The sequence below is a fragment of the Dehalococcoidia bacterium genome (assembly GCA_003597995.1).
Lineage (GTDB): Bacteria > Chloroflexota > Dehalococcoidia > Dehalococcoidales > UBA1222 > SURF-27.
The window spans coordinates 1-53,890 of sequence record QZJY01000060.1; the positions used below are offsets into that span (position 1 = coordinate 1).

The 53,890-nt window shown below is 53.0% G+C and carries 58 protein-coding genes and 2 tRNA genes; 53 read left to right on the top strand and 7 right to left on the bottom strand.

Annotated features, from left to right (window positions below):
- The coding region (locus C4542_07960; protein RJO60774.1) for a hypothetical protein at positions 1-1,189 on the bottom strand (1,189 nt) is incomplete at its 3' end.
- A 58-nt stretch (positions 1,190-1,247) separates the two neighbouring features.
- Between C4542_07960 and C4542_07965 the strand changes: the two genes are divergently transcribed.
- Positions 1,248-2,072, top strand: coding sequence for a terminase small subunit (locus C4542_07965; protein ID RJO60775.1), 825 nt, complete (start codon positions 1,248-1,250; stop codon positions 2,070-2,072).
- Between the two features lie 108 nt (positions 2,073-2,180).
- Here the strand turns inward: C4542_07965 and C4542_07970 are convergent, their stop codons facing one another.
- Complete coding sequence (locus C4542_07970; GenBank protein ID RJO60776.1) at positions 2,181-2,636, bottom strand: hypothetical protein; 456 nt, start codon at positions 2,634-2,636, stop codon at positions 2,181-2,183.
- A 377-nt stretch (positions 2,637-3,013) separates the two neighbouring features.
- On the opposite strand from C4542_07970, the gene C4542_07975 reads away from it, so the two are divergent.
- The 52 genes from C4542_07975 (at position 3,014) to C4542_08230 (ending at position 50,335) form a co-directional block, all read left to right on the top strand.
- Positions 3,014-3,526: a peptide chain release factor-like protein gene (locus tag C4542_07975; GenBank protein RJO60777.1), complete on the top strand. Its 513-nt coding sequence runs from the start codon at positions 3,014-3,016 to the stop codon at positions 3,524-3,526.
- A gap of 20 nt (positions 3,527-3,546) precedes the next feature.
- Positions 3,547-4,143, top strand: coding sequence for a DNA cytosine methyltransferase (locus tag C4542_07980; protein RJO60778.1), 597 nt, complete (start codon positions 3,547-3,549; stop codon positions 4,141-4,143).
- 61 nt (positions 4,144-4,204) lie between these two features.
- Complete coding sequence (locus tag C4542_07985) at positions 4,205-4,441, top strand: hypothetical protein (protein RJO60779.1); 237 nt, start codon at positions 4,205-4,207, stop codon at positions 4,439-4,441.
- A 350-nt stretch (positions 4,442-4,791) separates the two neighbouring features.
- Positions 4,792-5,052: a hypothetical protein gene (locus tag C4542_07990; protein ID RJO60780.1), complete on the top strand. Its 261-nt coding sequence runs from the start codon at positions 4,792-4,794 to the stop codon at positions 5,050-5,052.
- A 144-nt stretch (positions 5,053-5,196) separates the two neighbouring features.
- On the top strand, positions 5,197-5,376 hold the full coding sequence (locus tag C4542_07995; protein RJO60781.1) for a hypothetical protein: 180 nt from the start codon (positions 5,197-5,199) through the stop codon (positions 5,374-5,376).
- A gap of 583 nt (positions 5,377-5,959) precedes the next feature.
- Positions 5,960-6,241 (top strand): hypothetical protein, encoded by a 282-nt coding sequence (locus C4542_08000; GenBank protein RJO60782.1) that lies wholly within the window; start codon positions 5,960-5,962, stop codon positions 6,239-6,241.
- Between the two features lie 88 nt (positions 6,242-6,329).
- The gene (locus C4542_08005) at positions 6,330-6,614 is read left to right on the top strand and encodes a hypothetical protein (protein RJO60783.1); all 285 of its coding nucleotides are present in this window, start codon (positions 6,330-6,332) and stop codon (positions 6,612-6,614) included.
- 9 nt (positions 6,615-6,623) lie between these two features.
- Entirely contained in the window at positions 6,624-6,866 is a 243-nt protein-coding gene (locus C4542_08010; GenBank protein RJO60784.1) for a hypothetical protein, read from the top strand.
- The gene (locus C4542_08015; GenBank protein ID RJO60785.1) at positions 6,863-7,177 is read left to right on the top strand and encodes a hypothetical protein; all 315 of its coding nucleotides are present in this window, start codon (positions 6,863-6,865) and stop codon (positions 7,175-7,177) included. Before C4542_08010 ends, C4542_08015 begins: the two co-directional genes overlap by 4 nt.
- Positions 7,177-7,566, top strand: a complete 390-nt coding sequence (locus C4542_08020; protein ID RJO60786.1) for a hypothetical protein — start codon at positions 7,177-7,179, stop codon at positions 7,564-7,566. The genes C4542_08015 and C4542_08020 overlap by 1 nt, the downstream gene beginning before the upstream one ends.
- Entirely contained in the window at positions 7,566-7,949 is a 384-nt protein-coding gene (locus C4542_08025; protein RJO60787.1) for a hypothetical protein, read from the top strand. The genes C4542_08020 and C4542_08025 overlap by 1 nt, the downstream gene beginning before the upstream one ends.
- 2 nt (positions 7,950-7,951) lie before the next feature.
- Positions 7,952-8,167: a hypothetical protein gene (locus C4542_08030; GenBank protein ID RJO60788.1), complete on the top strand. Its 216-nt coding sequence runs from the start codon at positions 7,952-7,954 to the stop codon at positions 8,165-8,167.
- Positions 8,168-8,388: 221 nt separating this feature from the next.
- Positions 8,389-8,748 carry a hypothetical protein gene (locus C4542_08035; GenBank protein RJO60789.1) on the top strand — a complete coding sequence of 120 codons (360 nt, stop codon included), beginning with the start codon at positions 8,389-8,391 and terminating at the stop codon, positions 8,746-8,748.
- Positions 8,749-9,015 (top strand): hypothetical protein, encoded by a 267-nt coding sequence (locus tag C4542_08040; protein RJO60790.1) that lies wholly within the window; start codon positions 8,749-8,751, stop codon positions 9,013-9,015.
- 1,238 nt (positions 9,016-10,253) lie between these two features.
- Positions 10,254-10,574 carry a hypothetical protein gene (locus C4542_08045; protein ID RJO60791.1) on the top strand — a complete coding sequence of 107 codons (321 nt, stop codon included), beginning with the start codon at positions 10,254-10,256 and terminating at the stop codon, positions 10,572-10,574.
- Positions 10,574-11,035 (top strand): hypothetical protein, encoded by a 462-nt coding sequence (locus tag C4542_08050; GenBank protein RJO60792.1) that lies wholly within the window; start codon positions 10,574-10,576, stop codon positions 11,033-11,035. The genes C4542_08045 and C4542_08050 overlap by 1 nt, the downstream gene beginning before the upstream one ends.
- A 137-nt stretch (positions 11,036-11,172) precedes the next feature.
- Complete coding sequence (locus C4542_08055) at positions 11,173-11,445, top strand: hypothetical protein (GenBank protein ID RJO60793.1); 273 nt, start codon at positions 11,173-11,175, stop codon at positions 11,443-11,445.
- A 17-nt stretch (positions 11,446-11,462) separates the two neighbouring features.
- A complete protein-coding gene (locus C4542_08060) occupies positions 11,463-12,470 on the top strand; it encodes a hypothetical protein (protein ID RJO60794.1) in 1,008 nt (335 codons plus the stop codon).
- On the top strand, positions 12,470-12,703 hold the full coding sequence (locus C4542_08065) for a hypothetical protein (GenBank protein ID RJO60795.1): 234 nt from the start codon (positions 12,470-12,472) through the stop codon (positions 12,701-12,703). The genes C4542_08060 and C4542_08065 overlap by 1 nt, the downstream gene beginning before the upstream one ends.
- Positions 12,703-13,986, top strand: coding sequence for a hypothetical protein (locus tag C4542_08070; protein RJO60796.1), 1,284 nt, complete (start codon positions 12,703-12,705; stop codon positions 13,984-13,986). Before C4542_08065 ends, C4542_08070 begins: the two co-directional genes overlap by 1 nt.
- The gene (locus C4542_08075) at positions 13,986-14,363 is read left to right on the top strand and encodes a hypothetical protein (protein ID RJO60797.1); all 378 of its coding nucleotides are present in this window, start codon (positions 13,986-13,988) and stop codon (positions 14,361-14,363) included. The genes C4542_08070 and C4542_08075 overlap by 1 nt, the downstream gene beginning before the upstream one ends.
- A gap of 86 nt (positions 14,364-14,449) precedes the next feature.
- The gene (locus C4542_08080; GenBank protein ID RJO60798.1) at positions 14,450-17,020 is read left to right on the top strand and encodes a hypothetical protein; all 2,571 of its coding nucleotides are present in this window, start codon (positions 14,450-14,452) and stop codon (positions 17,018-17,020) included.
- Positions 17,020-18,522 (top strand): terminase, encoded by a 1,503-nt coding sequence (locus tag C4542_08085; protein RJO60799.1) that lies wholly within the window; start codon positions 17,020-17,022, stop codon positions 18,520-18,522. Before C4542_08080 ends, C4542_08085 begins: the two co-directional genes overlap by 1 nt.
- A 32-nt stretch (positions 18,523-18,554) precedes the next feature.
- A complete protein-coding gene (locus C4542_08090; GenBank protein ID RJO60800.1) occupies positions 18,555-20,561 on the top strand; it encodes a hypothetical protein in 2,007 nt (668 codons plus the stop codon).
- Complete coding sequence (locus tag C4542_08095; protein ID RJO60801.1) at positions 20,558-20,917, top strand: hypothetical protein; 360 nt, start codon at positions 20,558-20,560, stop codon at positions 20,915-20,917. Before C4542_08090 ends, C4542_08095 begins: the two co-directional genes overlap by 4 nt.
- On the top strand, positions 20,914-21,147 hold the full coding sequence (locus C4542_08100) for a hypothetical protein (GenBank protein RJO60802.1): 234 nt from the start codon (positions 20,914-20,916) through the stop codon (positions 21,145-21,147). The genes C4542_08095 and C4542_08100 overlap by 4 nt, the downstream gene beginning before the upstream one ends.
- 401 nt (positions 21,148-21,548) lie before the next feature.
- Positions 21,549-21,634, top strand: a tRNA-Ser gene (locus C4542_08105).
- Positions 21,635-21,644: 10 nt separating this feature from the next.
- Positions 21,645-21,727 (top strand) — tRNA-Tyr (locus C4542_08110).
- A 286-nt stretch (positions 21,728-22,013) separates the two neighbouring features.
- Complete coding sequence (locus C4542_08115) at positions 22,014-22,388, top strand: hypothetical protein (protein RJO60803.1); 375 nt, start codon at positions 22,014-22,016, stop codon at positions 22,386-22,388.
- The gene (locus C4542_08120) at positions 22,381-23,307 is read left to right on the top strand and encodes a hypothetical protein (protein ID RJO60804.1); all 927 of its coding nucleotides are present in this window, start codon (positions 22,381-22,383) and stop codon (positions 23,305-23,307) included. Before C4542_08115 ends, C4542_08120 begins: the two co-directional genes overlap by 8 nt.
- A 4-nt stretch (positions 23,308-23,311) precedes the next feature.
- Positions 23,312-24,124: a hypothetical protein gene (locus C4542_08125; protein RJO60805.1), complete on the top strand. Its 813-nt coding sequence runs from the start codon at positions 23,312-23,314 to the stop codon at positions 24,122-24,124.
- Positions 24,125-24,146: 22 nt separating this feature from the next.
- Complete coding sequence (locus tag C4542_08130) at positions 24,147-24,773, top strand: hypothetical protein (protein RJO60806.1); 627 nt, start codon at positions 24,147-24,149, stop codon at positions 24,771-24,773.
- A gap of 59 nt (positions 24,774-24,832) precedes the next feature.
- Positions 24,833-25,756, top strand: a complete 924-nt coding sequence (locus tag C4542_08135; GenBank protein RJO60807.1) for a hypothetical protein — start codon at positions 24,833-24,835, stop codon at positions 25,754-25,756.
- A 118-nt stretch (positions 25,757-25,874) separates the two neighbouring features.
- Positions 25,875-26,789: a hypothetical protein gene (locus tag C4542_08140; GenBank protein RJO60808.1), complete on the top strand. Its 915-nt coding sequence runs from the start codon at positions 25,875-25,877 to the stop codon at positions 26,787-26,789.
- Between the two features lie 26 nt (positions 26,790-26,815).
- Entirely contained in the window at positions 26,816-27,733 is a 918-nt protein-coding gene (locus C4542_08145; GenBank protein ID RJO60809.1) for a hypothetical protein, read from the top strand.
- A gap of 68 nt (positions 27,734-27,801) precedes the next feature.
- On the top strand, positions 27,802-29,052 hold the full coding sequence (locus C4542_08150) for a hypothetical protein (GenBank protein RJO60810.1): 1,251 nt from the start codon (positions 27,802-27,804) through the stop codon (positions 29,050-29,052).
- A 467-nt stretch (positions 29,053-29,519) separates the two neighbouring features.
- Positions 29,520-30,482, top strand: a complete 963-nt coding sequence (locus C4542_08155; protein RJO60811.1) for a hypothetical protein — start codon at positions 29,520-29,522, stop codon at positions 30,480-30,482.
- A gap of 25 nt (positions 30,483-30,507) precedes the next feature.
- Positions 30,508-31,545, top strand: a complete 1,038-nt coding sequence (locus C4542_08160) for a hypothetical protein (GenBank protein RJO60812.1) — start codon at positions 30,508-30,510, stop codon at positions 31,543-31,545.
- Between the two features lie 6 nt (positions 31,546-31,551).
- A complete protein-coding gene (locus tag C4542_08165; protein ID RJO60813.1) occupies positions 31,552-33,426 on the top strand; it encodes a hypothetical protein in 1,875 nt (624 codons plus the stop codon).
- Positions 33,427-33,547: 121 nt separating this feature from the next.
- Complete coding sequence (locus C4542_08170; GenBank protein ID RJO60814.1) at positions 33,548-35,266, top strand: hypothetical protein; 1,719 nt, start codon at positions 33,548-33,550, stop codon at positions 35,264-35,266.
- Positions 35,266-35,580 (top strand): hypothetical protein, encoded by a 315-nt coding sequence (locus tag C4542_08175; protein ID RJO60815.1) that lies wholly within the window; start codon positions 35,266-35,268, stop codon positions 35,578-35,580. The genes C4542_08170 and C4542_08175 overlap by 1 nt, the downstream gene beginning before the upstream one ends.
- 45 nt (positions 35,581-35,625) lie before the next feature.
- Positions 35,626-36,336: a hypothetical protein gene (locus C4542_08180; GenBank protein ID RJO60816.1), complete on the top strand. Its 711-nt coding sequence runs from the start codon at positions 35,626-35,628 to the stop codon at positions 36,334-36,336.
- Positions 36,337-36,338: 2 nt separating this feature from the next.
- A complete protein-coding gene (locus C4542_08185; GenBank protein ID RJO60817.1) occupies positions 36,339-37,163 on the top strand; it encodes a hypothetical protein in 825 nt (274 codons plus the stop codon).
- Positions 37,163-44,635: a hypothetical protein gene (locus tag C4542_08190; protein RJO60818.1), complete on the top strand. Its 7,473-nt coding sequence runs from the start codon at positions 37,163-37,165 to the stop codon at positions 44,633-44,635. Before C4542_08185 ends, C4542_08190 begins: the two co-directional genes overlap by 1 nt.
- A gap of 8 nt (positions 44,636-44,643) precedes the next feature.
- Positions 44,644-45,855, top strand: coding sequence for a hypothetical protein (locus C4542_08195; GenBank protein ID RJO60819.1), 1,212 nt, complete (start codon positions 44,644-44,646; stop codon positions 45,853-45,855).
- Positions 45,856-45,864: 9 nt separating this feature from the next.
- A complete protein-coding gene (locus tag C4542_08200) occupies positions 45,865-46,284 on the top strand; it encodes a hypothetical protein (protein ID RJO60820.1) in 420 nt (139 codons plus the stop codon).
- Positions 46,285-46,292: 8 nt separating this feature from the next.
- The gene (locus tag C4542_08205) at positions 46,293-47,459 is read left to right on the top strand and encodes a hypothetical protein (protein RJO60821.1); all 1,167 of its coding nucleotides are present in this window, start codon (positions 46,293-46,295) and stop codon (positions 47,457-47,459) included.
- Between the two features lie 10 nt (positions 47,460-47,469).
- Positions 47,470-48,975 (top strand): hypothetical protein, encoded by a 1,506-nt coding sequence (locus C4542_08210; GenBank protein RJO60822.1) that lies wholly within the window; start codon positions 47,470-47,472, stop codon positions 48,973-48,975.
- 61 nt (positions 48,976-49,036) lie between these two features.
- Positions 49,037-49,345 carry a hypothetical protein gene (locus tag C4542_08215; GenBank protein RJO60823.1) on the top strand — a complete coding sequence of 103 codons (309 nt, stop codon included), beginning with the start codon at positions 49,037-49,039 and terminating at the stop codon, positions 49,343-49,345.
- Positions 49,323-49,625 carry a hypothetical protein gene (locus tag C4542_08220; protein RJO60824.1) on the top strand — a complete coding sequence of 101 codons (303 nt, stop codon included), beginning with the start codon at positions 49,323-49,325 and terminating at the stop codon, positions 49,623-49,625. Before C4542_08215 ends, C4542_08220 begins: the two co-directional genes overlap by 23 nt.
- The gene (locus C4542_08225; protein RJO60825.1) at positions 49,612-50,094 is read left to right on the top strand and encodes a hypothetical protein; all 483 of its coding nucleotides are present in this window, start codon (positions 49,612-49,614) and stop codon (positions 50,092-50,094) included. Before C4542_08220 ends, C4542_08225 begins: the two co-directional genes overlap by 14 nt.
- A 1-nt stretch (position 50,095) precedes the next feature.
- The gene (locus tag C4542_08230; GenBank protein RJO60826.1) at positions 50,096-50,335 is read left to right on the top strand and encodes a hypothetical protein; all 240 of its coding nucleotides are present in this window, start codon (positions 50,096-50,098) and stop codon (positions 50,333-50,335) included.
- 188 nt (positions 50,336-50,523) lie between these two features.
- On the opposite strand, the gene C4542_08235 is transcribed toward C4542_08230, so the two are convergent.
- The 5 genes from C4542_08235 to C4542_08255 form a co-directional block, all read right to left on the bottom strand.
- Positions 50,524-50,745: a hypothetical protein gene (locus tag C4542_08235; protein RJO60827.1), complete on the bottom strand. Its 222-nt coding sequence runs from the start codon at positions 50,743-50,745 to the stop codon at positions 50,524-50,526.
- A 9-nt stretch (positions 50,746-50,754) separates the two neighbouring features.
- Positions 50,755-50,991, bottom strand: coding sequence for a hypothetical protein (locus C4542_08240; protein ID RJO60828.1), 237 nt, complete (start codon positions 50,989-50,991; stop codon positions 50,755-50,757).
- A 1-nt stretch (position 50,992) separates the two neighbouring features.
- Positions 50,993-52,180 carry a hypothetical protein gene (locus C4542_08245; protein RJO60829.1) on the bottom strand — a complete coding sequence of 396 codons (1,188 nt, stop codon included), beginning with the start codon at positions 52,178-52,180 and terminating at the stop codon, positions 50,993-50,995.
- A gap of 30 nt (positions 52,181-52,210) precedes the next feature.
- Complete coding sequence (locus C4542_08250; protein ID RJO60830.1) at positions 52,211-53,176, bottom strand: hypothetical protein; 966 nt, start codon at positions 53,174-53,176, stop codon at positions 52,211-52,213.
- Positions 53,177-53,487: 311 nt separating this feature from the next.
- Positions 53,488-53,890 (bottom strand): hypothetical protein (locus C4542_08255; GenBank protein RJO60831.1); only part of this gene is annotated, 403 nt, incomplete at its 5' end.

The window sequence follows — 53,890 nt, forward strand, 5'->3', positions numbered from 1 at the left end:
TGGTTTTCTTAGCACCAACACAAAATATTTGATCATATTCAGTTTTTAATTGCGATAATCTATCTTTGTATTCTTTAATATTTTTCTCCAATGTTTCTAACTTGGTAGCACGTTCATTAAACTCAGTTTCATGTGTAAGTAATCGTTTATTAACTATTTCAATATTTTTGGTTTTATTTTCAATTACTTTATAGAAATTTTCCAAGGGTTGATTAACATCTTGAATAGTCAATGTATTTTTTAAATTACGCACTTCACCATTTTCATCAATATCTTCACTAGGTAAACTAGGATCATCAATATATTCTGGTTCAGCGGATTCTAAAGCTGGCATTTCATCATCTAATTCATCGCCTTCATCGTGATATGAAACATTGGATTTTTCAGTTTCTTGTGGTTCAACCCGCGATAAATCGCTAGATTTGAAGCTTGAACCAAATTTTGGTTCAACCCGCGATAAATCACTCGATTCAATGGTTTTACGTTTTGCATCATATTCCAATCGCTTTTTTAATTTAAGTTCGAAAATATCTTTTAATTCGGTTAATTGTTTAATTTCATGTTTAGTTGCTTGTAAACGCATTTGCAAATAATTTTGATTATCTTTCAAAGTATCGAGTTCGCGATTAAAAGTATATGTTTTATATTTGATAATTTTCGCACGGACCAGAAAACTTTCTTTAACTTTGGCTTTAACCACAATACGTTTATCAGCAGTATTGGGATCATCTTTTAATTCCGCTTTAATAGCCTCGATTTCGGTTTTTAATGCGTTCCATTGCTCGGTTAATAATTGTTCGGGTTTACTTGCGGTTAATTGTTTAATTTTTGCGTTATAAAGATTAGCAAATTTTGGATCGTTTTCGCTTATATAATTTTTGGCCGCAGCTGGGCTAAATTCATCTAACATTCTATATAAAAAGCCAATTAAACTGGTCATTGCAAATCGTTGACAATATTTTTCGGTTAAATTTATTACAGAAAATGCCAAATATCGGTTACGATCGCCAATAAAAACAGGCTTTTTGTACGGATTGGAATAACTACGTAATGCAGTAATCATGCCTTCATCCAATTGTTGAACAAATTGAGCACGCTTTTCTGGTGTCATTTTTTGCATTATTTTCCACATTTTGCCAATTTCGGCTTCAAATGCTTGTTTTTTAACGATAGCTTGTTCTTTAGACATTTTTTAATTATCAATTATATATTGTATATATATTATATTTAAAGGATATAAATATATTATGAGAAAACACATTAGAAAGAGTAATAAATATATCAAGAAAGATATAGATAATAATATAAATAATATTATACCTGATAGTAATATAGATATGAATATAAAAGATATAGATATAAAGAATAAAGAAGATAATAATAAAGATAGTAAAGATATAAAAAAGAAAGATAATAAAGATATAAATACAAGTGTAATAAATATACCTGTATTAGATATTAGTATAAATAAATATATGTCTATAGGCACTCCCCTTAAAAATCCATTCCACGAAAGATTCTGTCAGCTATATTCCCGTAATCTAAACGCTACCACAAGTTATTTGCAATCCATAAAAGACGTAACGCCCGATAATGTAATAACTTACGATACGGCAAGAACCAATGGAAGCCGCTTGCTCACATATGCCGATATTCGGACACGCTTATCAGAAATTACAGACCACACCGCGCAAAACCTTGATATAAGCCGAACAGATATACTTGAAGGAATTCAGAACGAGGTTAATCTTGATCCGGCGGATGTTTTCAATTGGACTGGTGAAGCTCTCGAATTAAAAAGTTTAAAAAATATACCGCTACAGGTTCGACAAACTATCAAGTCGATTAAAGAAAATAAGGACGGCAAAATCGAAGTTACTTTTTACGATAGGCAACGGGCGCGGGAGCAATTGATGAAATATCTTGGCATGCTGACGGATAAAGTTGACATAAACGTAACTCACGAATTGGGTAACGCACTTGCCGCCGCACATGCCAGAGTCGTGAAACGTTCTAACCGTGAAATCGATGCACCTGGAGCGATAGAGGCAGATTTTACAGAGATTGACTAATTTTGACCGCACCGCAAGCCCGCCACTGCATTTTCTCAAGTCAAGCCATATCCAAGTATAGGCAAAAAAATAGCCCGGCCTGTGGTAGCGCCGGGCAAGAGTTGAGAGTTACACAATACTCCATATCTCGTATAATCTACCCAGGGAACAGTAATACAGTGTCATGTTGCCGTGGTCATTGACTTGTAGCACTTCGCCAGTGTAGCCAGTGGGGATATCGGATAAATCGTCAACTTTCAGCCCGTCGAAGTTGTATTTAAAATCTTCACAGAGCCAATATCCAAAATCCGCACCGTCTCCAGGGTGCGCACCAAAATAAAAATACGGCATGCAGTATTCGTTCAGTGCGTCAAACAAAGCTTCCAAGTCATAATCTGCGTCCTCAGTTTCGTAATACTCGTCACTCTCCATGCGAGTATTAATCTCTTCGATTAGTCCCTTGTGGCCCTTGAGGAGTTTGCTCTGGTGCTCCAATTCCCACAAGAAAGCGGGTATCAAGTCTTCTGGGCGCATAGTACCCGATGAAACAGAGCCGATGTTATCGTTGTGTAGTCTGCTATACATTATAGTCCCCTTGCCAGAGGTTAAGGTTATGGTTCGTTATCGAACCTATATCTAATATACAATAATAATAATAAATAGTCAAGTGAATTAACGCTTATGTATATACTCGTTAATTGCTGCAAAGGCACTGGCGGCCGGTACTGGCGCGGATCATAGGAAAAAAGAATTACTTTTCCTGGCAGCGACAAAAAGCCCCCCCAGGGGAGGGGCGACCGGTGGCGGCCCTTCAAAGGAATCCATCTCTCCTGTCATCTATTGCTCGTGGGTGTTTTTCTTGATTGGGGGCCTCCTGCATCTTTTTCGAACCCCTTGTGTATACTTACAGCGGTGGGTGGTTGTTTGTGAGGAATTGTTGTATATGATTGGCATTAAGGCAGATGGGTGGTAATGGTTGGAGGTGGTCATCCGCAACTCTTACGGGTGGTGTCCCCCTGTGCCTCTCTCTCCCTCTTCTACAATGCAAAGTTTTTCGAACGCTCTTGCTTTTTGTCTTTATGGTTGTTATAATACAACAACAATTAAACCAAGGGGGTGGTATGCCGGACAAGGAACTCTTGTTTTCGGTGACGCGGAAGGATTTTGATATAGCGACGTTTTCTGGTTCTGGCGCGGGTGGTCAGCATCGGAACCGGCATCCGAATTGTGTGAGGATAACGCACAGGGCTTCGGGTGCGACGGCGACGGGAACGGAGCAGCGCAAGATGCATCAGAATCAGATAGTGGCGTTCAGGCGGCTGGTGGAGACGCCGAAATTCAAGGCGTGGTTGAAGCTGGAGATATGCCGTGCCGCCGGGATGTTTGACGATGTTGATGAGAGGGTCAATCAGGAGATGCGTCCTTCTAATTTGCGGGTTGAGGGTCAAGTTGGTGGCAAGTGGACGGAGATATAGCCTTATTTAAAGGGGGTGGTATGAAGGTACTGGTGGCCTGTGAATTTAGCGGCGTGGTCAGGGACGCTTTCCTGAAACGTGGGCATGATGCGTGGTCGTGTGACCTGCTGCCGTGTGAAAGCCCGATAGGGGCGCGGCACTACCAGGGCGACGTTCTGTCTATGATCGACTTTTCCAAGTTCGACTTGATGATCGCGCATCCACCATGTACACATCTAAGTAAGGCGGGCGCGTGGTGTTGGAAATTTAAGGAGCAAGAGCAGCGCGAAGCCCTGGATTTTGTGCGCAAGTTACTGGAGGCCCCGGTTCTCCGGATATGCCTGGAAAATCCCGTAGGAAAAATCAATACAGCCGTCCGAAAGCCTGACCAGATTATCCACCCCTGGATGTTTGGTGACCCTTGGCTTAAGGAAACTTGCTTATGGTTGAAAGACTTGCCAGTGCTACGCGCCACAAACAAAGTCGAACCACAGGGAAACTGGGTTAAGCCGGGGAATAAGCGTCCGTGGCGGCGCTTTGATGCTGTACCCGAAGGGGGGCGGGGCAACACTAAAGATCGAAGTCGGAGTTTTCAAGGCATCGCCGAGGCAATGGCCGACCAATGGGGAAGTTTATAGCCTTGCCTTTTCTTTTCTTTTGGTTATATTAACAACAAAACAACATTAACCTGGAGGCATCATGGAGAGTATTGGCGCTGGGCTTTGGCTGGGGGACATGAGGGGGCTGGGAGGACAACAGGAGTGGCAGGTCGTCGATTCAGAAGGCATCTCCCGTGGGAGGATTTTCCGTGATATTGGGGTTTATGGAAACGGTGGCGATCATTCTTTTGAGCCATCGGTAAGCCGTTCGTTATTCTCTTCTGCCGAGTTGCGGGTGATAGCGGACACGATTGACCGGCTGGAGGGGGAGATATGATTGAAGTTCTGCAAATCATGCTAATGACCTGTAGGGATTGTAATGGCCGAAACTGGCAAGGTATCGAACTAAGACCATGACGCCATGACGCGTATGACACCAGAATCGGTAAACTATTTTAAAACCCCTTTCATGGCGACTTTCCGAAATCTGACGTCATTCACGTCATGCGTCATAGATGAGTGTGGCAAGTCATGGTGGATGGAGGTTGCCGATGCGTTCATTGCCGCACATGAAGTTTTTCGTATGAAATGTGCCTTGATGGACGACGTTGCCACGGAGGCGGGCTGGACTTCCCACAAGGGTTACGACTACTGCCCTTCATGTAAGCCCGATTTCAAGGGGGAATGATGTGGATTCTCGTTCTGGTGGTCGGCATAGTGGTGGTGGTGATTGTGCTGATGGTCATAATGGAGAGGAGTAACCTGAAGATTCCCGATGCTTACGTTGTCGAATGCCTGATGGTTAGTTGCAGACACCATGATGGCGAGTTTATGAATTGCTTATTGCGGGAGGTCGAAATTGGTTCGGACGGGCTTTGTTCGCGGTATGAGAAGTTAAGCGACGAGGAGCTTCTCAATAAGTGCAGGGGAAAAATTTCTAACGCATGAAGGGGGAAGTATGCGAGTAGGTGACTATGAAATCCCGGTAGTGGTTGTAGACGGCTGGCCTGATGATGAGATCGGCATATACGATTCGATCAGTGGCGACAGGCTGGGGGCGATAGTCAACATCGGAAATTCTGAGGAGGAAAAATGCGTATCATAATCGAGATTCCGCCGTCGAATGTCCGCTTTCCGGTGGAGACAAGCGAGTTTAAGATTATCAAGAAAAGCAAGTCCAGCTATGGGGAGACGGCAAGTTCGGACGAACTAAGCTTGGTTGGTGAGGTAACCGGAGTATATCTGGAGACCGCCGATAACACCCCATCCTGACACTCCTTTTTCCGGTTGAAGGCTTAACCGGTTCGGTTTCGTAGCTGGTTTCAGGGCGGGAAAAGGTGGTCAAGGGGTCTCTTTTGCCCCTATAAAACATGGCCGTCGCTTCACCCGGCTTTCGTGGTTGTATTTTCTGGGCTTCAGGCATGTCCCGACAAGGGCGCGGGTGAGAAAATCGCCCTACGGGGCTGGAAATCGGTCGGAGACCAATCCGGCGATGCCAACGAAATGGTAGTTTGTCCAAAATTCCGGCCTGTTCGTTATTATTGGACGGAAGAAAAACCTGAACATTCCCCTTGCAGTCTCGGCCCTTTGTGATTAGATTATAGATGCCAACGCCTTCATCCTTAAGCTTGGCAGATTTTCTCCCCCACACCATCGGCCTTGCGGGACTCTTGTCAAAGTCTTCCCGCAGGGCCGAATCTTTTTCCAGTCAACTACCCGTCAAATAAGCAGAACCTTGCCCGGCGCGGCCATGAGCCGATTGGGCCGTTTATGGGCCGATTCCAATCAACTAAGCCTTGACTTTTCCCCTTCCTGTCCATATACTGTAACAACAACACTTATCCAAGGGGGTAAAATGAGCGACGAAAAGGTTTTTACCTATACGTCTACCGATCCAAAGTATCGGGGTCAGACGTTGATAATGCTGGCGATGAAAGACAAGGCTGAGGAAGCGGTGTATCGCGCCGCACCGGGTATGCTGGTAGCACTGAAAAAAATACAAGGCTTGGTTGGGGATGCGTTCAGGTCTTTGCCGACAGCCACTTTAGAAGAAGGCGCAATTATAGTAGGCGTTGCGTTAGCTGATATACAAAAAGAGGCTCGCGACGTAATCGACCACGCCAAGGAGATAGCATGAAATACCTTCCGCTCATCCTTTATTCCATCGGCAGCCTGTGCTTTCTGGCTGGCAGCCTCGTCACCATGTACCAGATTTGGAGGGGATGATGACCGACCACCTCCTTTCCCGTGAATGTCCGGCCTGTCATGGCTACAAGATGCCGGGGCTGGTTGTCTGTATGGATTGCTGGCCGAGGATGAATGGTAAAGTCAAGGAAAGGCTATTGAAGCCGGATGTGTACGCCGTCGGTAGGCGGCTATATTTCTACCAGATGCTGGAGCAAACCGGCAAGATCGACATGGAGATATCCTTCCCCGACAAGAAAAACCTGGAACGGGAGTCGGTCAAGTCCCGTGGCTCCAAGAAGTCGCAGCAGAACGAACTTCTATAAGGGGGATTTATGCTGACACGCCTGAACCCGAACACGGCCTATGGTGTCTTCCTCGCTGTTGATGAGCGGGGTGAGTTTGAGTTTTTTGTGACCAGCGGCGTTACGCTGTCCGATGCTATGGATCAAGCGCCAGATCGTGCCGACTTGTACCGCATTGGTTTTTTTATAACGGATGAAAACGCCAAGCTCCGTGGCCTACTGCCACTGCATGATGGCTGCGAATTTACTTATGATGCCAAGGGGGATTTATGACCGAACAGCTTGCCATGCTTGGAACGCCATCGGTCGAGTTGGCCGAGAAGGCTGTCAGGACAACGGCCCGCAAGGAAAAGGTTGACCGCATGATGGTCGTTCTGGCCCACGAGGGCTACCATGTGACCATCAAGTATGAACCTGACGGCGATGAGTCCTGCGTCATCAATGACAACGAGTTCTTCGTCGCCATCCGTGGCAGCCGCAAGCGTTGCGCCGAGATGCTGGAGGATGCTTACGCCGAGATACTGCACAAGTGGTATACCATCCAGGACTACCGCGCTGTCCTGAACAGCGGATTGGAGGAGTAATGCGTACTGTAGCTCAATCTGTTTCCGACATGCAAGATAAGATCGCCGCTCTCGAAACCGAGAATGCTAAGTTACGTAAGCATGGCGGTTGGGAACACGGCCAGTATAACGAATGGATACAGTTGACGGGCGACAACGAGGCGTCAACCCTCGGTGGCCCTTCGATTCGCGTCCACAAGCGCCACGAGTTTTCTGATGATTTGGTGGACTTCCTGCTTATTCCACTGGACGACCAAAAGACCTATCGAACAGAGAGTGGACAGATAAAATCGATGCTTAACAAGCACGAACTCTACTTCTTTTATCAGGCGGCTATGCACCACCTCACGGCGCGTTATTGTCGCATCTGTAAATCGATAGACAAAGCCAACGCGACCAAGGAGGCATAATGGAACCGGTCAAGACTAAACGCAGTTGGGTAGTGGAGTTCGGGCCAGCGATCATCATCATCGGCTGCGCCCTGATAGCCGTCGCCTGCATGGTCTGCGATCCGCAGCCGCTACCGGCGCAGTACGTGGTGCCGCATCCCGACAACATGATGTATGAGCCACCGCCTAACTATGATTTAATAGACTCATCCGTCTCTTTTCTGCCACCGCCGGAGTACAAGGTTATTGCCGACAGCCTGTTCGTGCTGGAAAATCCTGTCAACCTTTACGTATGGGAAGGCCAGTCGTACAGCAAGCGCTGGTGTTTCGTCGGCATCGTTATCCCCGCCGATACTGTTATCGTACGCTACGAAGGAGAGACTACAGAAAGGTACTGGAGGTAAAAATGGCTTACGACGTAGATGAACTTCAATGCAGATTTACTTACCACGCCCCGAAAGAGGGCCAGCCAGAGATGTATGAATCAATACGCAAGAACGCGCTTCATCTGGCGTATATTTTGGTGGAGCATTGCCCCGAAAGCCGGGAATTGTCGCTGGCATTGACGCATCTTGAGGAGGCCGTTTTCTGGGCAAACGCCGCCATCGCAAGGCGCGGTTGACACTTCCTTGCTTTTTATAATTATTATGGTTATTATTGTTGCATGGAGAAAACGATGACCATCTACTGTCGTAAGTGCGGCCAGCCGGAGAGAGCGCTCAACCTGCATACCGGCGAACGCCATAACGTAAAACATGGCGATAACGTCAAGTCCATCCTGTGTTCCAACTGTATCCAACTGGCCTACCTGGAAAAAGATCGCAAGAAAAAGGAGGCGGCGGCATGAATCGCAAGGATATGCTCCAGTTGTGTATAGCCGCCCCACTGGCCGCGATAGGGATTAAGGCCGCCTTGGGACAAGCCCCGCCAACTGTTCCGCGTTACGAGATATTTTGCGAACCAGCGTGCTATGGTGACGAGGAAACCGGCGTAGCTGTACGAGATGGAAATGCGATTATTGAAATTCACGTATTGCCTGACCGCTCCTTGCATGATTCCGTAAAAAGGATTATGGCTATAGAAGATCGCTATCAGCCTTGTCGTGTACATGTTGAGAGGTACGGCATTGGGATGGCCTATCTCGACATGGCGCGAGACAACGGAAGGCAATGGTATGAAGTTGATCGCAGGGGGTGGATGTAAATGCCTTATAAACGAATGAACCGGAAGTCGTTTTTGGGCCTATGTATAGCCGCTCCGCTGGCCGCCATCGGCATTAAAGCGCTGCCGAAGAAGCCCCATCTAAACTTGGATGAGAAGACGGTGTGGGTGGATTGCAGGTGCGCCAAGGGCCGGGGTGATGGTACACCGTCCAATCCATACGCTACTATCGGAGAGGCCGTCGAATCCTTTGGGGGGCCAGCCACGGGAACTGTCGTTTTAACTGCCGAGGGACTTTATGCCTTATAAGCGCCTATCTACTTACAGTCATAGGCTTACGCTTGTACTTGGCAGTCCGATACGCGGCCTGACGCATAGGCAGTGGAAGGATTGCAGGGCTTGGATCGGTCGTCGCGCCGTTCCTCCGGCGACGAAGAAGGCGTGGCTGAACAACGCCATGCTGATGCACCGGCTGGCAGCGGTTGTATCGCCAAGAAAACACTACTGGTCGTAGACCAATCCCCTCCCGATCCTTCGTGGTCGGGGGCGCGAGGGCGAGTCTCTAACGTACAGTGCGTTGGACAAAGGCAACTCGCCCTCTGCTAACGGCGGAGCGAACATGGACGTGGACTTCGCCTAAAAAAATACAGCCGAACGTCCGTCGCCTCGTATCCGGTATGCCGCTATACAAATCGATCTTTACCAGCGGAGAGCACGGGGCGGCTTGGGGCAAGACGCCGGATTACCCAAGCCACGTTCGTCCTAAAATAAAAGAACTGAAAACTTTGGAGCGGAGCGCGGTGCCAATGACCGACTGGTAAGGCGGCCCTGTTGGCCGGTTCGATTCCGGCCCGCTCCATCAAAATCCGAAGCGGCGCGATAATTGTGGACGCGCTTAGTCTGTTCGCCAGAGAGATCGCCCTCGGTTGGTACGTCCCATCCTGTAGTCCACATGCAGGGGGCAACGTGGTGTGCAGTGGCTTGAGCCAACTGCCGGAAACCAGCCAGCTTCGGATATTTTAAGAACCGACAGTTCGTACCAGTTTTCCGAGCGATGTAACTATATTTCTGCAAAAGGGGGATATAAAGATGAACTTTGATTTATATCCAATCAAAGCTGAAGGCGCGTTGATGCCTACGCCCGGCGGGTGTGTTGAGAGTAAATTGTGGCGGAGCGGGGTTTTACTTAAAATTAAACGAGCGATTTATGTGCTATTCCCAAGTCTCGATAAGGGATGGTAGTTGGAATGGAATGTCCGATCTGCAATAATATTTGGGAACCGATAGTCGTCCTGAACGCTGGCGAGATTCTGCCGGAAACGGTGACATGCCCGGCCTGCGGTTGTGAAGTCGAAGTTGATGACGATTGGGAGATGGTGGAGGAAATATGAAACTCAAATCCTACAAGTCGTTCCACGACCAGTTTAAGGAGTGTCGCCGGGATGGGGTCAACACCTATCAGGGTGAGCTTAAGCCGTTGCATTGCACCAAGTTCAATGCGGACTGCAAGGGTTCGACATGCAAGCATGAAAGGATAATCTACGAAGATGATTAAGCTGCCAAAGTCCTATATGACCTGCGGCGTTCCACTTAAGATAGTTCGCGTTGAAGGCTGTGGCGGCGAGTTTGAGACCGACCTTAATAGCGGGACGATAGGACTTGGCCGGGAAGCGCAGGAGGCCGACTTGGTGTTGGCCTTCATGCATGAAATAGCGGAAGCTTCGGCATCCGAGATGGGTGTGCGCTACACAAAGACGATAGGGGCAAAGCAGTATCTTTTTTGCTGCGACCATGAGCAGTTTTCGTTGTGGATACAGGAAGTGGCCCGTGGTGTTTACGATCTGCTTCAAGCCAACCGGAGCAAGTGATGTATATCCTTCCTAACTATAGCTTTACTTGGCTCAAGAAGGCTTGGTTCGGCCTTGGACTGGTGGTCTACGTCTGTATCTTTGCCGTAGTGGCGGGGGTGATTTTGGCCGTCGAATTTAAGAGATACCTGATCTACGTCGGGGCCGTCATCGGCCTGCTGCTGGTGATCGTTCTGACATCATGCACCATCAAGGCTACGATACTGCCTGCGCCGATAATGGCAGCGGATACCGTGGTTGATACCATCTACGTTTTCCCCCACCGAGCTATCGACTTTATAAACGACATGACAACCAATAGACCGAAGTGGCAACAGTATTTCAGCGGCTACCGGATAACCGCCGACGATACGCTGTACGTCAAGTTCTCCTACGAGTCAATGGGCGAGGATGCCCTGCCGGAAGAAACACAGTGCTGGATATGGGATAAACGCTGGAATGCGTGGCATTTGAAGGAATAACTCGTGCTGTGCCGGGGCACGTGAGTGATAAAATAGTGGCCAAAACCCCCTGGGCCTCGAAGCGGGGAACCATAAGACCCCCGGCACAGCACCTTAACTAAGGAGGCAATATGAACTGTCCAAATTGCGGACGCGAGATGTCCGAACAGGAAGTGATCCAGCATCTTCAGAAGAAGATCGAGCGGCTGGAGGCCGAACTGTCGGCGGAAAGGATGAAGCCAAAGGAGATACTGCCAGTGCCGTATCCGTATCCGCCAGTGCCGCAGTGGCCGCCGTATTATACTTGGACAACTCCCAACACCGGTACGCCGCCGCCGAAGCCCGATTATGAAATTACTTGTGGCGACGATATCCATCATGCCGTTTTTACTTGGAGTTGCAGTGGCTTGCCGCATCCGTCTGCACGCTAACTCAACCTGGAGGCAACTTGGCGATACGCCTTGATACCGCGCAAGAGAGAATCGATTACGCTGACAAGCATGGGGAGCAAGCCGCGCTGGAGCATTTCGCCCTCCGGCCTGAGACGCTTTTGCGTTACAGGATGCTCCTTGAAAATCACGAGCGGGGCCGTGAGATGCAGGAGTATCAAGCCATCTTCGACAAGTGCGCCCCGAAACGGTGGACTGACTATCCAAGGCTGTATGGTGACCATCTGGTTCTGAACGATATCCACTTGCCGTTTATTGACATGGCCTTACTGGACAAGGCGTTACAGGTTGCGGATATACTTGGCTTAAAGCAACTCGTAATTTTGGGTGATCTGATTGACTTCGAGTCTGTGTCCAAGTTTGACTTCGGCGGCGATCAATATACGCTCATGGATGAGCTTTACATCGCCCGCGACTACCTGAAGGAGATGGAGAAGCGGTTCGACCGTATCACGTTCATCCGTGGGAACCACGATGAAAGGGTGATAAAATTTCTCAAACGCATTAAGAAGATGTTCGAGGCAAATACTAAGGATGACGAGTTTGCCGCCTACAGTGCCATTCTCGGCGTAAACGTCTCGGATACGCCGTGGCATCAGTATAAGAAGTTCTTTGAATCCGACAAGGTAGTTGTAAGCAACTACGCCAAGTGCGAGATCGAGGGCAAGTATATCGGCCTGCATCCATCCAGTTATTCCAAAAACCCGCCGACAGTGGAGAAACAGTTTGCTTACAAGTACCATCGGCATATCATTGGAACGCACGCCCACATGTCGGCGCTGGGCTTCGATATGTCCGCCGACTATATAACCATCCAGCTTGGCGGCATGGTAGATAAAGACTTGGTATTCTATAAGAATATGCGCGAAACCACGCATCCCGACTGGCTTCCGGCGTTCGGCTGGATCAAGGATAAGAAGCTCGGCTACTACATGGATCACCCCGACCTGATGCAGTTATTCGACTACGTAGCAATCGGGCGGGAGCAATCAACCAAGGGGGAATGATGGAACTGACAATACGATTTAACCAAGACGAGCAGGGTTATTATGTGTCGGCTGGACACAAATGGGGAGAAATGGGCGAATCGCAGGGGCGGTGCGCTACTATCCTGATGGGAATTCAAAACGTGTTGCAAAGGCAAATTATGGATCATCGATCTCGCATTAAGGCGCTTCAGTCTGAATTGGAGATGCTGGATGAGACCTTGAAAGAACTGTCTTGCGTTAAGGGGGAATGATGGCAGATTATAAAGACAAGCCTTTGATCTGTATTGATTTTGATGGCACAATAGCGCAGTACGACGGATGGAAGGGCATCGGCGTTTTTGGTGAACCGTTGCCGGGAGTGGCGGCAGCACTGGCAAGATTACGGGACAGCTTCCGCTATCAGATATGCGTCTTCACTACTCGCGGCGAAGTGGACGCGATCAGGGATTACCTGAAGCGCAATTGCATTCCATTCGATTACATCAACGATGCTCCGGTGATGGATGGACAGAATCCCGGCAAGCCGCCAGCCAAGTATTTCATCGATGACAGGGCTGTGCGCTTTGAGGGTAGCTGGACGCGGGTCATGCGCCAGATTGAGGAGCTTGACGAAATCGAGATGACCAGGAACGGCGCGGCGTACCATGTGGGGATAACGGATGAACCTGCCCCTGAACTTCCGACTCACGCCTGCCAGTGCGGTTGTACGACCGATGAAGCCAGTGGCTATGTGCCCCGGTACGCGATGAAATCCTACGGCTATTCGTTGACGAAAGACAAAGCTACAGGCGAGTCAACATGGAAGGCGATTGGTGAAGCGCCACCCGTGGTCGTCAGTGAACCGGAAAGCTGTTGGTGTGGCAGAGAGCTTGAGTCCAAAGGTTCTCCTGACTTCATCGGCGATGATGTAAACACCATGCCGGTCTGCACTATGCACTACTCCTGTCCCGTCCACGGCCAGTATTACGATAAGCCGAGAGGGATAGCGATCTCAGGCAAGGCCCGAAGTGGAAAGTCCACCTTAACCGATATGCTTATCAAGGCATTTCCATCTCCGTCGTCTTGGCACGAGGAGTCTATCGCCACGCCGCTCAAGATCGAGTGGTTCAAGACTAATTGCGTAGAAAGATTCGCAATGGGCGAGGTGGCCGATATTGTGAGCGAGGTGAATCGCCTTAAGTTGTCCGACCCCAAGGTGCGTCCAGGTCTGATAGTTTTGGGACAGATGCGTCGGGCGCAAGACCCAGACTACTGGCTTAAACAGTTGCCCTTGGGCGAAGGAGCCATTGTCTCGGATTGTCGGTTTAAGAATGAATTTGAATATCTCCAGCAGCATGGGTTTTATATGATTCGAGTCAATGCGACTGCGGATACGCGGGCAGCGCGAGGACAAATGGATATAGACGATTCATCAGAGACCGAGTTGGACGACCCGGAAATCCAGTGGGACAAAGTGATTGACAATGACTCTACCTTCTTGGTGTTGGCCGACAATGCCGATGATGTTGTGCGTAAGGTAAGGAGGCTTGGATAATGCCGAAGTTAATGGATTTAACGGGTCAGCGATTCGGCAAATTGCGGGTCGTTGAGAGGGCCGACAACACTCGTGACGGTAGAACGAGGTGGCTATGCAAATGCGATTGCGGAAAGATAGTAATCAAGGGCGGTCGCCATTTAAGAAACTCAGACTGTCCCTCTTGCGGTTGCCGCTTCATGAAGATAAGGGCACCGTCAATAACAACCTTTGCCCTGCGCGGCAAGAAGTACACGCATATAGTATATCCGACCGGATTCATCGTTCCACCGGAGGAATATATGGTGGATGGAAAACCAGATACCCAGAAGATGATGGATGCGATACAGAAAAGAACGTGTATGGTCTTTGATCCCGACACCGAAGAAATCTCTTGACAAAACGGGTTGACTTTATTACTCCATTAATATGGAGGGGTATGTCGTTCAGCATGGAAGCGTCTTAATTATCCCAAGGATGGGACATGAAGAAACTCGTCGTACTCGTTCTGCTGCTGTTCGCCTGTCCGTTGCAGGCGCAGGTCACAAGCGCCACTGTAGCAATACTTGATTCCGCAGCCACGCGCCGTTCTGTAAAGTATGCCGATGCTTCATACGCGGTCGCACGAAACGCTACGGTTGGCGAAGCGACGGCAACCGAGTTCGCGGTTTTTAATGCGGACACGACCGTCACCGATTATACCGTGTCTCGCGGCTTCCTGATGCTTGATTTGACGGATTTGACGCCAGCCGTCAGGGTTGACTCGGCCCGGTTGTTCATGTACTTATTGGGCGATCCAATAGATTTCCAGGACAGCGACTCCACTCACGTTGTCGAGGGCACTTACACCGGGGGTTATGAAGCTTCAGATACTATTAGCACCGCATGGTACAGTCAATTCACTGGATGGACGGATTCATCGGCGTATGGCGTCGTTAATTACACAGAACCATTTGTTCAGGATACAAGTGATAATGGCTGGCAGAGCCGGTTATTCACGCAGGCCGGACTCGATACGCTCCTCAGTAAAATCGGGGCAGATACAATCAGGATGGCCCTGCTGAATGGTCAAGACATTGCCAACTACACTCCGACTTCGGCGACGCAGGGGTTAACCAGTTGGCGTTCCACGCCCGCAAACTCGCTGCCATACCTTACTATCTATTATCGATCCGCCGCTTATGATACTGTCGTTTCCGCATCGAGCGGCGGACTGCTCCTGAACGCCGATACCACGTTAGATTACCAAGTTCACGATTCAACCCACGCGTCCAGCGTCTCTACGACAACCATGAATATCGGATACCGAACGGGCGGCAATGGCAAGTATCATGTCAACCGGACGGCCCTGACGTTTGCAACCGATCAACTGACATGGGCCGACTCCATTGTTTCTGCATCATTATTTATATATCCTACTATTGTGGTCGATTCGCTGGATATCGTTGTCGGAGAAGGGACGTTCAGCGGAGCAATTGCCACCGACTGGTTCAACGACTTCACCGGATGGGTGGATGGCGCACCCTACACGGCGATGAATGTGTTTGTTGACAGCACCAGAATAGCAAGTACGGATACGTCGAGTTGGGTTGAATTGCCACTTACTACGGCTGGCAAGGCGGCCTTGCTGGCGGCGATGGCTAATGACAGCCTACGGATGATGATCTTGTCATCTATGGACGTCAACCGGTCGGACTTTCCGACCGACTCCAGCCGGTGGGGTGTCATTTCAGCTACCACATACAAGCCGTATCTTATGATAGACTACACCACGCTGGCCCCGCCAGCGGTTATAACCAACAAGGATGTGGACACCACGTTCTTTGTCGGTGGCAACGTCTATGCCACGCTTGGCGCGAGAATAGACTCTGTAGGGGATGGTCTGGACAGCGTAGGTTTCCGCTACTATCTGGTAGGCGATGCTGGCAATCCGCTCTATACCGTTTCCGATTCGAGCGGTGCCACATGGGTTTCCGATTCCTTTTTCCTCAACACATCCAGCGCCGATACCCTGACAATTGATACATTTTATGTCGTAACCGCATTTGCTGTCAACAGAGCGAATCGAATTTACAGTACGGTCAACGATACCATTAGTACGGAATACGCTATCTCCACTCTCTGGGAAACGATATCGACACTACCGGAGGACAGTATCATCGCCAATCCAGTGCGGGCGATCTGGCCGGATGCGATTGACCGCCTATGGTTCGGCACCGCTATGGGACTTTACCGGCAAGACAGCGATACGACGATAGCGCGGTATGTATATGATGATTCATCCTTCGCGCAGAAAAGTAGAAACAACATACTCGCTGGCATCGGGTTGCCAGACAGTACGATATTCACCGGTTCCCCGGTCGGCCTTACCCGCCACGATACACTCTCTTTCACTTCCGACTCGTTAATTACCGAAGGCATTATCCCTGATAGCGTTGTATGGACACTGGTACCCGACAGTGGCGGCGTATCTCAGGCGTGGGTCGCCAACGGCATGGGCTACGTCTATATCTTCGGCGATACCGTGGAAACCGTATTCGATTCCGACAGCGGACTGATCGGCGACAGGGTATACGATGTGGCCTTTGACTCCACCAGTTCGGCGTGGCTGGCGACCGACAACGGCGTGAGCCGCATCATAGGCGGCTACTGGATAGACTATACTACTACCAATAGTTGGATTAACGGCAACGTGAACTATGCGATAGCGATTTGCGGCGTTGATTCCAGCATCTGGTTCGGTGGCGATGATGGCCTTGTCCAATTCGATAACGACACTACATGGACGGATTGGAGCGATAGCCTTGTTAACCGCAGGGTGAAGGATATCGTCTACGATAATGTCAACCTTGTTTTGTGGATCGCCACGGATTCGGGGCTTGTGGCGTATCAGCCAGACACGCCCAATGGCGTCAGTTGGCGCAGGTACTATCCGGCGAGCACGAGTGACAGTCTGCCGCAGTACCGGATACTCAGCGTCTATCCAGACACAGCAGGCCGCGTCTGGGTCGGGCATTCTGCGGGTGTAACGAGATTGACGGAGACCTTTAACTAATGGCCTTCAAAGCTACAGCCGATGACGTGAAGCTCGGCGAGTATATGATGCAATTTTTTTATGATCCATTGGGTCATGTTATGGCATCGTATCCTTGGGGGCAGTCGGGCACTCCACTTGAAAACGAAGAGGGGCCAGATACATGGCAATCCAAGTTTCTCGTAGACCTTGGCAGGCATATAGAGGAGGTGGCGGATGGCAAGCGCTCAAATGTCAAAATGGCCGTGGCGTCGGGCTGGGGCATCGGAAAAACTTGTCTTGTGGCGTGGCTGATTAGATGGTTCTGCGACACTCGCCCATATCCGCAGTTAGTAGTAACCGCAAACACTGAAAAGCAGTTAAGTACGAAGACTTGGCGTGAACTTGCCAAGTGGAATAATATGGCGCTTAACGGCCACTTGTGGGACTGGACTGCAACCTCGTATCGTCTCAAGGGCAACGAGGACACGTGGTACGCTTCTGCAATTCCGTGGTCGGAACATAACGCGCAGGCGTTCGCCGGTACGCACGAAAAATACGTTATGATGATTTTTGATGAAGGCTCGACAATCCATGATAACATCTGGAACATTGGTAACGGCGTAATGACTACGAAGGGGGCCGTTTGGCTTGCCTTCGGGAACCCGACACAAAACACCGGCCAATTTCATGCGATTTTCCATAAAGAGCGGGACATTTGGGATACTCGCTCAATAGATTCGCGTACCGCGAAAGTCACAAACAAAGAGGAACTTAATCGGCGTGTTGCCCTTTATGGGGAGGATGATGATGTTATCCGAGTGTCTATCCTCGGCAAATTCCCGAAGCGTTCCAGTATGCAATTTATTTCCAGTGCACTTGTTGAAGGAGCGCTGGAACGTGAGCATAAACTCGATTCTTATCGTCACGCGGCTAAAGTTATCGCAGTGGATGTGGCACGGTTTGGGGATGACTCTACTGTATTTTGTTGCCGCAAGGGCGTCAAGCTATTGTGGATGAAGGGGTTCCACGGGATAGACACAATGCAGACCGCGCAGTTGCTCGCCAAGTATGAGGATGAAGAGCGCGATGTTGATGCAATTTTTGTCGATGTTGTCGGCATCGGCGCTGGTGTGGTTGATCGGGGCAGGCAATTGGGCCGTCGGTGGATGGAGCACAATGGTGCGCACGCCTCGTCTGATGGCAAATGGTCGAACAAGCGTGCGCAGTGCTGGGGAGAAATGCGCGATTGGCTGGAAGTGGGGGATATGACGACCCTGTCTCAAAAAGACAAAGATGTAATGACCGACGACCTGACCGGCCCAATGTATGGATTTGATCGGGTTGAAAGACTCATCCTTGAGAAAAAAGAAGATATGAAAAAACGGGATTTAGCCTCGCCGGACTGGGGTGACGCCTTAGCTATGACCTTCACTCAGAAAGTTATCCCGCAACACATGCTGGAAGATGAGTACGACTACGCCGAGGCCGAGCGGCAGCGTATGCGGGCTGACAGAACCAGAAGCATGATAACCGGATATTGATGTCTTTTTATATTCTAACAAGGACGTAACGCATGGCGACAACGGAAGTTGCGGATCGCAAGAAGGTGGCCCGGAACACCAAGGTCAAGAAACTGCTTGAGTATACCGGGATGCTGAATGTCGCCGACTCGCTCAAGGAAGAAGAGTTGCGCGAGATCGGCGTGCTTGTAGCCGAAGAGTACGAGATCGACAAGCAGAGCCGGGTTGAGTGGGAAGCCCAGATGGAGCAGGCCGAGAAGCTGGTGCGCCTGCTGATGCAGAAGAAAACGTGGCCGTGGGACGGCGCTTCTAATGCCATCTATCCCCTGCTGGCTCAGGCGTGTGTCCAGTTCAATAGCCGTAGCCTGCCGCTGATGATGAAGGGGCAGCGGGCCGTCAAGTGCAGGGTGAACGGGCCAGACCCGCAGGGAGCCAAGGCTAAGATCGCCTCGCTGGTTAGTGAGCACATGAGTTGGCAGCTTACGGATGAGATGGAGGACTGGATCGGCGAGAAGGATGCCATGCTCCTGTCGCTTCCTGCTTACGGCTGCGCTTTCCAGAAAGTCTACCGCGACATTCCGAACCAACGTAACGTCTCCGAATACTACAGTCCGCTGGACATAGTGATCCACTTTAAGGCCCGTAGCTTGTCGAGCGCCAAGCGGATTACGCATGTTTTTGAACTATCCAAGCGTGAGATAGTCGAGCGCCAGCGGGCGGGGCTGTACCTTGAGGATGTCGAACTCGGCCACGGTGACAGCGAAGCCAAGACCGGCGAACTGCGGGAGAAGGAACCATCATACGTCATCCTCGAACAGCACCGTTGGCTGGACTTGGACGACGATGATCTCGATGAACCTTATGTGGTTACTATTCATAAGGATAGCAAGAAAGTTCTGCGTATCAGGCCGCGTTTTAATGAGCAAGGTATCAGTATCACCGCTGATGAGAAGCGTATCGCCAAGATCAAGCCTATCCAGTATTTCGTGCGCTATCTTTTCATGCCTGCCCCGGATCGCAATATCTACGGATGGGGCTTCGGCCAACTGCTGCTGCATCCCAACCATATTCTGAACAGCATCATCAACCAGACTATCGACAGCGGAACGTGGTACAATACGACCGCTGGCGTGGTGTCGCACGACATCGGCATCGGCCAGGGGACTGTCAGTTTCGCTCCGCATGAGTTGAAGGTCAGCCAGAATAACTTCGATGACATCACCAAGAAAATCTTCATGTTGCCCGCCCGTGAGCCGAGCATGGTCATGTATCAGGTGCTCGGCCTCCTGCTCGAATCCTTTGAACGCCTTGGCAACAGCGTTGACGTACTGACCGGTGAGCACAGTACGGCCAATCAGCCAGCCAGCACTACGCTGGCCCTGATCGAGCAGGGCATGAAGTTCTATAAGGCCGCGTCCGGCAGACTGTTCAAGGGACTGAAGGATGAGTTCCGGCTACTGTTCGACCTGAACGCCAAGCACATGTCCATGACGCAGGAGCAGTTCTTCCGCCTGTTCGAGACAGAGGATCGCGCCATCAGCGGCATGGCATACAACACCGAGTCGCTGGATGTGGTGCCGGTCGGAGCCGCCGAAGAGATTACAGTAGTGGAGAAACTCATCAAGGCCGAGCAGGGTCTTGCCGCCGCCAAGGAGATGGGCCTGCCGTGGCAGTACATGCGCGAGCACTACCGCCGCTACTATGACGCGCTGAACGTAGAAGATATCGATGCCATCCTGCCGCCGCCCGACTGGCAGCCAGCTCCTGATCCAAAGGCCGCAGCCGAACAGGCCAAGGTCGATATTCTGGCACAGGACTCCAAGCGCGAAGACCTGAGATTTGGTGTGGAACTAAAGAAGCTGCCGTATGAGCTTACGAAACTCAAGCTGGAACTTCTTGAGATGAAGGAAGATATTAAGAACAAGGGCATGAAGGAACAGGTCAACGCCGCCGTCAAGATCACTGCCGCCGAAACCAATCGCAAGAAGGTGGAGGCCGACAAAGCCAAGGCCGAAGCCGCCGCCAAGAAGCCTGCGGCCAGGAAGAAGGAGAGTAAATGATAGTCAAGCAAAGCGAGTTCTCTGCGGGAGAACGATTAGAGAAGGGCGCGGTTGTATATGAGCGAGATGGGAAGTTGTATCACGTTCCCGCTTCTATTGGGGTGGCGCTAAAGACGGTAGAAGCCGGAGAATTACCCGTTTGGATCAGGCCAGAAAATGTTATTGAGCACGGCCCCTGTCCCGCTGGCGAGAAGATATGGAGTGGCGATATCCTTTGTTGGCGAGATTCTCAAGTATGCCCATCGCCAACATTCGCTGGAATAATACACGACGATGTTGATGAAGGCGATTATCCTACGATGATATTATTCACAATGGATGTGTTCGATGAATGTTTAGCCCGGAGCTTCGCATGATTATAGTCCAAGGTATCCGCAGGGATGAGCTTCAGCAGTGGAAGGGCAGCCAGATGACACAGGCCATCTTCAAGGCCATAGCCGACAAGCTGGACATGAAGCGCAGGGATTCAGGGCGTGGCGTCGGTCTCGATGTTGAGAACGCCGACAAGACGCAGGCGAACTCGTTCAGGGCATACGGCTATTGCGAGGCGCTGGATGAGGTGTTGAACCTGACCACGGGCGACTAAGACGACATCCTTATCCTTTTATCAGAAATCTCTTGACTTTTGGCTAACAACTTATTATAGGTAATTAGATGACACGGTCTGAACTTTATAAGTTGATTCAGGACAAGGTTGATGCCGAGGTCGGCAACCGGACTACCGGGGACTTGTCGTTCAAGATAAGGTTGCAGGAGGGTGGCATCAGGCAAGTTGAAGCGCATCTTGTTCAAGCGCTGAAGGTTGCGATAGTAAGAGGATAAAACTTTCCAAGAAAAACATACTACTTTTTCTTACTGGAGACAAGGTGGACTCATCAAGTAGTGGCTATCTAAATGCGGAGGGCCGGACACTGGTGCGTCAAACTGTCTCGAAAACAGCCGCCGGTTAAACGGTTGTAGGTTCGACTCCTACGCCCTCCGCCATAAGGAAGGGTGCCCGAATGGTAAGGAGTCGCACTGCTAATGCGATAAGGCTAACTGCCGTACAGGTTCAAGTCCTGTCCCTTCCGCCATATTGAATCGGGAGCGGACGCCTAATTGGTATGGCAGCGGGCTGTAACCCCGTGGTCTCTGACATGCAGGTTCAAATCCTGCCCGCTTCACCAGTGATAGACTCATCTGCCAGCCAGTAAATGGCGTAAGCGCAGAAGGAGATCGGGTTGCGCTCTGCGGCAACCCGCAACATACCGTGGCAGCGGATAAGGCCAATCCGTATTGCGCGCAGGGTGCGGGCCGCGACTGCGGTCGCGGTCGGCCCGACCAAACATAACGCAGTAGCAGTCCGCTGCTAAGATAACCCGCTCGTGCAGGGCGGCTTTACCGAAGCCCGGATGGAGAGGCAACTCTCTGTTCGGGCTTTTTCCATTTACACCTTTTCAGAAGGATCAGCAGATGCAGACAACTTCCGAACTAACCCGCAAGACGATGAAGATGAGAACGGCGGATGCGCCCCCCGGAGAACCGGCGGGACACCGGCTGCTTATCAAAATCGTCAATGAGGAGAAGCGCACTCGCGGTAATATCATCATACCCGCAGAGGACAAGCGCGCCTGCGAGACCGGCCAAGTGCTGGTGGTAGGGCGCAATGCTTTCCTCGGCTACGGCAATGACGATCCGTGGTGCGAAGCAGGCGACATGATTCACTTCGTTCGGCATTCCGGTAAGGACGTCAAGTTTGTTGACGACCTGAATGAATACCGCGTAATCAACGATGAAGATGTGTACTATGTCCTGAGCGGCAATGGTTCGGGAGGGCAGAATGGCTGATACCGAGACGAAAGAGACGATAGTAACCGAAGCGGCTGTGGAAGGCAACGAAGATAACTACGGCGGATTCGATTCCGAAGACCCTGTAGTCAAGATTGCCGAGAGCCACGGTTGGCTGTCGAAAGATAAATACAAGGGCGATGCCGAGAAGTGGACTACGCCCGACAAGTATATCAACGCGCAGTGGGACATCAACGATGCGACCAAGAACAGCAACAAACGTCTTGAGCGCACCGTGGAACAGCTTGAGAAGCAGCTTTCCAAAATCTCCCGTGGCTACGAGGAGATGAACAAGCGGGAGCAGAACAAGGTACAGTCTGAACTGAAAGAACTGCGCAAGCAGGCCATCGAGGAAGGCGATGCTGCGAAGGTCGATCAGATTGATGAACAGATTGAAACTCTGAAGCAGGGTGATGCTGGCGGCGGGGAGCCTGCCGTACATCCTGCCGTGGATGAATGGATGGGGCAGAACGAGTGGTATCGTCCGGGCGGTAAGGGTGCTCCGGCTGAAGTACAGGACATTGTGGAACTGGTCGAGGAACTTAACGGTCTCGATGAGTATTCCAAACTCTCGCCGCAGTTCCGGCTGGCGAAAATCGACCGAGAGGTCGCTTCTTACGTTGAGATGCGGCGTCCCGATCTGATCGGCAAGTACAAGTTCAACGGCATCAAGCCTGCGACTGTGAACGGCAAGGCGGCTCCGAAGGCCGATGATGATGATGATACCGGAAAGACCCGCAGGTCAATCTCTGATGTCGAGGGCAATGTAACCCGTGGCGGGCGTGGGGCAAAGGGCATCAGCTACGACAGCCTGAACGAGACCGAGAAGGCCATGTGTGATTCGCAGACCAGGGCCATTCCGGGCTATACGAAGGAAGAGTGGCTGAAGGACTACGCGATGCAGAAAGCGAGAGGGTAGAACCATGACAGACATACAGAAGAAATACCACCTGACGCTTAAGGATGGCCTGTATTACAAGGTAGATGGCTCCGCCTTTCCCAAGAAAGCCGCTCCGAATCTGGTCAGGGGTAAACTAACTGGCGATGGTTACAAGGTGACTGTCGTGCCGGTTCAGCCGGAAGGCTTTGCCCTGCGGATTCTTGACATGAATGAAAATGCAAGTACGGCCAGTGCGCCGATAGAAAGAGAAGATACAATGCGACAGGCAATTGTGCAGGAGCAGCCCGAAGCGGGCACGACTCAGAATGAGTCAATCGAGGAACTACGGAACAAGCTGGCTCGACTGGAAGCTGAACAGAAGCAGGGTAACAATGGCGGTACAGATGCGCCGTCAGGGGCAGCCAAGGGCAGTGCCCCGCGCAAGCGTCCTGAGAGGACACCCTTCTCGTTCAACAAGCTCAAGTTTCCTCAGCGGCCCGGCTACATGCGGCGCGTATTCAACGATGTTGATGGTGGAATGCGTATCGCTCAGGCCAAGGCGGCTGGTTGGGAAGTGGTCGAAGACCCTTACGCCGTAGTGGATTCCGATAAGAACGTGAACGCGCCGAGCCAGATGGGCAAGGGCGTGACCCGCCATGTCGGAACCAACGACTCTCACGGTTCAATCACCGGCGTTCTGATGGAAATCCCGCAGGAATGGTATGACGAGGATCAAGCCAAGAAGAACGAGGTGGTTGACAAGTCCGAAGCGGGGCTGCGCCGCGTCAACAAGGATGGCGTTGTCGGCGGCCTGACCGTTGGAGACCAAACACCCGAAAAGAAGTGGCGGGACTAACTCCCGCAAGGAGTGATTTACTGTGGCAAATCTTGATCGCGTCAATGGGTTCAAACCCGTTGGCACCCTCAGCGGAGGCAAAGGCTCCATTGGATGGATTCAGAAGTGCCTTGTCGATGAGGATGATTCCACTGCCGTTGCCGTAGGCGATATTGTCGTCTTGGCTTCTGGCAACGAAAGTCTTGGCATTCCGACCGTAGCTGCGTCGGCTGCCCAAGATGTGCCTTACGGCGTAGTCGTGGGCATCGAAAACTGGGACGGTAGCGATTCTTCCGTCACCCAGACTCTCGACAAACCGCGCTATCGTCCGGCGTCTGTTCGTGGCTACGCACTTGTAGCCATCGCCCCCGATCTGGTTATGGAAGCCCAGATCAGTACCGGCGGCGACCTTGAAGATGGTGACATTGGTGCCAACGCCGATCTGGTCGCTGGTGGCGTTGATACTGCGGCCCAGACCTCCGGTATGGAACTGAACTATGCCACGATGGCGGCCACCAATACGCTGGTCTTCAAGATCATCGAACTGCTGCCGCGTGAGGATAACGCTCTCGGCGCTCATGCTAAGGTTCTGTGCACGTTCAACCTGCACGATCTGGCTGGCGGCGCTGACACCACTGGTTCCACTGGTTCTACTGGCGTTCATGCTTAATCTCGGCTGTTTTGTTTTTAACGAGCAGATTTACTAACTGCATATCACGGAGATAAACAATGTCTGTACCGATTACCCGTGGTGATCTTGCGAAGATGCTCTGGCCGGGATTGAACAAGATTTTCGGCCAGGAGTACGCGGAACACCCTGTTATTTACGAACGTCTGTTTAAGAAGTTCACTTCAACCAAGGCATACGAGGAAGAAGTCGGTCTGACCGGCCTCGGACTCGTGCCGATCAAGACCGAAGGCTCTCCCGTGCTGATGGATAGCATGGCTCAGGGCTACATCAAGCGCTATACGCACGTTACCTACGCTTCCGGCTTCAAGGTTACTATGGAAGCGGCTGAGGACAACCAGTACCAGCTTACGCAGCAGATGATGAGAAGTCCGCGTGCGCTGGCCTACTCGATCCGTCAGACCAAGGAAACGATTGCGGCCAACATCTTCAACCGTGGGTTTACCTCGACGTATCCGGGTGCCGACAGCCTGGAACTGTTCTCGCTGCTCCATACCAATGGCGGCGGCAACGGTGGAACCTACCAGAACGAACTGACGACTGCGGCTGACCTGAGCGAAGCGGCTCTGGAACAGGCTTCCATTGACATGGGTGCCTGGACGAACGACCGTGGCCTGAAGATCAGCGCCCAGATTACCGCACTGGTAGTCCCTGTCGCGCTGAAGTTCGAGGCGTACCGGATCACCAAGAGCGTCCTGCGTCCGGGCACGGCGAACAATGACCCCAACGCGCTGCATGCAATGGGCACCGTGCCGGAGATCATCGTATCGCCGTATCTGACCGACAGTGATGCGTGGTTCCTTCTGACGGACGTGCCCGATGGCCTGAAGTATTTTGAGCGCAAGGGCGACACGTTTGAAATCGACAACGAGTTCCTGACGATGGACGCCATCTACACCGGTCACTTCCGTTGCAGCTTTGGCTGGACTGACCCGAAAGGTGCTTTCGGATCAAGTGGGGCATAGGCTATACCTGCTTGACACAGATTGGACTGGCTTTCGGGTCAGTCCAGTCTGAATTAAAAAATATCCGAACTGCGGGTATTTCACTTATCGACGCCACTGGCGTCCGCAGGAGATGCAAATGGTATACTCAAATTTCCCTAAAGGGTTCAGGGATGGCGTGACCATTCTTGACCTTCCTCACCAGCCGCTGGTCAACCCGGCCAATAAGGTGCTCTGGGTTGATTCCGGGGCTGACCGTAACGGCGACGGTTCGTATCATGTACCGTATGCCACTGTGGCTGCCGCGATCTCTGCGGCCAGTGCCGGCGATACGATTATGATTGCCGCCGGACACACTGAGAACCTTTCCAGCGCAACCATCTTTGCCGTAGCGACCGCCAGCCTGACGTTTATCGGCATGGGCGAGGGGCAGCGTATTCCGAAGTTTACAACTACGGCTACCGCTGGCGCTCTGATGGTCACGGCAGCCAACTGCGTGTTCCAGAACCTGCGGTTCGTAGCTGGTATCGACAACACCGTGCAGGCTATCGATCTGTCGGCTGATGCCGATGGGACTATTATCCGTCGGTGTATCTTCGAGGACACGGCCAGCAACAAAGAGTTCCTGAAACACATTGACATCGCCACCACCATCGCCAACGTCATTATCGAGGACTGCGAGTTCATCTGTACCGCAGGCGGCGGCATGACGAGTTCGATCTTCTTTACAGGGTCGAGTTCCGATGTTGTGATCCGCAATAACTTCTTCTGGGTGGATGCCTCGGCCTCAGTCATCGATCACCTGACGGGCATTGCAACGAACATCCTGATCCATGACAACCGGATGGTCAACCTTGACGCTACCACCGTTCTGGGCCTCGGCATTAAATCCGACAGCACCAGCACTGGACAGGTATTCGATAACTATATCTTCTGTAGTGAAGCGGCTTCCGCGATCTTCGCGGTGACGAACGATTTCTTCGTCTGCGAGAACTACAGCACCAATAACATCAACGCCAGTGGCGTATTGCAGCCTGCTGCCGATACCATCTAACTGACGACGCCGAAGGGAGACGACAAATGAGTAAGCTTTTAGCAGCTTCCAGCGCGGGTGCCGTCATTCAGGGTATCCCGACTTCACAGATTCCGAACTCGAATAAAAAGACCATCTGGGTGGATGCTAATTTCACTCAGGGTCGGCGCGATGGCTCACGGCTCGGCCCGTATGCCACTATTGACGCGGCTATTGCCAAGGCTGCGACCGGGGATACTATCCTGATCGCTGCGGGCCATACCGAGAATATGTCTACCGCCGCCATCTTCGCCGTTGACGTTGCGGGATTGACTATCCGTGGCTTGGGCGAAGGTGAACGCAGGCCGACATTCACCTCGACTGCCGCCGCTGGCGCGTGCATGATTACTGTCGCCAATACGGTGCTGGAGAACCTCAAGTTCGTGGCGAACTTCGCTACCGGCACCACGCAGGCCATTGATCTCGCCGCCGCCGCCGATGGCACGATCATCCGTAATTGCGCCTTCCGTGATACCAGTGCGGCCAATGAGTTCCTGATCCATATCGACATCGCCACTACGATTGCGAACGTGGTGATCGAAGGCTGCGATTTCACGACCGCCGCCGGTTCGATGACAAGTTCGATTTTCTTCACCGGCACCAGCAGCAACGTTGTGATTCGCAACAACCGTTGGCAGGTGGATGCTTCGGCTTCGGTTATTGACCATCTGACCGACAACCCGTCGCTGATCCGTATCCATAACAACCGGATCGTGAACATTGATGTTACCGCTGGCCTCGTTATCGGTCTCAAGTCCGATGATGCCGGTACTGGCATTATCTATGACAATTATATCCAGTCGCCGTCCACTGGCGCTGCGGTTCTGGCGGCTACGAACGATTTTCATGTAGCGCAGAACTTCTGTAGCAACGACATTAATACCAGTGGCGTTCTCAACCCGGCTGCTGATACTTACGCGAGTTAAACTGTCCGCTTGGGAGATCGGGGCTTCGGCCCCGGTCATCCTGACATCATAATGTTAAGGAGGAATTAATGAGGCCAGTTAATGTAACAATCGGCCTGTCTCCGGCGGATGCGGATGGGATATGCGCGTCGCAGACTACTGCTGCGGCAGCCGAACTCGATCTCAGTGGCGGGGCATTAAGCGCCGCCACGGGTATCGCTCGATTGGCTACAGCCGCTCAGATCGTTATTACCTGCGCCGCCGATGAGACTGGCAACACTTTCATCGTTACCGGCGTTAATGGTAGCGGCCTGCCCGTCGAGGAACGCATTACCGGCGTAAGTGCCTCTGCGGCTACGAGCGTCCAGAGTTACCGCGAGGTGTCCCGCATCTATATTACGGGAGCCACTTCCGGCAACGTCAGCGTTGGCGTCTCCGGCTCTACGCAGTCGATTTCGGTCAACCAGACAGCCACCGCCGCAAGGGCGTTGACGATCACCGGCATAATGAGTTACGAAGCCAAGATGACCGGCTACGCCGACAACGGCGCACCCCTGCCTGTTCTGATTTATTCCGCTGGTGATGATACGGGTGATACGTTTACGATCTACGGCCAGGATGGCAACGGCGTGGATATCTCCGAAGCCGTTACCGGGGCCAACGCCGATACAGCCACCAGCACCAAGACATTCAGGAAGGTCTACGCCATCTACGACAGTGGAGCATCTACCGGAGCGGTATACGCCGGGTGGGCTTCCGATGTGGATGGTATCGCCAAGAGCCAGACGATGGCCGGGGCGGGCTACCTTGTAATGAACGGTGCCAAGTGTACCACTCAGCCGCGCCACGTATCCATCTATTCCAGTGCCGATGAATCAGCCTTCACGTTCACCGTAGTCGGCACCGACCGTACCGGCGCTCGCTTGACTGAGGACATCACCGGCCCGACCGCTGCGGCTACCGCTAAAGGCAATAAGAACTTCGCTACCGTTCAGGCTGTGTATATCAACGGCAACGCGGCTGGCAATATCACCGTCGGCTCGGCTGACGAGTGTGAAAGCAAGCCGATCATCGTTGACTACTTCACCAGCGGCATGTCGGTTGCCATTCTCCATTCCACCAGCGACAGCCAGACGCATCGCTTCCTGGTTACGCTGGATAACCTGCTGTCGGGCGAACGCAATGAGGACACCGCCCGCTGGCTGGAGGAGACCGGCACTGCAACAGCGAATGAAACATTTTCGTCTACATCCGTGGTCAAGGCGGTTCGCCTTGAGATCACCGGCCACGTTCGCGGGGCCGTTGACATGCTGATGAACTTCCCTGGGTATAACGATTAATGGGACGCACAGGTAAATACCGTCCGGGCGAGTACCTTGTTAATTGTGCGATCTGCGGGCGCAATCGGTATTCCAGTGATGTCACTAAAAACTGGAAGGGGCAAATGGTCTGTACCGACAGTTGTTTCGAGACCAGGCATCCCCATGACAGGGTGAAGGTTCGGCCCGACACCGCCAGACCTGCAAATCCACGACCGGACGGCAACCAGACCGAAGCCTTCACCCCGATGGGGACTATTACTGCGGATGACCTTCACGAGTACGATGGTGTAGCGCTGTAGGAGATGATATGCCGCGCCCGAAGAAAGGCGAAAGCAAGCAGGCTTACGTAAGCCGGGCTATCCCGATAATCGCCGATGAACACCCGGAGTTGTCCCGGAAAGCTCGTGTCGGGCGGGCGTTCGGAATGTATGACTCGCACAAAAAGAAGTGCAGACGCAGAGCCTTGACCGAATAGGCGGTGAACGATGGCTACAAGCGGTGTTGTAACTTTAAGCACCAGTCAGGACGCCCTGATCCGCCGGGCTTTCCGGCTGCTTGGATTAATACAGGTGGGTGGCACGCGCTATCCCGAAGAGATGGACAATGCGGCTGAAGCCCTGAACTCCATGCTCAAAGAGTGGGATTCTCAGGGCGTTGGTTTGTGGCTGATAAAGCCGGTCACTTTATATCCTCAAATGGATAGTGCATCTTACAACCTTGGGCCAAGCGGCGACCACGCAACGCTGTCCGGGGTCAGCACCGAGACCTCCGCTGCCGCTTCAAGCGGCGCAAGCACTATATCTGTAGATAGTGCAACAGGAATAGCGGACACATACTACATCGGTGTTGAACTGGACAGCGGTTCTTTTCAGTGGACTACCGTGAATGGTACGCCGCCCGCCTTGGTTGTAACGCTGGATGACGTACTGACCGATGATGTCGATGATGGCGCTACGGTAGTTTGCTATCAGACTAAGATCGCAAGGCCGCTCAGGATCAAGAACCCGCGTTACAAGAACAGTAGCGGCTACGAGCGTCCGCTTGATCTGTTGAGCCGGAGCGAATATCAGGGGCTGACCGACAAAACCACCGCACAGAGCGATGGGCCGACAGCCGTGTACTACGACCCTCAGCTTACCAATGGCAAACTGTACGTTTGGCCGGTAAACTCCAACGTTGACGGCGAGATACTGTTCGATGCCGAGATGCCGATGGAGATTCTGAGCGCCAGAACTGACGAACCTCTGGTCGCCAATGAGTGGCAGAACACTATCGCGCTTAATCTGGCCGCGCTTATTGGTCTTGAATATCCGCTGGAAGTAAGCAAGCAGCATCTCGCCTATGTGGATGCGCGTGCGCGGGAAGCGTTTATGAAACTCAAGCGTTGGGACGAAGAGGTCACGAGCCTCTTCCTTGGCCCTGATTTGTCAATGGGCGGTTATTTCTAATTTCACGCAGATGGAGAACTGAAACATGATACCACGCAACTTGATTAATTCTGCCCTGCGTGCGATTAATGCTATCGGGGCGAATGAAGTTCCTACCAACGACATGTTCGAGGATGCCCGCGAGCTATTGAACATGCTGCTGGACTCGTGGAGCGCGGAAGAACTACTGCCCCATGATTACGTGCAAACATCTTTCGACCTGTTGGCTGCGATAGAGAACTACACTATCGTCGATGGTGCCGAGGCTGATGCCGATGGCATCTGCGTATCTCAGGCTGTTAGTGGAGCGAGCACCCTAACCATTAATGGAGTGGGAACTGGTTCGGTGACGGTAGCCAGCGGCGTAGCTACAATGGACTACCCGCGCCACGTAAGCGTCCTGAGTGCCGGAGCTAACACGGCGGTCACTATGACCGTCGTTGGAACCAATACCTATGGCGACGCCATCAGCGAAGTCATTACTATGGGCGGCAATGGCGTTACCACTTATGGCGTTAAACAGTTCAAGACGGTCACATCGGTTACATCTTCGGGCGCGGCATCCGGCAACGTATCCGTCGGTAGCGACGCCATTATTGACATCCGCCGTCCGATCAAGATTGTATCGGCCTTCTGTCGCACCTCGGCTGGCGTCGATACGCCTGTGCTGATCGCTTCCCGCGAGCGCTTCAACGAGATCAGGGACAAGGATGAGGCTGGCACGCCGACCAAGTTGTACTATGACCGGCTGTATCCGAGCGGTGAAATCTACATCCATCCGACCCCGGCGGCTGCCGGTACACATGACCTCCACCTTGACCTGTGGTTGCCGTTCGTTACCATCTCGGCATCTTCGGTCGATACCGACATTAACCTGCCGAGCGAGTATCTGTTGGCCTTCAGATGGAACCTCGCGGCTGAACTGGCTCCTGAGTATGGCAAGAACGTGACCGAGTTCGTGTTCGCCCGTGCGGCGGAAACCAAGAACGTCATTCGGATGCTGAACAGTATGCCGCCGAAGCCGCTCAGTATGGCGTCGCCGATCCCACTGGTTAATAATCAGCCAGCGTTTAACAAGAACTAAGGATACATGACCGGACGGCAACTGATAACTTCAGCTTTGCGAGCGGTCAACGCCATCGGCAGCGATGAGGCTCCTGAGTATGGCATGTTCGAGAACGCACGCGAAACGCTGAATCTTCTACTTGGTTCGTGGAGTGCGGAGGAGTTAATGCCGCACCACTACAGCCCGGTGACGATTCCGCTGTTCGCCAATACGCCGAACTATACCATAAACAACGGGACGGCGTTCGACTCCGATGCCATCTGTCTGGCGCAAACGCCAGCGGCTGGCGGTAGTCAAGCGCTGACCATCAACGGAACGCTGGCCTCCAGCGGCGTGGCGACTACGGATGTTCCCCGCCATGTTATCATCGCTTCTACCGCCGATGATTCCGCCAGAACTTTTACCATAGTCGGCACCAATGATTATGGGGATAAGCTGACGGAAGTCGTGTCCGGCCCGAATACCGCTACGACCAGAGGACTGCAACGCTTCAAGACAGTAACGAGCGTAACGGTCGATGATGACACGGCGGGAGCTATCTCGGTAGGGACGGATTATATCATCAATGTCCGCCGCCCCGTCAAGATCGTCAGCGCCATATTGCGGGACTCCGATGGCTACGATGCGGTAATCAAGGTTATCGACAAGAACCGTTACGACGAAATTGGGGATAAGGATGAGGCCGGAGCACCCACGAAACTGTACTACGACCGGGTGAATCCTACGGGCGAGGTATACATACATCCTGTACCGGCCACCGGCGTAGCTCTGGGGATAAACACCGGGACTGAATGTATATCCAATGGCGGGTTTGGGTCATCCACCGGATGGACACTGGATGGCGGAACGTACTGGTCGATAAGCGGTGGTCAATTAATAAGAACCGCCCCGGTCAGCGAAATGCTTAATAATACTTCGTTTGACACTACCGGTTCATGGACAATTTCGGGCAACGGCAGTCAACCGGACTGGGTTATTTCCGGCGGCAAGGTGGCATTTGCACAGAACGGCGACACGCTTGAAAATCTATATCAGGCCACGGCGGATATGGTGAGTGCGCTACAGCCGCTTACGCAATATACGGTCACGGTAGTCATCGAAGCAGGCCCGGTGTTCACTAATTCCGGGCTGTATATTTCACTTGGCGCAGGTAGTGTGAACCAAGGGGCAGCGGGAACGTCATCTTACATTAACACTGCCGGAACACATGCCGAGACAGTAACGACACCGGCTGTCATCCATGCCAATGGCGTATGGCCGCTTGTTCAACTGCCCGGTCTAAGCGGAACGCAGTTCAGTATACTAAGCCTCTCCGTAACCCCGGTGGACGCCGATGATACGGTGACTCAGCTTGATGCTGATTTGGCGGCATCTTTCGTTCCGGGGGATAAGTACACCGTGACGTTCGACACTGAGGACGTTACGGATGGCACCGTATCCCCGGCGATAGGGGGCACATCCGGCCCCGCTGTGTCGTGGAATGACTCGCACTCGTTTGAAGTCACTTGCGGCGTCGGCGCGGACTTCGAGTTGGTAGCATCCAGTGATTTTACGGGCAAGGTGGACAATGTAAGCGTCTCCGATCTTCCATATAGCACGCTGACGCCAGTGGATTATCAACTTATCATGGACTTATGGCTACCGTTCGTCGAGATTGATGCCGCCAATGTCGATGATGACATCGGTCTGCCGGGAGAATACCTGCTGGCGCTGCGTTGGAATCTGGCGGCGGAGTTGGTGCCGGAATATGGTAAAGAGGTTTTGCCTTACGTCATCATCCGGGCCAGGCAGACAAAAGACACGATCAAAATGCTTAATGGGATTATTCCGAAAAAGTTCAACGCGGGCCGTCCGGTGCCATCGATCAATGGCCAGCCAGCCATAACGCGGATAGGATAAGACAATGCCAAGGATTCCATTTCCGATTGTAGGCGGTTCATACAACGGCGTATCCTCTGACGCTAATCCACAGAGGTCTATCAACTGGTATCCAGAGGATGACAAGAGTGGTGGCCGAAAGATGTTGCGGCCTACTCCGGGCCTGACTTTACTGACAACACTGCAAGAGGAATCTCTCGGCAGCGAAATGATTACCAGTGGAAACTTCAGTAGCCCTTCGCCGTGGACGCTTGCCGCCAAGTGGAGTATTAGTGGTGGCAAACTTGTGCATATCGCTGGCGCGGCGGACACTGCTTCGCAGGTGGCTGGCAGCATGGTGGCGGCCCCGGTGGCTGGTTCGACATACAGGGTGACGTTCACCGTCGAAAGTATCAGCGCCGGATTATTCACAGTAACCCTTGGCGGAGCCACTTACGCTTCCCCGATTATAGCCAGCGGAAGTTACAGTTTCGAGATAACGGCTACGGACACCACAGGCCTTATCCTGACGGCTACCGCGAGTCTGGCCGTCTCGTTGGACAGCATGAGCGTCAAGACGTTGACCTATCCGCAGTACGCCATTCGTGGTATGCTGCCGGTGGGTGACTATCTGTATGTTGTCTATGGCCCGTACCTGCGCCGCCTTGACAGCGCCTTCAGTTCGACTACGCTGAACAGCGACTGGCTGATGAACTCCACCGGACTGGTTACTATGGCGCACATCCGTTCCGGTGACGGGTTCCAGATAATGATCTGTGATGGAACGGACAAGTCCGCCTATATATATGATACCGATACGGAATTATTTACCGTGCTTAACGAACTGGACTATGACTTTCAGGGCGGCGGGTCGGTTGCGGCCCTTGATGGATACTTTCTATCCCATCAGGTCGATGGTGATCGCATCTACAACTCGGAAGTTTCTGAAGGCTTGTCTTGGGATGCCGCCGATGACAGCCGGGCATGGGTCAAGACTTCGGATATACAACGTATATACGCCCACGATCAACTGCTGTGGATATTCAAGCAGGATGGTGCGGAGGTGTTTTACAATTCCGGCGAGGCGGGGGATACGCAGCCGACCTTCCAGCGCATGAGTGGTGGGGCGATCAACATAGGCACCATCGCTTCGTGGAGCGTCGCTTCTATCAAGGACAAATTGTTCTGGCTCGGCAGCGATAAGACGGTGCAAATGGCTACCGGTCAGAGCCTGCGTACCGTAAGTACGCCGCAACTCAGCTATCAGATAGAGGCGATGGCGACGGTCAGCGATGCGGTTGGATACGGCTATACGGAAGAGGGGCACGACTTCTATGTGCTGTCATTCCCATCGACCGATGTAACTTATGTCTATGATTCGAGCATGGATGAATGGCACGAGCGGGAGAGCTACGACTCAGACAGGCAGACGGATGGGCGGCACCGCAGCAATTGCTATGCCTACTTTCAGGACAGGCATGTCGTCGGCGATTTTGCCAACACAAAACTATACGAACTTGATACTACGGTACGCACCGAGGATGGCAACAGGATCATCCGGCAAAGAATTACGCAGAATATAAATCAGGATAACCTGATGTTGTTCTTGAACCGCTTCGAGGTTCACTTCGAGGGCGGGATAGGATTAGCCAATGGGCAGGGATCGAGTCCATTGGCGATGCTGCGCGTCAGCAAAGATGGCGGGCACGTGTGGTCTGGTGTCCGTACTGCGCCAATGGGCGGCAAGGGCAATTATGATACGCGCTCGTACTGGGCGCAACTTGGCAGCGGCAGGGACTTCGCTGTATGGTTGTCCGTGTCCGACCCTGTCAAGGCTATCGTTATCGGCGCTTACCTCGACTATGAGCAAGGATACGCCTGATGGCTAATATAAACATGCGTGCCCCACTGGAAACACAGATGTTCATCGACGGGAAGATGACCAACCCGTGGAGAGAATATTTCGGGACGCTGAATAATAAACTGAATGATGCGATCACGACTATAACGCCCGTCGCCGCAGGTTCGGATGCGGTCAGTGTTGACACGCCCGTTGCCGTGAGCGGGGCGGATACGGTTAGTTTGAGCGGCTTGAATACACAGTTGGAGACGCTGGCTACCCAGATTAACGCGGTTGTCACCGCACTGAACGGACTTAAAAGTAATTTGGTGACAACGGGCGTACTGACGGGGTAACGGGAACATATAAGACAAAGATACAATCTTTTATAAGGAGCACCTATGTTCGGAATAGACGATCTGATCGCGGCTGGAGTTGGCACTGTCACCAGCGCCATCGGTGGCATTGGCGCTTACAAGGCGCAGAAGAAAGGTATTAATCAGGCGCTGGAAACGCAGCGCGAGTCCAAGGCTGCGCTCGAACCGTGGCAGCAGGCCGGAGAGGACGCGCTCAAGGAGTGGTCATCCAAGGTCATGGCTGGCCCCGGTGAATTCAAGGAGAGCGAAGGCTACAAGTGGACGCTGGGCGAAGGCGAGAAGGCCATCAAGCGCGGCGCTTCCACCAGCGCAGGCTTCGGCACGGGTGCGATGGGCAAGTCGCTCATCCGCTACGGTCAGGGACTGGCATCCAATGAGTACGACAAGTTTCAGGATCGCTACCTGAAAAGCCTCGTTCCCTACCAGCAACTCACGGGCGTAGGCCAGTGGGCGGTAGGTAATAAGATCAGCATCAATGACCAGATAGCCGATCTTGAGGTGGACAAGGGCATGGCCAAAGCCAACGCATGGGTTACGGGAGCGAACGCCGTCAGGGGTGGTATCAGCGATGCGGTCAGCCTGAGCCAGCTTGGCGGCAATCAAGTCCCGATGGGTACGTCTACTCCGCCGATCAGTCCGAGCATAGGGAGTTTCTCTGGCGGCTACAATGCGAACAATCTCAGCATGAGCAGCACCAATCCATACAGACAACCGCTGGTTCCGGGGAGGCTTTAATCATGGCGCGTATACCGTTGCAGCAAGTTGAAACCGGGCCGCTGATTGCCCCCGCTCTCCACATGGCGAACCAGATCAGGGAAGGCCGCGCCCGTGCGGCTATCACCGAAGAAACGGCAAGGAACGCCCCTGAGTCTCAGCGGCTGGCTATCGGCCAGCAGAAGGCTACGCTTGAAGGTACGCAGCAGATAAACCAGATGCGCCCGAAACAGGAAGAGCGTGCCGCCGGTCAGGATGATCGTTCCAAGGAAATCCACGGTCTTAATATGGCGAAGGGATTGCTCGAAGCCAGCAAGGCTGCGATGGCGGACGTTACCGACCCCAAGGAGTACATGCGTCGGCGCGATATAATGATTAAGCAGAACCCCACTTTCGAGGGACTGCTTGATGAACTGACTCCCGAAGAACAGACACCCGAAGGCTTTATAAAAGCGCGGGAGAAACGCGCCAACGACCTGATGAAACTGGATAAAGACCTCCAGTATAAGTTCGATGCCCTTGAAACCACCAAGCGCGGTCAGGACATCCAGCTTAAGGTCGCCGAGATATACGCCAACGCCCGTGAGGCCAACAAGACAGACCCGGAGCAACTGAAGGCCGCAGATAAACGCCTTATCTACCAGCGGCTGTACGATGAATGGGCGGATGAGTATAAGGAGCAAGTTGAAGTCGAAAACCCGGAGACTGGTCTACTGGAAAAGGTATGGCGTACCAGACCCGACGCTCCCAAGTTCGATATGAAGTGGAAGAAGCAACGCTTTGCCGAAGACCTGCAACTACTTGGCAACGATGAAACCAGTGGCGCTAAACCTAAACTGGAATACTAATGCCGAATAGCATTGAAAAACTGTACGAGGCTGGCAGCGAAAAGTTCGACCTCGGCGACTTCGATACCTTCTATAACAAGATGGGTAATCCGCAGAGCCGCCAGAAGTTCTACGCCGCCATGACCAAGCACTATGACCTTGGCGAATACGATGCGTTTGAGTCCAAGGTCAATCAAGGCTTCCTGCCGTCTGATAATCAGGAGCCGGATCAGCTTGAGGCAAGGCCGGGGTACGCCGAAGAACAGCCGCCAGCGCCAGCCGACATGGTAAGCCGCTTTGTTCAGGATAGTACCGCCAACGATCCGTTCCTGGCTGGCCTGAGCGCTGACATCGACGCCCAGCTTTCGGATACGCTTAACCTGCTGAATCAACCATCGGATATGGGTGGAAGTTACAATACGCCCATACCGGAAGATCAGCAGCAAGCCTATCTTGAGCAGAGCGCGGTAGAAAGCAACCAGCGCGGTCGTGATGCTCAAATGGATGTCGGTGATTATGATATCCAAGGCAACTTCCTTGCCGGTCAGGGTAAGGATGAGCGCGGGCATGGTAGCGATCAGTTCAAGAAACCGAATCATCCGACATTTTCCGTTGAGTCCCAGTATTCCGGGCAGGGCGGCGAACAGGGCGGAACGTGGGGCGAAGAAAACGGACAGCCGACATTTACTCCGGGGCCGAGTAATCTTAAATACCACAGCAGGAAAGAACTTGAAGATTACTTCAAAGAAGCCGAGCCGAATGTCAAGTTAAAGTGGCCGGAACAGATAGACATGGGCGCTATCCAGCCGCAGGCCGAACCGGCAAGCACCACTGACGTTGAAGGCGGACAGCCGCAGCCAGCGCCGCAGCCGATGGAGGCTGGAATCGCCGATGATGATGGGGTTCTTGGCGCGGCAGTGACGGGGACGTTGCACGGCATTTTTGGTTCACTTGGCGCTGGTACGTTCGACACGATAGCTGCTGGTGCCCGCTCGTTGCGCAAACAACTTGAAATGCCAGAAACCGACCTGACCAGACGGTCAGGCATATCCGCTCTACCAGAAAGCGCCACCGAAATTGGGGCATCAAAAATAGCGGATAAACTTACCAAGATGGCTGAGAAATATCAGCAGCCAGAAGACTTGCAGGGGAAGAACCTCTATGACAACCCTGAGATCATCCTTGATCCAAGGTTCACTGCTTATGGATTAGGAGATATGTTGCCATCGTTCTTGGCCGCGATGATACCATCGACGGCTGCCCTTAAATTTGGGCGGCCTGTCGCGGGCGCAGTCGGTGGGGCGACGGCGGGCTTGATGGAAGGCGCTGGCATTTATCGTGAGACTCTGGATCGCGGCGGATCGCACGACGAAGCACTAAGGAATATGTTGTATATGACCGTTGGTGCTGGCTTGCTGAATAAAATAGGTTTCGACCGCATGTTCGCCAAGGGCGTCAAGGGTAAGCGACTCATTAAGAATACGGCGACGATGTTCGTCGAAGCGATCACCGAGTATCTGGAAGAGCCGCTTGGCGCGACGATCTTGGGCGTGCCCAAGGAAGAATTTATCCAACGTATGAAGGATGGTTTGGCCGTACTCGTGCCCGCCGCATTTATGGGTGGAGTCGGCAGCGTAACGAGCGACAAGATAGAAGACAGGCAGAATCGCAAGAACTTAGAAAGATATATGAAGCCGTTCATCGAGAACCCACAACAGTTCATCGATGACAGGCTGGCTTTTATTAACAGCTTAGAGCAGAAAGCCGCTCCTACCGACGAGGCCAAGCAGCCGTCCACCGGCATGACCGCCGAAGAAGAAACTGCGCTGAAGGCTGAAGAGGCAACAACTGAAGCCGCCGAAACAGAGCCAGCCGAAGTCAAGTCCGTACTGGACGAACTGTACGGGCCAGAAGAACGGCCTACGGCTGCACCAGTAGTTCCAACCGAAGACATCTCCGCCCAAACGCAGACCGAACTCGATGAGGCTGCCGCTGGCATGGACATTTCTGCGTCCGTAGCTGCACAGGAAGCTCGTGGCGAAGAGATCACTGCCGAGCCTACCCCTGATATACCCGCAGGGGAGATCGCCGCTGAAACGAGCCGTGAGTCGGCGGTTTCTGGGGAACGTACCATAGAACGTCGCTTGTCCGATAGGGAAGTTGAAGTTGAGCGCCGTCTGTCCGAACAAGCGCCGATCATGGGCGTGGATGATGAGCGTGTGCCGTTTATCAACGCCGATGTCGAACGCCTTGGCTCGGCTGAAGCCGTAGCCGAACGCTATGATACCGATAGCGCGGAAGATAGGTATGCCCGGCAGCACGCGGAGAAGATATTCGGACAAGCAGGTCAGGAATTAACTCTTGCCAAATCCGGCAGGCCATACAAGACTCAGCAGGCTGCCAGCCGCGTAGCCCGTAAGCTTGGGGCCGACTACGAAGCGGTTCCAACCGAAGGCGGTTTCGGCATCCGTAAGGCCGAGACTACGGCCAAGCTTGTATCTGAAGCTGTACAGGTCGAACCGACGATTGATACCGAAGCGGTATCAACTGGTTCCGAAATGGAATCAGTTGCACAGGCTAAACGCATGGTTGCTGGAATGGACTACGATGGCATCCAGAAGCTTATTGATGACCGCGAGACGGAACTGGAAGAGCAAGGCGTTACGGATTATCAAGAACAATCCAATGACCCGCTGCTGACCGCGCTATACGAGGAGCGCTTTGCAGTAGAGCGCGAAAATATGCGGAACCTCGATTCTAACGTCAGGCGTGAACTTAAGGCAAGCGTACCGGCCATACCGGAAATGTTCCCGCGTAGGCTGAAGGCGGGCGTAGAACCTTCTGCGGAGACGCTTGATTTTATCTTAAGAGACGAATTTGGAATTAATCCCAAAAGCCAGACCGCTACATACTTTACATCGCAGGCAGTTAAACGGCTATTTGGGGGCGATTATACTTCTAAGCAAAGTTTGAAAAAAGCACACGAAGGCATTACCAAGACCCTTATAAATGGTTGGGCAAGAGAGCACAATCTCGACTCGGATGGAATCTTTTCTCCGGTATCTGGATTGGGACAGGGGGAACAGCGGGCGATCTTGGAATATTTTAGCAAGGTGGCGGACAATATCATTACCACCGTCCGCAACCAGTTGTTATCCACGACAGATGCCATTGCACCCAATTTGGGTACAAGTGTTCCCAAAATAGGAACAACCCCGTCGAAATCGATGGGATTAGAATCGGCTGAACGTCAGGCAGAGCCTCGTCCAAGTGATACCGATGTCATACTGGCTTCTTCCGGCAGGCCGTTCGTAACCGAACAAGCCGCTAAACGGTTCGCCGCCACAAGGGGCGAGGGATACGAAGCGGTTCCTTATGGCGACAAATGGGCCGTCAAGAAACCTGCGCCGAAGCCGAAGCGGGAACTGACCGAGGAAGAACGGGCTAAGGTCGAAAAGGAACTTGACAAGTTGGAGCGGGAAGCCGGTGTCCTTGATGTAACCCCGCGCAAGAGTATCGGTATGCATATCGACAAGCCGGGGGCCATCGATGAGTTGGCGGCTGAAGAAGAAGGGCCGCCGGAAGGCATACAGTTCTCCATCGCTTCTTCCCGTCCCGCTGGCGAACCGGGCATGGGCGTCATTGAAGTAATGAAAATACTTGACCCGATCAAGGGTAAGTTCAATATACCGATCAGGGTACTCGGCTCGGCTGAGGACATAGAAGATGCCGAAACAAGGGAAGCCGCCCTTGCCGAATTAAAGAAGGGCAGCGTCATCTCCGGCTACTATGATGACAAGGCTAACAACAGGCGTGGCGAGATTGTCCTGCTGGCCGATGGCATCCGTAACGAGAAGGAACTACTGGAAGCCGTTCTACCGCATGAGATAGCCCACTACGGCATACAGGGCGTGCTCGGCAAGGAGGGCTACAAGGCTTTCCTGGCCGACTTGCGTAGCGATCCGGTTATCGGGCCGCAGATTAACGCACTGATTAAACAACATGGTTGGAAGCCTGACTACGCCGCTGGCGAATGGTGGGCCAACAACGCCGAAGGTAAAAATCCAGATGAGATATCGCCGACCATCTGGCAGCGTATCGTCATACTGTTCAGGAAAGCCATGCGTGCCATGCGCGGGGCCAAGCGGTGGAGATTTACCAACATCGAAATAGACAACATGCTGCGGAAGGGGTATGAGTATGCGACGGCCAAAGATGCTGCCGAGATACGAGCCGGAACCGGCGAAGCTGCATTCAAAACGCAGTCGCTCAACGACCTTGTGACGCAACTGGCCCAGATTGAGAAATCGATTTCCGAATTGCCACCGGTCAGGAACGCCATGCCGACTACCGGCATACGCCAGCGGCTGGAAACCAAGGCTCAGGAACTTGAAGAACGCATAGCCAATTGGGATGGGCCACAATTCAGGAGCAGGAAGGCCGAGGGCGAAGGCATGGAGCGCAAGATCACTGATGCGGCCCGTGCTGATGCGGAACAGTCACTCGATGACATGCGCAAGGATGTTATGGAGTACGCCAAGAGATACATCCCCGGCAGCGGTATGAGCCGTGACGAAGCCCGGAAACATCTTAACGCCATACACAATGCCAAGGATACCAATGCACTCGCCGGGGCTTTCGTCCGGTTAGAGGCTGCGGTCATGGGCGAAGAAGATGGCCTTGGCGTGGACTCGCAGGGGAACGTCATCCGCACCACTTTCGAGTTGCCGGAAGAAACACGGTTGCAGCATCTGCGCCGCTGGTTACAGGACTCGATGGCTCGGTTACAGACAGTCCAGAAAGAAATAGTCAAGCAGACCGGTAAAGAGATCACGCCTGAAATGGATGCCAACATGAGGCAGGTACTGGAAGTTGGCCGGGCGGCTCACCGTGTCGAGAAGTTCATGGAGAAGATGGTGCGGGGCAAGGAAAGTTTCCTTGGCCGCATGAATGAGGCTGGTATTAATCAGCGGGACTTCTCTCTGTACCTGACGGCCCTGCATACGGAAGAGCGCCGGAACGCTACCATTGGCCGCAAAATAGAGAAGGCACGTAGCGAAAAGCAGGCGACGTATTGGCGCACCCGGCTGAATGATGAGAACGATGATTTCGGCAGCGGTATGAGCATGAAAACAGCCAAGCGCGTTATCAAAGACATGCAGGCGTGGCATCCCGATATCCAGAAATTCGCCGAAGAGTTTTACGATAATACAACGCGGGCCGCCCTGCGGATGAGACTGGAAAGCGGACTGATCTCACAAGAGTTTTATGACAAGCTGAACGAAACGTACAAGAATTACGTTCCGCTAAAGGGCCGGAGCGATATCGAAAGCAAGCGTCCAGGCGTAAGTAAGACCACTGGAATGCTTGCGACCGGCATACGCAAGGCTCGTGGCCGCCAGTCTGATGCTGATGACCCCTTCGCCCAGACGCTGGTTGATTTTACTGATGCCATCACCCGTTCCGAGCAGAACCGGGTACGTCAGGCGTTCCTGAAACTTGTCGAGGCCAATCCTGAACCGGGCGTGTGGAGCACGCAGCCTGCTCCCGAACCAGTGGAGTCCATTGGTGAGGAAGGCAACATCCAGTATGAAGAGCCGCTGCGTAAGTACGATGACAACGTACTGGAAGTTCGCGTAGACGGAGAGTCTCACCTGATCTCCATCCATGACATCCCCTTGTCGCAAAGTATGAAGGGCTTGGGCATGGAGCGCAGTTTCCAGTTCTTCAGCGCGATCAATAGTTATCTGCGGGCCGTAAACATTATGCTCTCGCCGGAGTTCCTGATAACGAACTTTGAGCGCGATCTCCAAACGGCACTCGTTCATGTGTCTGGTGAGCAGAGTGCAAAGATGGCGGGGCAGACGCTCAAGCACCTGCCGAGCGCGATGAAGGGCATCTGGAAAGACCTGCGCGGTAAGAACAATGAATGGTCTCAGTATTATGAAGAGATGAAAGAAGTGGGTGGCAAGGTAAGTTGGATGCGTCTTGAGAGCACGCCGGAGATGATGAGGAAGATCGAAAAGGAACTGAAGAACCTCAACGAGAACGATGTTGCCAAGTCGCTGGAGGCGTTCAAGGCTGTCGGCAGGCTGGTGGAAAATGCCAACGAAGTCGTTGAGATGGGAACGAGGCTCGCCTTCTATCGGACGATGCGCGAGAATGGGTTCTCCGCCGATAAGGCTGCGCAAGCCGCCAAGGAACTGACCGTAAACTTTAACACTCGTGGGCAGGTCGGCCCGCTCATCAACAGCTTGTGGCTATTCGCCAACGCCGGAGTCCAGGGTAGCTATAGAATCGTTTTCAAAGCTCTTAAGCACAAGAGGGTGCAACAGATAGTCGGTGGCATAGTCGTACTCGGCTTTCTCCAGAGCCTGTTCAATCGCTGGATGGATGATGATGAGTGGGATCAGTTCAGCGATTACAATAAAGACAACTATTGGATGTGGATGATGCCGAACGGCAAGACCGTTGCGGTCAAGGTGCCATACGGCTACAACGTCTTTAAGGTGGCCGGGAACCTCGCCGAAGAGGCTGCGTTCGGCAACCTGACGCTCGGCCAAGCCGGTAAGCGTATGTTCTCAGCCGTCAACGATGCGTTCAACCCCTTGGGCGGCGGATCGTTCTCGCAATTCCTGTCGCCGACGGCCTTCGACCCGCTGGTGCAGATAACTGAGAACAAGAACTTCTACGGTGGCCCGATCACGAAGGAGCAGCCGGAGTACGCGCCAGATCAACCAGCCCACACGTTGCATTTCAAGGGCGTAAGTATCTGGGCCAAAGCGCTGACGAAGTGGCTGAATAAAATAACTGGCGGCACAGATGTCGTGAGTGGCAAGGTGGATGTCAACCCGGAGATGATAGATCACTTCTCGGATTGGGTTGGCGGCGGACTCGGCAGGTTCATAACCAATACGATTAACCTTGGCGCTACTGCAATCAGCGAGCGCGACCTGCCGCAGATCGAAAAGATTCCGGTGGCTCGCCAGATGCTTAGAGAGAGCAGCGAGTGGGTGGATACCGGCTACATATATGAAACGCTCAATCGTTCGGGCGCAAACATATTGTCGGCGAAAGAAATGGAGCATTTCAACGAAGCCGTTGAACGCGCATCGGCGGCGGGGAAGATAACACCGACGCAAAAGGATCGCTATCTCAAGGATATGCGGAGTAATCAGGCTGCCGCTGAAGCATCGCTACAAGGTTCCCCGGCGAGGGCAAGTCTGCTTGCCCGCTACGAGGCGTTCCACTCTACGCCGCTGGAAGACCGCGATAAGAGCGAGATAAAGGAAATTCATAAACTCATTAATGAGCATAACCGGCGGGCGGTTAAGTCGGGCGAGCAGAAAATCTCTGAGCAGGCACTGGATTATCGCAGGGATAGGGCATACGAGAAATTATATGGACGCAAAAGACCAAAACAGCGCGGCGAATCTCAAGGACGTCCTCGGCCTCCAGAGCCGCCAAGACCCAATAGAAAACCTATTAGATAGGAGCAGTTATGGCTGATCGAGCGTTACAAATCTTAGCGCCGCGTTACAAAAGCTGGAAGGACGACGGCACCGTCAACTCCGGCGGATTTATCTACTTCTACGAGGCTGGCACCACCACGCTGAAGGATACCTATCAGGATGCTGAGGCCACCGTCGCCAATGCCAATCCCGTAGAACTCAATAGCCGTGGCGAGGCGGCTATCTATGGTCGCGGAACTTATAAGATCATAGAGAAGGACAGCGATGAGGTGCAAATCGGCGATGCGATGGATGGCGTACTCTTTCTGGATGTGACCGATGACATCCTGGCCTTGCTGAACGATGCCACTACGGCTCAGATGCGAAGCACGCTCGGCCTTGGAACGGCGGCCACGAAGAACGCTGGAACGTCTGCGGGTGAAGTTCTCCTGCTCGCCGTCTCCGGCACCCTGCCAGCGCTGGATGCCTCGAATCTGACCAACGTAGCCCAAGGGCAGGGGCCGCTGCCGTATGGATACAAGAAGGGTCTGACGCTATCCGTTGGAACCAATACAACCACGTTCGGCATTTCTGCTGGGGCGTGCCGGAGTAGTGGCAACGTCGCCAATATGGCATTGACTTCGGCCTACACCAAGACTATGGCATCCTGGGCGGTGGGTACTGCCGCCGGGAGTCTCGATGCCGGTTCGGTGGCTACATCCACATGGTATCACGTCTATGCCATTTACAACGCCACAACGGGAGTGACCGACATACTGACATCCCTCAGCGCAACCGACCCAGACCCGCCGGAAGGGTATGCGACATTCCGGCGCATTGGCGCTCTCCTGACTGATGGCACGCCGTATATCACCACCTTTGTTCAGTACGGCGATGAGTTCCTGTGGAAAGACCCGCCGCTGGATGTTGATCTGGATGGAACCCTTGGGGCCACCGCATCGCTCCATGCGTTATCGACGCCCCTTGGCGTTCAGGTTCGGGCCATACTAAACATGGCCGGTACTCATGCCTCGACCGTGACCGCTATTTATGCCAGCAGCCCGGATGTTACTGATGAAGCGCCGGATTATAACGCGAACTCGCTCGTAGGGCAGATCAACACAGCATCAACGACTGCGGCGACCGCCACGGCGGGGCATGTTGTCATTCGTACCGATACCAGTAGCCAGATCAGGTTGCGGGCATCGAACGCGAGTACGTACTGTAGCGTCACGACACTTGGCTGGATCGAAAACTTTTAAGGAGGCCACATGAGTTTCTTCAAAAGCGGGTTCTTTGACACGGGAGCCAGTGGCCTCGGTCAGAGGGAAAAAACAAACGAGATTACCACCACTGATGCCACGGCAACGGATATCCTGTCAATACCGCTTGCCGAAGGCCAGACAATGAGTCTCGAAGTTCAGATCACCGGCAGGCGGACGGACAGCGGCAACGCTGGCCTGTCGGTTTCGTACCGGCTGGCCGGGGCTTTCAAGCGTAACGCCAGCGGCAATGTTACACAGGTCAGCCTGACACAGAGCGATCCCGTGTTCTTTGATGATGGGGCCGCATGGGATGCCACGCTGAATGCCGATACCACCAATCAAACGGTGGACGTTCGCGTTACCGGTGAGATTGATGTTACGATAAAGTGGACAGCAAGAGCCAATTACACTATTCAGAGTTCATAGGAGGAACGATGAGCAGAAAACTGATTTATAGGGGTGCGATACAGGCACTGGCTGCGGTCGTTCTCCTGTGCGCCCCCTTGTTCGCCCAGATAACGGCGGTAACGACTCCCGGCTTTAAGAACGGGACGCTGACCGTAGGCCGGGATGCCGACAGTCTATACAAGTTGCCATCCGTGGCTACGGCAGAAACGGGTTACGTCATGCTATCCAACGGATTGAACGGTGAGATGACGTGGGGAACCTCCTCGGCCTCCGGCGATACCGTAATCCTCGGCAGTGACACAATCTTTGTAGCGCAGATCGCCAAGGATACGGCTAACGCCCGCTGGAAACTGCTTGGCGATACCGTCCAGACCGACAGCACGGTTCGCATGGATGGGGATATGACGTATATCCGCAATGTCCGGCTCGGCGAGTCCGGTGGCGTCGGCGGCAACGTCACGTCGTCCACGGCAATATCCATTGATGTCTTAATCCCGACAGAGAACAGTTTTGCTACCACAAAGTTCTATGTGGATAGTCTGCTGGCGAAGGCGATTCTTGATTCTGCCGCAACGGTTCGTGGCGAAATAAGAGATACCGCTACCGCAGTCTGGAATGATAGCGTCGGGGCAGTCGAGACCCGTGCCCGCGAAGATGCCGGGGATACGGCGGCAGTGTATCTGGACTTAGCTAAGGCCGACATGCGGGATAGCTCTACCGTGGTCTGGAACGATTCCATCCCGGCCTATACCAGCCGCGATTCGACACGCAACAAGGTTCTCCGTCCTAATACCCTGCCGGATTCATCGGTAAGCGGTGAAGTATTCTACGCTATCGCCGGAGCCGCCTTGACATTCGGTGATCTCGTTTACTGGCGCAACGATACTCTGTTCCTTGCCAACGGTGACACCACGGGCGCAACTTACCTGCTCCCTGCCGCAGCCATGAGTGCAGACAAGACGACCAGTTCGGGCGCTGTAGGTATGTTCCTGCGCACCGGCTATGCCCGCGCCGAGGGCTGGATACACCTGCCTATTGGCGGCGTGGTCTACGTAGATACCGTGGCTACCGGCCAGATGAGTCGCTACGCCCCGACCGTGGCAGGTATGGGTTCACAGCCCGTGGGGGTGACGGTGGATTCGACTTCCGGCGTGGTCGATTTCCGGCCCACTTACGTCATAACGGTGAAGTAGGGGAGGGCGAATGGAACGGCGTGACTTTATAAAATTAGCGATGTCGGGATTCGCCGGAATGGCCGTAGCTGACGGTCTTGCCGGAGAGCGCTTGTCGGGGCAGCAGGGCGTTTTGAGGGCAACGAACTTGATAACAGACCCGGCAAAACAAGTAATCACTGACCCGGTTGTGCGCCGTGTCCTGGAGCGGATGCAGGTCGATCCAGATAACGATGCTGTCTTCAAATACGATTATGCACCGGGCCATGAGACGACAAAAATGTATCAGGTGCAAGCCGGGCGATATAAGGGTGCTCATGTTGTAGTCGCCTCGCACCTGCCAATGGTTACACCTGATAATGAGGTGGTAATTCCCGGTTTTGAATTATCCGGCGGGATATACAGGCCAAAAACGAACTGGTTTACCGCAGAAGTCAGCGGTGAAAGCGTCCAGGTCTGGCAACTTGGATTGTCTGAATATGTTGCTTGGGCACCGGCCTTATATCTGAACGGAGTGAGAAAAGACCCCATTGGTTCGTGGGTGCATCATGTTACTGATCCGCAAAATCCAAACTATCAGGGTAACGTGCTTGATCTTAATTATGGGATATGTACCCGCCGGTTGAGATTAATCGAAGGGCGTTTCATGGAGCGGTGGATATTTACCGAGAATCCCGGCGGGGACGTGCGGATTGTCCATAATAAATCTGGCAACCTGTCCTTACGGTTAGGCGGTGGGCGGGTCCTCGTTGAAAACGGTGATGAAGAATTTATCTCGGCGGAAGTTTTTAATGATACTTCTTACCCGCTTGTTGTCTGTGCTACAGCTACATTGTACACCGGAGCTTCTGATGGGACAATTAGTTATTTCCTGGCCACCGGATCGTCGTGGGCCGAACTTAAAGCCCTTTCCGCTGGAAGCAGTACGGCCTTAGCGGGTACGGGCGCATCCGCCGGATGGCTTAGATGTGATGCTAATACCGATAAATTTGATATTCTTGAGCACCAGTTCTACCCGTTCGACAATTCATCGGTGTCGGCTCTTAATACGGTTCTTTCTGGAACAGTCAGCTTTTATGGGTATAGCTCGGTGGTGGACGATTGGGCCGCTTCTGCATTGTGTCTTGTAAAAGGCACTCCGGCTGATCCGACGGCTTTAGTTGTGGGCGATTTTGACCAGTTGACCTTGACTGAACTGGCTATCCGCAAGGCCATGAGCGCATGGAGCGTAGCGGGGTATAATGATTATACACTCAACGCCGCCGGTATAGCTCATGTTCAGGCAAACCTGGGCGGATATTGCACGTTCGTCACCCCTAACGGGTACTGGGTTGATAATAGTGCCCCTGCATGGACAGCGGGCTACGATTGCATGTGCTCGAATTATTTTTCGGAACAAGGGGCTGGTTATAAACCAAAAGAGGTCTTTGTTTACGAGCTTTCTGAACCCGCTGGCCCGGCTAAGGTGGCAGGCGTGGCGAGTCCAGCTAAGGTGGCAGGCGTGGCGAGTCCAACGAGTGTGGCTGGCGTGAATTAATAATGGCCACATGGCTCAACCGACTTAAAACACAACAATAATTTTAGGGAGGAACAATGTGATGATAAACGGAGTAAGAAACGCGGTGCTTGTCTGCGCCTTACTGGCCGCGCCATTGGTGGCTGGCAATAAGGCGGAAGGCAAGCCGGATACTACAAAGCTGGACACCTTGCTGGTCAAGGTAGAACAACTCAAAATGGAACAGATGGAGACTAAGGCCCGGCTGCTGTCTATCCGCAGATTCCTGATAGCGGAAGCCTATGCCGCCGAGCCGGACAGTGTCAGGCGGGACTCGTTGACGACTATAGTAGAGAGCGACACCCTTATTGCCCGAAGGATTGCCGCAGATGGACGAAGAAACCAGAAGTGAATTGGATAAACAGCTTGACTTTATCAAGTCGAGAGCCAGTAAGGATGAGGTAAATCATCTGCGTTCCGCTTTCTATTGGGTGATCGGCACCGCCGCCCTGGCTGCGCTGACTGCCGTAGGCGCTGGATTTTCCAGCTATAGTTCGTATGGCAGCGCCGACCGCAGGATCGCGGTAGTCGAAATCCAGTTGACCGGCATCAACGCCCGGCAGGTGGAGAACAACGAGATACTGAAAGAGATAGAACGCCTGCTAAGGGACAAGCACAATGCGATTGACTGAGCACTTTACGCTTCGGGAGTTCCGCTGCCACTGTGGTTGCGGAGCCGAGAAGGACTGGGTCGAGGAAATAAAAAAGACGGCCGAGATACTTGAACTGCTGCGCCAGCGCATCAATACCAAGCAGGAGTATGTCAAGTACCGCAAGTTGCTGGATGACCAGTCGTATCGTGAGTTGTCGATAGCCATAAGCTGCGGAGTACGGTGCCCGAAGCATAACGCGGCAGTTGGTGGAGCGGGGAAGAGTCAGCACTTATCAGAGATAGATAAGGCTGTACGCGAAGTGGCTTATGGTGGTGCTGCCGACACATCCGTTCCAGGCTTACCGGCTCCACTATGGTACGCCGAAACCGAGGGATTCTTCAAAGGCAGAATCCTTTACATAAAGAAGAAGTTCGTTCACGTTGACCGCCGGGTAGGAAACGCCTACTCCGCTATCAACGATCCACAAAACGCTGAGAAGGAGGCGTAATATGGAACAGGTATATGCAGCTTGGGATTATATCATCACCAACTGGCAGGTGATCGCACTGGTGATAGTGCCGTTCCTTTCGACCCTGGTGCTGAAACTGGGACGCATCGGATGGCTTCTCAATCAAGTCCTTGCCCGTGTCAAGGACGGTAGCCTGTCGGTTCAGGAAAAAGCTGACACGTTTGATGATGTCATATCTGTTTTCCGTGGCTGGCTGCCCAACCGCAGTAAAAAGGAGTAACCCGTGGCAAAAAGGAAATGGTGGCAGTACCTGCTTTTCTTCGTCCGTGCCGCCGCAGATGAGGTCGAAAGCGGCAATATCGGAGCAGGAAAGAAAACCGCCAAGGGCGGCGAGATTGTCGGCAAAGCCCTTGACGGCGTTATCGAAGCGACTGATGACCAGAACAGCCCTGCTTAGGTGGGGCTGTTTTACTCTCCCTGCGTCCGTTCCTTGAGTATCGCCAGAACCCGCTCGGCAGATTTTCGCAACTGTTTCTTGCGATCCATAATGGGAAAATCAGAATCCGTCTCAATGTTTAACCGCTTGCACGTTATATCCACTGCGTCACTGTAAACCCATAGCGTCACCTTGACGGGAGCCACAAATGACAATATGGATATTTCGTCCAACATCTCAGCAAACTTAGACATACTTCCCTCCTACGAGTTGGCTTTAACGAACGCCGCCATCTCCTTAAGCATGTCCGGCGTTATCTTTTCAATGCCGTTCAACTGGCGGTAGACCTTGCTCAGATCGAGCTTGCGTTCCTCGGCAAACTTGCGCCGCGAACCCCACTTGCGGCCATAAAGTTTCTCCAGAAAATCAACGAAGTTCAACCGCTTGAGTTCCATGTTCAAATCTGGCTCGACATGAATTGATTTCTTTTCCCTCGGCATATTACTCACCATCCTTGTTGAGTATTTGCAGTATGGACTTGGCTTCGTCCTGCGTCAAGTCCGTATCGTATAACTTCCTGATGCCCAACTTCTCCTTGGCCTCGATCACTTCCCGTTCGGAAAAGATAGCCATCGCAGCCTTGAGCCGTCCCTTGTAGTCAGCAACCGGCAACGCCTCCTCCTTCGGCTTGCGTCCACGCTTGGCCGGGGCAGGCCCTTCGACTTCGCCAGTCGATTCGTTGATGGTCTCAGCAGGCGGCTCCTCGGCAACAGGCGTAGCCACTTTTGCCGCCAGCTTATCGGCCAGCTTGCTGGTCTTTTCTCCATCTTCCATCGGCTCGATCTCAAAGTCCACCATGCCGACAGCCTTATTGTCAGCCTCGATAGCCTTGTCCAGCAGGTCACTGCTACTCGGCAGGTACTTGAACAGGCGGCGCACCACAGTCTTGCGGGCCATCTCCATGTAGTCCGTGACCCACGGCCCATTGTTAGCGGCCTTGCTACGCTTGCGGATAGCGTCCACCTGTTCAATGCTCATAAATTCAAACTGGCTGGTGCCATCGTTAAAGTGGGCCACGGCATAAACGCCAATCGGCTTGCCAGTGGGCTTGCGTATCTCTGGAACGTGAACGAGCTTTGGCGTTGTACCAAATTCCATCTCGAAGCGGTCGGCATCGTGAACGATATGTGCCTCTATCTGAGACACATCGCCAGTGCGCTTGGCGAGGTCGATCATTCCGCGAAACCCTGGCATCATCTGAGCGGACGTGCCGTATTTTACGAGGTAGGCGTGCCCCCTTGCGGGCGTAAAATCTAAGCCGAGTTCTGCGGCATTGACCACAGCCGTGAACAGTGACAGCGGAGTACACTCTTGCAGGTTGCGGTCACGGGCCACTGCCAGCATGGCACTCTTAAGAAAGCGCTCCACGTTGACATGGCTCGGCAGCATGGATGCGATCTCAGGCCGCTTGACTTCGATGTACTCCTTCAACGTCTTGGGCTGTACGACAGCAACATCAGTTCCGTTCGACATTCTTACTCTCCTTCTCATAAAGAAACATACCTTCGTTGAACAGATTGCACAGCACGCCACCCTGAAAGCATAGTATAAATGCGGCTGGCCGTGGCTTGCCCCACCAATTCGGAACAATAACCGAACGCTTGGATTGAGCAGCGACCTTAAGGTCATTGAGACTCTTGATCTGCCTACCGAGAGCCATCACGCCTCTCCTTGCTTAATCCTTGGGGTTCTGGATACGGACTCCTTCAGGAACGAATTGTATATCTCAGGGGCTTCGGCCTTGAGTCTGCTCTGATCGAGTATCGACTTCACGGTCGGGAAGTAGGTGAGCACCCGGCCATCGAGTAGTTTCACGCCTTCCGCATCACCGAGCGGGGTCAGGACACGGGACAGCGCTTCCTTTTCCAGCTTCTCGGCCTCCAGCCGGGCCGTGCGCTTGGCATCCCAGTCATTGATAAGGTCATCCGGTACGGTAGCCCAAGATTGCGGCTGGCGAATAACGCGCTTGATAATATCAAGACCGCCGAGGCCGAAGGAATCTTCGGGCGGCTGGACTTTCGGGATGACATAGGTATTCCAGAAGGCAGTCGCCTGCGCGATGATCGCCTGTATGATCTGTTCGTTGCGCTCGACCTTGTATAGCTCCCTCTTGAGTCCCATGCGACCGAGCAACGCTACGACATGGACGCGCTTGAGGTTGTGGCAAGCAATTTGGGCTTGGCACTGAAGGATCACGCGGCTCGGAATTTGATCTGTTCCCGGCTCTCCCCATTCGTTATCCTTGCCGCCAAATTCCATGTCGTTTATGCTGGTCGTTTTCGCTTCTATGGCTTCACCCAGGCTTAGTTCGTACTCATCATCGCTGACAATGAGCGCATCCAGCGTTGCGGCAAGGATGGGACACTGAGGATGGATGGCGAACAGTCGTTCGGGTTCCACCGTAGCCTGTACCCCAAGTTCCCGTATAGCATACTTAATCAGCGGCTCTTCAAAGTCGTCGCCCATTTCACCCGCCGCCGTGTTTAACTCCTTGTGTTCCAGCGGGAAGGTTTTCATCAACCACAGGTCTGTACCAGTGAGCTTAATATGCTCTCCGAAAAGAGCCGGAACCTCAGATGCTCCAATATAATGCGCCCGCCCGGCAAGCTGTTCCTTTGTAAGCATTAAAACTCCTCTCCGCTATCTTCCGTGTCATAGACTTCTTCCAGCAAGTCTTCCATCTTGCAGCCGACATCGCCCGGCTCCATGCCATCCTCAATACTGGCGATCAGCTTGCGTAACTCGCAGATAAGTTCATGTCTGTTCATCTCCATACTCCTATCCATCCGGGGTGGCCGAAAGTTACTTGACGCTGGTAGGTCTCAGTATGCCCGCATTTCAGGCAGCGCCGGACATCACCTACCTGCGGATCATGGTGGGCACGGTCATACTCCCATTCATGGTCACAGCTTGCCTTCGTTCCAGCCGACCACCAGTCATTGTGGGGTTGCATCTTCTGCCTCGATAATCTTGCCATTTTTTAGGGTGTAATAGACATCCTCTTTGATTGTTTTCCCGTCTACGGGAACCGCTCTCATCCCCTTGATTTGCCACTCGCCATCAGCATTGCGTTCGCGCTCGGTAAGCACAATCCAGTCGGTAAGCCGCCCCCGCGCCCTACCGTCAACGCCCGTGACTAACGCCACCGAATGTTTACCCTCGGCACTCGCCGCGCCACTGTCCCCGGTAGCACTCGCCGCGCCCCTGTACCCGGTAGCACTCGCCGCGCCACTGTCCCCGGTAGCACTCGCCGCGCCCCTGTCCCCGGTAGCACTCGCCGCGCCCCTGTCCCCGGTAGCACTCGCCGCGCCACTGTCCCCGGTAGCACTCGCCGCGCCC

What these genes read in the sequence shown, in the direction of transcription:
- C4542_07965 (RJO60775.1), top strand. Translation starts at nt 1,248, where the DNA reads ATGAGAAAACACATTAGAAAGAGTAATAAATATATCAAGAAAGATATA.
- C4542_07970 (RJO60776.1), bottom strand. Translation starts at nt 2,636, where the DNA reads ATGTATAGCAGACTACACAACGATAACATCGGCTCTGTTTCATCGGGT.
- C4542_07975 (RJO60777.1), top strand. Translation starts at nt 3,014, where the DNA reads ATGGGTGGTAATGGTTGGAGGTGGTCATCCGCAACTCTTACGGGTGGT.
- C4542_07980 (RJO60778.1), top strand. Translation starts at nt 3,547, where the DNA reads ATGAAGGTACTGGTGGCCTGTGAATTTAGCGGCGTGGTCAGGGACGCT.
- C4542_07985 (RJO60779.1), top strand. Translation starts at nt 4,205, where the DNA reads ATGGAGAGTATTGGCGCTGGGCTTTGGCTGGGGGACATGAGGGGGCTG.
- C4542_07990 (RJO60780.1), top strand. Translation starts at nt 4,792, where the DNA reads ATGTGGATTCTCGTTCTGGTGGTCGGCATAGTGGTGGTGGTGATTGTG.
- C4542_07995 (RJO60781.1), top strand. Translation starts at nt 5,197, where the DNA reads ATGCGTATCATAATCGAGATTCCGCCGTCGAATGTCCGCTTTCCGGTG.
- C4542_08000 (RJO60782.1), top strand. Translation starts at nt 5,960, where the DNA reads ATGAGCGACGAAAAGGTTTTTACCTATACGTCTACCGATCCAAAGTAT.
- C4542_08005 (RJO60783.1), top strand. Translation starts at nt 6,330, where the DNA reads ATGACCGACCACCTCCTTTCCCGTGAATGTCCGGCCTGTCATGGCTAC.
- C4542_08010 (RJO60784.1), top strand. Translation starts at nt 6,624, where the DNA reads ATGCTGACACGCCTGAACCCGAACACGGCCTATGGTGTCTTCCTCGCT.
- C4542_08015 (RJO60785.1), top strand. Translation starts at nt 6,863, where the DNA reads ATGACCGAACAGCTTGCCATGCTTGGAACGCCATCGGTCGAGTTGGCC.
- C4542_08020 (RJO60786.1), top strand. Translation starts at nt 7,177, where the DNA reads ATGCGTACTGTAGCTCAATCTGTTTCCGACATGCAAGATAAGATCGCC.
- C4542_08025 (RJO60787.1), top strand. Translation starts at nt 7,566, where the DNA reads ATGGAACCGGTCAAGACTAAACGCAGTTGGGTAGTGGAGTTCGGGCCA.
- C4542_08030 (RJO60788.1), top strand. Translation starts at nt 7,952, where the DNA reads ATGGCTTACGACGTAGATGAACTTCAATGCAGATTTACTTACCACGCC.
- C4542_08035 (RJO60789.1), top strand. Translation starts at nt 8,389, where the DNA reads ATGAATCGCAAGGATATGCTCCAGTTGTGTATAGCCGCCCCACTGGCC.
- C4542_08040 (RJO60790.1), top strand. Translation starts at nt 8,749, where the DNA reads ATGCCTTATAAACGAATGAACCGGAAGTCGTTTTTGGGCCTATGTATA.
- C4542_08045 (RJO60791.1), top strand. Translation starts at nt 10,254, where the DNA reads ATGATTAAGCTGCCAAAGTCCTATATGACCTGCGGCGTTCCACTTAAG.
- C4542_08050 (RJO60792.1), top strand. Translation starts at nt 10,574, where the DNA reads ATGTATATCCTTCCTAACTATAGCTTTACTTGGCTCAAGAAGGCTTGG.
- C4542_08055 (RJO60793.1), top strand. Translation starts at nt 11,173, where the DNA reads ATGTCCGAACAGGAAGTGATCCAGCATCTTCAGAAGAAGATCGAGCGG.
- C4542_08065 (RJO60795.1), top strand. Translation starts at nt 12,470, where the DNA reads ATGGAACTGACAATACGATTTAACCAAGACGAGCAGGGTTATTATGTG.
- C4542_08070 (RJO60796.1), top strand. Translation starts at nt 12,703, where the DNA reads ATGGCAGATTATAAAGACAAGCCTTTGATCTGTATTGATTTTGATGGC.
- C4542_08075 (RJO60797.1), top strand. Translation starts at nt 13,986, where the DNA reads ATGCCGAAGTTAATGGATTTAACGGGTCAGCGATTCGGCAAATTGCGG.
- C4542_08080 (RJO60798.1), top strand. Translation starts at nt 14,450, where the DNA reads ATGAAGAAACTCGTCGTACTCGTTCTGCTGCTGTTCGCCTGTCCGTTG.
- C4542_08085 (RJO60799.1), top strand. Translation starts at nt 17,020, where the DNA reads ATGGCCTTCAAAGCTACAGCCGATGACGTGAAGCTCGGCGAGTATATG.
- C4542_08090 (RJO60800.1), top strand. Translation starts at nt 18,555, where the DNA reads ATGGCGACAACGGAAGTTGCGGATCGCAAGAAGGTGGCCCGGAACACC.
- C4542_08095 (RJO60801.1), top strand. Translation starts at nt 20,558, where the DNA reads ATGATAGTCAAGCAAAGCGAGTTCTCTGCGGGAGAACGATTAGAGAAG.
- C4542_08100 (RJO60802.1), top strand. Translation starts at nt 20,914, where the DNA reads ATGATTATAGTCCAAGGTATCCGCAGGGATGAGCTTCAGCAGTGGAAG.
- C4542_08115 (RJO60803.1), top strand. Translation starts at nt 22,014, where the DNA reads ATGCAGACAACTTCCGAACTAACCCGCAAGACGATGAAGATGAGAACG.
- C4542_08120 (RJO60804.1), top strand. Translation starts at nt 22,381, where the DNA reads ATGGCTGATACCGAGACGAAAGAGACGATAGTAACCGAAGCGGCTGTG.
- C4542_08125 (RJO60805.1), top strand. Translation starts at nt 23,312, where the DNA reads ATGACAGACATACAGAAGAAATACCACCTGACGCTTAAGGATGGCCTG.
- C4542_08135 (RJO60807.1), top strand. Translation starts at nt 24,833, where the DNA reads ATGTCTGTACCGATTACCCGTGGTGATCTTGCGAAGATGCTCTGGCCG.
- C4542_08140 (RJO60808.1), top strand. Translation starts at nt 25,875, where the DNA reads ATGGTATACTCAAATTTCCCTAAAGGGTTCAGGGATGGCGTGACCATT.
- C4542_08145 (RJO60809.1), top strand. Translation starts at nt 26,816, where the DNA reads ATGAGTAAGCTTTTAGCAGCTTCCAGCGCGGGTGCCGTCATTCAGGGT.
- C4542_08150 (RJO60810.1), top strand. Translation starts at nt 27,802, where the DNA reads ATGAGGCCAGTTAATGTAACAATCGGCCTGTCTCCGGCGGATGCGGAT.
- C4542_08155 (RJO60811.1), top strand. Translation starts at nt 29,520, where the DNA reads ATGGCTACAAGCGGTGTTGTAACTTTAAGCACCAGTCAGGACGCCCTG.
- C4542_08160 (RJO60812.1), top strand. Translation starts at nt 30,508, where the DNA reads ATGATACCACGCAACTTGATTAATTCTGCCCTGCGTGCGATTAATGCT.
- C4542_08165 (RJO60813.1), top strand. Translation starts at nt 31,552, where the DNA reads ATGACCGGACGGCAACTGATAACTTCAGCTTTGCGAGCGGTCAACGCC.
- C4542_08170 (RJO60814.1), top strand. Translation starts at nt 33,548, where the DNA reads ATGTTGCGGCCTACTCCGGGCCTGACTTTACTGACAACACTGCAAGAG.
- C4542_08175 (RJO60815.1), top strand. Translation starts at nt 35,266, where the DNA reads ATGGCTAATATAAACATGCGTGCCCCACTGGAAACACAGATGTTCATC.
- C4542_08180 (RJO60816.1), top strand. Translation starts at nt 35,626, where the DNA reads ATGTTCGGAATAGACGATCTGATCGCGGCTGGAGTTGGCACTGTCACC.
- C4542_08185 (RJO60817.1), top strand. Translation starts at nt 36,339, where the DNA reads ATGGCGCGTATACCGTTGCAGCAAGTTGAAACCGGGCCGCTGATTGCC.
- C4542_08190 (RJO60818.1), top strand. Translation starts at nt 37,163, where the DNA reads ATGCCGAATAGCATTGAAAAACTGTACGAGGCTGGCAGCGAAAAGTTC.
- C4542_08195 (RJO60819.1), top strand. Translation starts at nt 44,644, where the DNA reads ATGGCTGATCGAGCGTTACAAATCTTAGCGCCGCGTTACAAAAGCTGG.
- C4542_08200 (RJO60820.1), top strand. Translation starts at nt 45,865, where the DNA reads ATGAGTTTCTTCAAAAGCGGGTTCTTTGACACGGGAGCCAGTGGCCTC.
- C4542_08205 (RJO60821.1), top strand. Translation starts at nt 46,293, where the DNA reads ATGAGCAGAAAACTGATTTATAGGGGTGCGATACAGGCACTGGCTGCG.
- C4542_08210 (RJO60822.1), top strand. Translation starts at nt 47,470, where the DNA reads ATGGAACGGCGTGACTTTATAAAATTAGCGATGTCGGGATTCGCCGGA.
- C4542_08215 (RJO60823.1), top strand. Translation starts at nt 49,037, where the DNA reads ATGATAAACGGAGTAAGAAACGCGGTGCTTGTCTGCGCCTTACTGGCC.
- C4542_08220 (RJO60824.1), top strand. Translation starts at nt 49,323, where the DNA reads ATGGACGAAGAAACCAGAAGTGAATTGGATAAACAGCTTGACTTTATC.
- C4542_08225 (RJO60825.1), top strand. Translation starts at nt 49,612, where the DNA reads ATGCGATTGACTGAGCACTTTACGCTTCGGGAGTTCCGCTGCCACTGT.
- C4542_08230 (RJO60826.1), top strand. Translation starts at nt 50,096, where the DNA reads ATGGAACAGGTATATGCAGCTTGGGATTATATCATCACCAACTGGCAG.
- C4542_08235 (RJO60827.1), bottom strand. Translation starts at nt 50,745, where the DNA reads ATGTCTAAGTTTGCTGAGATGTTGGACGAAATATCCATATTGTCATTT.
- C4542_08240 (RJO60828.1), bottom strand. Translation starts at nt 50,991, where the DNA reads ATGCCGAGGGAAAAGAAATCAATTCATGTCGAGCCAGATTTGAACATG.
- C4542_08245 (RJO60829.1), bottom strand. Translation starts at nt 52,180, where the DNA reads ATGACCTTAAGGTCGCTGCTCAATCCAAGCGTTCGGTTATTGTTCCGA.
- C4542_08250 (RJO60830.1), bottom strand. Translation starts at nt 53,176, where the DNA reads ATGCTTACAAAGGAACAGCTTGCCGGGCGGGCGCATTATATTGGAGCA.